59 protein-coding genes, 2 tRNA genes and 1 pseudogene (1 of these 62 running past the window's edge) are annotated in these 53222 nt (G+C 71.8%); 28 read left to right on the top strand and 34 right to left on the bottom strand.

Annotation, left to right across the window (positions count from 1 at the left end; translation table 11 throughout):
• On the bottom strand, positions 1 to 718 hold the 5' portion of the coding sequence (locus BIV23_RS13440; RefSeq protein ID WP_071381047.1) for a thioesterase II family protein. Its footprint begins 68 nt before the window's first position; 718 of the gene's 786 nt are visible here — the first part of the coding sequence; it begins with the start codon at positions 716 to 718; its stop codon lies beyond the left edge, outside the window.
• 263 nt (positions 719 to 981) lie between these two features.
• Positions 982 to 1671 carry a DUF4097 family beta strand repeat-containing protein gene (locus tag BIV23_RS13435; RefSeq protein ID WP_071381046.1) on the bottom strand — a complete coding sequence of 230 codons (690 nt, stop codon included), beginning with the start codon at positions 1669 to 1671 and terminating at the stop codon, positions 982 to 984.
• A 229-nt stretch (positions 1672 to 1900) separates the two neighbouring features.
• Here BIV23_RS13435 and BIV23_RS13430 point away from each other — a divergent pair, with 229 nt between their 5' ends.
• The 4 genes from BIV23_RS13430 to BIV23_RS13415 all read left to right on the top strand — a co-directional run bounded on the left by BIV23_RS13430 (position 1901) and on the right by BIV23_RS13415 (position 6038).
• Entirely contained in the window at positions 1901 to 2644 is a 744-nt protein-coding gene (locus tag BIV23_RS13430) for a helix-turn-helix domain-containing protein (RefSeq protein WP_071381045.1), read from the top strand.
• A 389-nt stretch (positions 2645 to 3033) separates the two neighbouring features.
• Positions 3034 to 4731 (top strand): cytochrome bc1 complex cytochrome b subunit, encoded by a 1698-nt coding sequence (gene qcrB, locus BIV23_RS13425; protein WP_079173124.1) that lies wholly within the window; start codon positions 3034 to 3036, stop codon positions 4729 to 4731.
• Between the two features lie 44 nt (positions 4732 to 4775).
• A complete protein-coding gene (gene tpx / locus BIV23_RS13420) occupies positions 4776 to 5276 on the top strand; it encodes a thiol peroxidase (RefSeq protein ID WP_071381044.1) in 501 nt (166 codons plus the stop codon).
• A gap of 162 nt (positions 5277 to 5438) precedes the next feature.
• A complete protein-coding gene (locus BIV23_RS13415; RefSeq protein WP_245790512.1) occupies positions 5439 to 6038 on the top strand; it encodes a LysE family translocator in 600 nt (199 codons plus the stop codon).
• A 24-nt stretch (positions 6039 to 6062) separates the two neighbouring features.
• On the opposite strand, the gene BIV23_RS50285 is transcribed toward BIV23_RS13415, so the two are convergent.
• Together BIV23_RS50285 and BIV23_RS13410 are read right to left on the bottom strand one after the other, a co-directional pair.
• Positions 6063 to 6155: transfer RNA gene (locus BIV23_RS50285), tRNA-OTHER, on the bottom strand.
• Between the two features lie 779 nt (positions 6156 to 6934).
• Positions 6935 to 8188, bottom strand: a complete 1254-nt coding sequence (locus BIV23_RS13410; protein ID WP_071381042.1) for an MFS transporter — start codon at positions 8186 to 8188, stop codon at positions 6935 to 6937.
• Between the two features lie 173 nt (positions 8189 to 8361).
• Between BIV23_RS13410 and BIV23_RS13405 the strand changes: the two genes are divergently transcribed.
• Positions 8362 to 8679, top strand: coding sequence for a hypothetical protein (locus tag BIV23_RS13405; protein WP_143079079.1), 318 nt, complete (start codon positions 8362 to 8364; stop codon positions 8677 to 8679).
• A gap of 120 nt (positions 8680 to 8799) precedes the next feature.
• Entirely contained in the window at positions 8800 to 9516 is a 717-nt protein-coding gene (locus BIV23_RS13400) for a carbonic anhydrase (protein ID WP_245790511.1), read from the top strand.
• A 14-nt stretch (positions 9517 to 9530) separates the two neighbouring features.
• Here the strand turns inward: BIV23_RS13400 and BIV23_RS50280 are convergent.
• Positions 9531 to 9623, bottom strand: a tRNA-OTHER gene (locus BIV23_RS50280).
• A gap of 107 nt (positions 9624 to 9730) precedes the next feature.
• Positions 9731 to 10570 carry a TetR/AcrR family transcriptional regulator C-terminal domain-containing protein gene (locus BIV23_RS13395; protein WP_071381040.1) on the bottom strand — a complete coding sequence of 280 codons (840 nt, stop codon included), beginning with the start codon at positions 10568 to 10570 and terminating at the stop codon, positions 9731 to 9733.
• 253 nt (positions 10571 to 10823) lie between these two features.
• Between BIV23_RS13395 and BIV23_RS13390 the strand changes: the two genes are divergently transcribed.
• Both BIV23_RS13390 and BIV23_RS13385 read left to right on the top strand, forming a co-directional pair.
• Positions 10824 to 12536, top strand: a complete 1713-nt coding sequence (locus BIV23_RS13390) for an MFS transporter (protein WP_071381039.1) — start codon at positions 10824 to 10826, stop codon at positions 12534 to 12536.
• A 143-nt stretch (positions 12537 to 12679) separates the two neighbouring features.
• The gene (locus BIV23_RS13385; RefSeq protein WP_071381038.1) at positions 12680 to 13258 is read left to right on the top strand and encodes a Type-2Aa cytolytic delta-endotoxin; all 579 of its coding nucleotides are present in this window, start codon (positions 12680 to 12682) and stop codon (positions 13256 to 13258) included.
• Positions 13259 to 13306: 48 nt separating this feature from the next.
• Here BIV23_RS13385 and BIV23_RS13380 read toward each other — a convergent pair whose 3' ends face one another.
• On the bottom strand, positions 13307 to 15304 hold the full coding sequence (locus tag BIV23_RS13380; RefSeq protein ID WP_071381037.1) for a glycoside hydrolase: 1998 nt from the start codon (positions 15302 to 15304) through the stop codon (positions 13307 to 13309).
• Between the two features lie 66 nt (positions 15305 to 15370).
• Positions 15371 to 15646, bottom strand: a complete 276-nt coding sequence (locus tag BIV23_RS13375) for a helix-turn-helix domain-containing protein (protein ID WP_177239881.1) — start codon at positions 15644 to 15646, stop codon at positions 15371 to 15373.
• Positions 15647 to 15761: 115 nt separating this feature from the next.
• On the opposite strand from BIV23_RS13375, the gene BIV23_RS13370 reads away from it, so the two are divergent.
• Positions 15762 to 16955 carry a macrolide family glycosyltransferase gene (locus BIV23_RS13370; protein ID WP_245790510.1) on the top strand — a complete coding sequence of 398 codons (1194 nt, stop codon included), beginning with the start codon at positions 15762 to 15764 and terminating at the stop codon, positions 16953 to 16955.
• 429 nt (positions 16956 to 17384) lie between these two features.
• On the opposite strand, the gene BIV23_RS13365 is transcribed toward BIV23_RS13370, so the two are convergent.
• Together BIV23_RS13365 and BIV23_RS51770 are read right to left on the bottom strand one after the other, a co-directional pair.
• A complete protein-coding gene (locus tag BIV23_RS13365; protein ID WP_071381035.1) occupies positions 17385 to 18377 on the bottom strand; it encodes an alpha/beta hydrolase family protein in 993 nt (330 codons plus the stop codon).
• Entirely contained in the window at positions 18374 to 18640 is a 267-nt protein-coding gene (locus BIV23_RS51770) for a hypothetical protein (RefSeq protein WP_071381034.1), read from the bottom strand. Before BIV23_RS51770 ends, BIV23_RS13365 begins: the two co-directional genes overlap by 4 nt.
• Before the next feature lie 144 nt (positions 18641 to 18784).
• Here BIV23_RS51770 and BIV23_RS13355 point away from each other — a divergent pair, with 144 nt between their 5' ends.
• Together BIV23_RS13355 and BIV23_RS13350 are read left to right on the top strand one after the other, a co-directional pair.
• Positions 18785 to 19258 (top strand): hypothetical protein, encoded by a 474-nt coding sequence (locus tag BIV23_RS13355; protein ID WP_071381033.1) that lies wholly within the window; start codon positions 18785 to 18787, stop codon positions 19256 to 19258.
• Positions 19259 to 19534: 276 nt separating this feature from the next.
• Positions 19535 to 20323: a hypothetical protein gene (locus BIV23_RS13350; RefSeq protein ID WP_143079078.1), complete on the top strand. Its 789-nt coding sequence runs from the start codon at positions 19535 to 19537 to the stop codon at positions 20321 to 20323.
• 36 nt (positions 20324 to 20359) lie between these two features.
• Here BIV23_RS13350 and BIV23_RS13345 read toward each other — a convergent pair whose 3' ends face one another.
• From BIV23_RS13345 to pdxR, 4 genes are all read right to left on the bottom strand, one after another.
• Positions 20360 to 20692 (bottom strand): helix-turn-helix domain-containing protein, encoded by a 333-nt coding sequence (locus tag BIV23_RS13345; protein WP_071381031.1) that lies wholly within the window; start codon positions 20690 to 20692, stop codon positions 20360 to 20362.
• Between the two features lie 171 nt (positions 20693 to 20863).
• Positions 20864 to 21454, bottom strand: a complete 591-nt coding sequence (locus BIV23_RS13340; RefSeq protein ID WP_071381030.1) for a snapalysin family zinc-dependent metalloprotease — start codon at positions 21452 to 21454, stop codon at positions 20864 to 20866.
• A 176-nt stretch (positions 21455 to 21630) separates the two neighbouring features.
• A complete protein-coding gene (locus BIV23_RS13335) occupies positions 21631 to 21846 on the bottom strand; it encodes a hypothetical protein (protein WP_071381029.1) in 216 nt (71 codons plus the stop codon).
• 163 nt (positions 21847 to 22009) lie between these two features.
• Positions 22010 to 23512, bottom strand: coding sequence for a MocR-like pyridoxine biosynthesis transcription factor PdxR (gene pdxR / locus BIV23_RS13330; protein ID WP_071381028.1), 1503 nt, complete (start codon positions 23510 to 23512; stop codon positions 22010 to 22012).
• Positions 23513 to 23606: 94 nt separating this feature from the next.
• Here pdxR and BIV23_RS13325 point away from each other — a divergent pair, with 94 nt between their 5' ends.
• The gene (locus BIV23_RS13325; RefSeq protein ID WP_071381027.1) at positions 23607 to 24377 is read left to right on the top strand and encodes a metallophosphoesterase; all 771 of its coding nucleotides are present in this window, start codon (positions 23607 to 23609) and stop codon (positions 24375 to 24377) included.
• A 55-nt stretch (positions 24378 to 24432) separates the two neighbouring features.
• Here BIV23_RS13325 and BIV23_RS13320 read toward each other — a convergent pair whose 3' ends face one another.
• Together BIV23_RS13320 and BIV23_RS13315 are read right to left on the bottom strand one after the other, a co-directional pair.
• A complete protein-coding gene (locus BIV23_RS13320; protein WP_071381026.1) occupies positions 24433 to 25266 on the bottom strand; it encodes a PIG-L family deacetylase in 834 nt (277 codons plus the stop codon).
• Between the two features lie 223 nt (positions 25267 to 25489).
• Positions 25490 to 26185: a glycerophosphodiester phosphodiesterase gene (locus BIV23_RS13315; RefSeq protein WP_071381025.1), complete on the bottom strand. Its 696-nt coding sequence runs from the start codon at positions 26183 to 26185 to the stop codon at positions 25490 to 25492.
• Positions 26186 to 26486: 301 nt separating this feature from the next.
• Here BIV23_RS13315 and BIV23_RS53195 point away from each other — a divergent pair, with 301 nt between their 5' ends.
• Complete coding sequence (locus tag BIV23_RS53195; RefSeq protein ID WP_071381024.1) at positions 26487 to 26930, top strand: CoA transferase; 444 nt, start codon at positions 26487 to 26489, stop codon at positions 26928 to 26930.
• 33 nt (positions 26931 to 26963) lie between these two features.
• Here BIV23_RS53195 and BIV23_RS13305 read toward each other — a convergent pair whose 3' ends face one another.
• The 3 genes from BIV23_RS13305 to BIV23_RS13295 all read right to left on the bottom strand — a co-directional run bounded on the left by BIV23_RS13305 (position 26964) and on the right by BIV23_RS13295 (position 31650).
• Positions 26964 to 29261, bottom strand: a complete 2298-nt coding sequence (locus tag BIV23_RS13305) for an MMPL family transporter (protein ID WP_071381023.1) — start codon at positions 29259 to 29261, stop codon at positions 26964 to 26966.
• 193 nt (positions 29262 to 29454) lie between these two features.
• Positions 29455 to 29835 (bottom strand): LmeA family phospholipid-binding protein, encoded by a 381-nt coding sequence (locus BIV23_RS13300; RefSeq protein WP_071381022.1) that lies wholly within the window; start codon positions 29833 to 29835, stop codon positions 29455 to 29457.
• Between the two features lie 90 nt (positions 29836 to 29925).
• The gene (locus BIV23_RS13295; RefSeq protein WP_071381021.1) at positions 29926 to 31650 is read right to left on the bottom strand and encodes a hydrogenase maturation protein; all 1725 of its coding nucleotides are present in this window, start codon (positions 31648 to 31650) and stop codon (positions 29926 to 29928) included.
• An 800-nt stretch (positions 31651 to 32450) separates the two neighbouring features.
• Here BIV23_RS13295 and BIV23_RS13290 point away from each other — a divergent pair.
• The 3 genes from BIV23_RS13290 to BIV23_RS13280 are packed head-to-tail and all read left to right on the top strand — an operon-like array spanning position 32451 to position 33790.
• Positions 32451 to 32828: a hypothetical protein gene (locus tag BIV23_RS13290; RefSeq protein ID WP_071381020.1), complete on the top strand. Its 378-nt coding sequence runs from the start codon at positions 32451 to 32453 to the stop codon at positions 32826 to 32828.
• A gap of 33 nt (positions 32829 to 32861) precedes the next feature.
• Positions 32862 to 33374: a hypothetical protein gene (locus BIV23_RS13285; protein ID WP_071381019.1), complete on the top strand. Its 513-nt coding sequence runs from the start codon at positions 32862 to 32864 to the stop codon at positions 33372 to 33374.
• A 20-nt stretch (positions 33375 to 33394) separates the two neighbouring features.
• Positions 33395 to 33790, top strand: a complete 396-nt coding sequence (locus BIV23_RS13280; protein ID WP_425443484.1) for a peptidase inhibitor family I36 protein — start codon at positions 33395 to 33397, stop codon at positions 33788 to 33790.
• Positions 33791 to 33970: 180 nt separating this feature from the next.
• Here BIV23_RS13280 and BIV23_RS13275 read toward each other — a convergent pair whose 3' ends face one another.
• Positions 33971 to 34189 (bottom strand): hypothetical protein, encoded by a 219-nt coding sequence (locus tag BIV23_RS13275; RefSeq protein WP_071381018.1) that lies wholly within the window; start codon positions 34187 to 34189, stop codon positions 33971 to 33973.
• A gap of 305 nt (positions 34190 to 34494) precedes the next feature.
• Between BIV23_RS13275 and BIV23_RS49590 the strand changes: the two genes are divergently transcribed.
• A complete protein-coding gene (locus tag BIV23_RS49590; RefSeq protein WP_143079077.1) occupies positions 34495 to 34728 on the top strand; it encodes a hypothetical protein in 234 nt (77 codons plus the stop codon).
• 352 nt (positions 34729 to 35080) lie between these two features.
• On the opposite strand, the gene BIV23_RS13270 is transcribed toward BIV23_RS49590, so the two are convergent.
• Both BIV23_RS13270 and BIV23_RS13265 read right to left on the bottom strand, forming a co-directional pair.
• Positions 35081 to 35614, bottom strand: coding sequence for a GNAT family N-acetyltransferase (locus BIV23_RS13270; RefSeq protein WP_071381017.1), 534 nt, complete (start codon positions 35612 to 35614; stop codon positions 35081 to 35083).
• Positions 35615 to 35823: 209 nt separating this feature from the next.
• Positions 35824 to 37068, bottom strand: coding sequence for an LmeA family phospholipid-binding protein (locus BIV23_RS13265; RefSeq protein ID WP_071381016.1), 1245 nt, complete (start codon positions 37066 to 37068; stop codon positions 35824 to 35826).
• A gap of 184 nt (positions 37069 to 37252) precedes the next feature.
• On the opposite strand from BIV23_RS13265, the gene BIV23_RS13260 reads away from it, so the two are divergent.
• Positions 37253 to 38125 carry an AraC family transcriptional regulator gene (locus BIV23_RS13260; protein ID WP_071381015.1) on the top strand — a complete coding sequence of 291 codons (873 nt, stop codon included), beginning with the start codon at positions 37253 to 37255 and terminating at the stop codon, positions 38123 to 38125.
• Between the two features lie 100 nt (positions 38126 to 38225).
• Here the strand turns inward: BIV23_RS13260 and BIV23_RS13255 are convergent, their stop codons facing one another.
• From BIV23_RS13255 to BIV23_RS13240, 4 genes are all read right to left on the bottom strand, one after another.
• Positions 38226 to 38663, bottom strand: a complete 438-nt coding sequence (locus tag BIV23_RS13255; RefSeq protein ID WP_071381014.1) for a DUF6069 family protein — start codon at positions 38661 to 38663, stop codon at positions 38226 to 38228.
• A gap of 244 nt (positions 38664 to 38907) precedes the next feature.
• Entirely contained in the window at positions 38908 to 39891 is a 984-nt protein-coding gene (locus BIV23_RS13250) for a polyprenyl synthetase family protein (RefSeq protein WP_071381013.1), read from the bottom strand.
• A 238-nt stretch (positions 39892 to 40129) separates the two neighbouring features.
• A complete protein-coding gene (gene infA, locus BIV23_RS13245; protein ID WP_071381012.1) occupies positions 40130 to 40354 on the bottom strand; it encodes a translation initiation factor IF-1 in 225 nt (74 codons plus the stop codon).
• Complete coding sequence (locus BIV23_RS13240; protein WP_071381011.1) at positions 40351 to 41145, bottom strand: GNAT family N-acetyltransferase; 795 nt, start codon at positions 41143 to 41145, stop codon at positions 40351 to 40353. The genes infA and BIV23_RS13240 overlap by 4 nt, the downstream gene beginning before the upstream one ends.
• Positions 41146 to 41424: 279 nt before the next feature.
• Between BIV23_RS13240 and BIV23_RS13235 the strand changes: the two genes are divergently transcribed.
• Positions 41425 to 41712, top strand: coding sequence for a hypothetical protein (locus tag BIV23_RS13235; protein WP_245790508.1), 288 nt, complete (start codon positions 41425 to 41427; stop codon positions 41710 to 41712).
• A gap of 12 nt (positions 41713 to 41724) precedes the next feature.
• Here the strand turns inward: BIV23_RS13235 and BIV23_RS13230 are convergent, their stop codons facing one another.
• Positions 41725 to 42297 carry a TetR/AcrR family transcriptional regulator gene (locus tag BIV23_RS13230; RefSeq protein WP_071381009.1) on the bottom strand — a complete coding sequence of 191 codons (573 nt, stop codon included), beginning with the start codon at positions 42295 to 42297 and terminating at the stop codon, positions 41725 to 41727.
• A gap of 130 nt (positions 42298 to 42427) precedes the next feature.
• On the opposite strand from BIV23_RS13230, the gene BIV23_RS13225 reads away from it, so the two are divergent.
• Positions 42428 to 43273 carry an SDR family oxidoreductase gene (locus BIV23_RS13225; RefSeq protein WP_071381008.1) on the top strand — a complete coding sequence of 282 codons (846 nt, stop codon included), beginning with the start codon at positions 42428 to 42430 and terminating at the stop codon, positions 43271 to 43273.
• A 131-nt stretch (positions 43274 to 43404) separates the two neighbouring features.
• On the opposite strand, the gene BIV23_RS13220 is transcribed toward BIV23_RS13225, so the two are convergent.
• Together BIV23_RS13220 and BIV23_RS13215 are read right to left on the bottom strand one after the other, a co-directional pair.
• On the bottom strand, positions 43405 to 44136 hold the full coding sequence (locus BIV23_RS13220; protein ID WP_071381007.1) for a dienelactone hydrolase family protein: 732 nt from the start codon (positions 44134 to 44136) through the stop codon (positions 43405 to 43407).
• Positions 44137 to 44181: 45 nt separating this feature from the next.
• The gene (locus tag BIV23_RS13215; RefSeq protein ID WP_071381006.1) at positions 44182 to 45099 is read right to left on the bottom strand and encodes an NADP-dependent oxidoreductase; all 918 of its coding nucleotides are present in this window, start codon (positions 45097 to 45099) and stop codon (positions 44182 to 44184) included.
• A 263-nt stretch (positions 45100 to 45362) separates the two neighbouring features.
• Between BIV23_RS13215 and pyrF the strand changes: the two genes are divergently transcribed.
• From pyrF to BIV23_RS13200, 3 genes are all read left to right on the top strand, one after another.
• Positions 45363 to 46058, top strand: coding sequence for an orotidine-5'-phosphate decarboxylase (gene pyrF, locus BIV23_RS13210; RefSeq protein ID WP_071381005.1), 696 nt, complete (start codon positions 45363 to 45365; stop codon positions 46056 to 46058).
• 360 nt (positions 46059 to 46418) lie between these two features.
• Entirely contained in the window at positions 46419 to 46691 is a 273-nt protein-coding gene (locus BIV23_RS13205; protein WP_143079076.1) for a hypothetical protein, read from the top strand.
• Between the two features lie 85 nt (positions 46692 to 46776).
• Positions 46777 to 47004 (top strand): hypothetical protein, encoded by a 228-nt coding sequence (locus BIV23_RS13200; protein WP_071381003.1) that lies wholly within the window; start codon positions 46777 to 46779, stop codon positions 47002 to 47004.
• Between the two features lie 106 nt (positions 47005 to 47110).
• Here the strand turns inward: BIV23_RS13200 and BIV23_RS13195 are convergent, their stop codons facing one another.
• On the bottom strand, positions 47111 to 47713 hold the full coding sequence (locus BIV23_RS13195) for a hypothetical protein (protein WP_071381002.1): 603 nt from the start codon (positions 47711 to 47713) through the stop codon (positions 47111 to 47113).
• Between the two features lie 277 nt (positions 47714 to 47990).
• Here BIV23_RS13195 and BIV23_RS13190 point away from each other — a divergent pair, with 277 nt between their 5' ends.
• Positions 47991 to 48935, top strand: coding sequence for a class I SAM-dependent methyltransferase (locus tag BIV23_RS13190; RefSeq protein ID WP_071381001.1), 945 nt, complete (start codon positions 47991 to 47993; stop codon positions 48933 to 48935).
• A gap of 154 nt (positions 48936 to 49089) precedes the next feature.
• Here BIV23_RS13190 and BIV23_RS13185 read toward each other — a convergent pair whose 3' ends face one another.
• On the bottom strand, positions 49090 to 49554 hold the full coding sequence (locus BIV23_RS13185) for a peptidoglycan-binding domain-containing protein (RefSeq protein WP_071381000.1): 465 nt from the start codon (positions 49552 to 49554) through the stop codon (positions 49090 to 49092).
• Positions 49555 to 50046: 492 nt separating this feature from the next.
• Here BIV23_RS13185 and BIV23_RS13180 point away from each other — a divergent pair, with 492 nt between their 5' ends.
• The gene (locus BIV23_RS13180; RefSeq protein WP_177239880.1) at positions 50047 to 50592 is read left to right on the top strand and encodes a GNAT family N-acetyltransferase; all 546 of its coding nucleotides are present in this window, start codon (positions 50047 to 50049) and stop codon (positions 50590 to 50592) included.
• A gap of 9 nt (positions 50593 to 50601) precedes the next feature.
• Here BIV23_RS13180 and BIV23_RS49585 read toward each other — a convergent pair whose 3' ends face one another.
• Positions 50602 to 50808, bottom strand: coding sequence for a hypothetical protein (locus BIV23_RS49585; protein WP_143079075.1), 207 nt, complete (start codon positions 50806 to 50808; stop codon positions 50602 to 50604).
• Between the two features lie 11 nt (positions 50809 to 50819).
• Between BIV23_RS49585 and BIV23_RS13175 the strand changes: the two genes are divergently transcribed.
• The 3 genes from BIV23_RS13175 to BIV23_RS13165 are packed head-to-tail and all read left to right on the top strand — an operon-like array spanning position 50820 to position 52382.
• The gene (locus tag BIV23_RS13175) at positions 50820 to 51182 is read left to right on the top strand and encodes an ArsR/SmtB family transcription factor (RefSeq protein ID WP_071380999.1); all 363 of its coding nucleotides are present in this window, start codon (positions 50820 to 50822) and stop codon (positions 51180 to 51182) included.
• Positions 51166 to 51717, top strand: coding sequence for an SRPBCC family protein (locus BIV23_RS13170; RefSeq protein WP_071380998.1), 552 nt, complete (start codon positions 51166 to 51168; stop codon positions 51715 to 51717). Before BIV23_RS13175 ends, BIV23_RS13170 begins: the two co-directional genes overlap by 17 nt.
• A complete protein-coding gene (locus tag BIV23_RS13165; RefSeq protein ID WP_071380997.1) occupies positions 51717 to 52382 on the top strand; it encodes a dihydrofolate reductase family protein in 666 nt (221 codons plus the stop codon). Before BIV23_RS13170 ends, BIV23_RS13165 begins: the two co-directional genes overlap by 1 nt.
• A gap of 140 nt (positions 52383 to 52522) precedes the next feature.
• Here the strand turns inward: BIV23_RS13165 and BIV23_RS13160 are convergent, their stop codons facing one another.
• Positions 52523 to 52963, bottom strand: a complete 441-nt coding sequence (locus BIV23_RS13160) for a VOC family protein (RefSeq protein WP_245790507.1) — start codon at positions 52961 to 52963, stop codon at positions 52523 to 52525.
• A 120-nt stretch (positions 52964 to 53083) separates the two neighbouring features.
• Positions 53084 to 53222: pseudogene (locus tag BIV23_RS51765) on the bottom strand (WHG domain-containing protein); the annotation flags it as partial.

The raw sequence follows: 53222 nt of genomic DNA, 5'->3' as shown, positions 1-53222 counted from the left end.
CGACCTGGCCGATGCGGTCGGAGAGGTAGAAGTGGCCGCCGGGGAAGACCTTCAGGGCGAAGCCACCGCTGGTGTGCTCCCGCCAGGCAAGGGCCTCCTGGACCGTCACCACCGGGTCGCGGTCCCCGACGAGCGCGGTGATCGCAGTGGCCAGCGGCTCTCCCGCGCGCCAGCGGTACGTGCCGAGAGCCCGGTAGTCGGCGCGCAGCGCCGGCAGCACCATCTCCAGGACCTCGGGGTTGTCGAGCATGTCCTGATCGGTGCCGCCCAGCCGGCGCATCTCGGCCAGCACGTCGGCGTCGTCGTGGGGATGGGGGCGGGCGGCGCTGCCTCCGGGGCCGGGTGCGCCCCGGCCGGAGAGGAACAGCCGCCGGGGGCTCGGCAGTTCGCCGCCGGCGAGCAGCCGGGCCGTCTCGTACGCGACGAGCGCGCCCATGCTGTGGCCGAACAGGGCGTACGGCCGCCCGGGGTCGACGGCCAGTTCCCGGGCCAGCTCCCCCGCCACCGCCTCGACGAGCGGGCCCAGGGCCGTGAACGGCGCCTCGCCGTACCGGTCCTGGCGCCCCGGGTACTGCACGCACACCACGTCGAAGTCCGCGGGCAGCGTACGCGTCAGGGACGTGTACGCCGTGGCGGAGCCCCCCGCGTGCGGGAAGCACACGAGCCGCGGCCCCTTCCCCGCGGCCGTGGTGAAGCGTCGGAGCCAGGTGCTGTTCACTGCCGGTGTGTCCCTTCGTCCGTGCGACGCGGCCCGCGCCGACGTCCGCAACGGGAGGAGGCCCGCCGGTGCCCTCGGGGGTGGTGGGGCGCCGGCGGGCGGTTCGGTGCTCCGAACGGGCGGGTGTCGGTCCGGGTCGGAGCGCGCGATCCGAGCCTCGCGCACGGTCCTTGACGGATGCTCGCAGCGTGGTGGAGAGCTCGGGCGGGTGAGGGCCCGTCGCCGGCGAGGCGGTTGCCCGGGGCCCTCGGCCGGTGCCGATGTCAGAGGCTGCGGGCGGTGATGTCGCCGTAGGAGGTGGTGGCGCGGATGGTCAGGGCGGGGGTGGCGTCGGGGTTCCTGAGGGAGTTGTGGACGCGGCCGTGGCTGGTGCCGGCGTCGAGGGCGGCGGAGACTCCCTGGGCGGCGCCGACGGTGATGTCGCCTTTCGCGGTGCGCAGGTCGAGGGTGCCGGTGACGGCTTCGGTGATGTGGATGTCGCCGCGTTGGGTGTTGATCTCGGCGGGGCCGTTCAGGCGGCCGATGGAGACGTCGCCGTCGTGGACGGTGAGGTGGGTGGTTGCTGCTTCGTCGAGCTTGACCGAGCGGTAGGCGCCGTCGAAGGTGATGTTGCCGAGGCGTCCGACGCCGCGCAGTTCGGCGCCGGCGGTCGTGGCCTGGACGTGGGAGTCGGTGGGCAGTTGGACGGTGACCTCGACGGCTCCGGAGGGGCCGAGGAGCCGGTTCTTGGGTGCGGTGGTCTCGATGCGGAGGGTGCCGTCGGTGTGGGTGACCGTGATCTGTTCGGCTGCCTTGACGTCGCGGCTCTTGGCGGGGTCGGCGGGCAGGACCTCGACGGTGGTGTCGGTGCGGTCGGCGGCGATGAGGCGGACGAGTCCGCCGGGGATGTCCAGGACGGCCGTGAGGGGGGCCGGGCTGTCGAACTTCTGCGTCAAAGCCTGGTTCTTCTGCATCGTGGGCTCCTTGGCTCCGTTGTTTCCGATGCCAGAAACGCTACGTTGCATTCATCGATCCGGCAACACAGTCGTTGCGCATAATCTTCATATTGGCAGGTCAAGACTTGAAAATCGTTGCAATGACTCTGTCTGTAATGCAACGTTCTTCATTCTGATCATTGCAATGAACGAAGGGTGAACGCTATGCTGGGGCGGCAGGGTCACGAAGTCCACGAAGGAGGCCGCGATGCCGGGAGGCAGGCTCACCCAGCAGGAACGTCAGCAGATCGCGCTGGGGCTGGCCGACGGCCTCGCCTATGCGGAGATCGCCCGACGCCTCGACCGCCCGACCTCGACGGTCACGCGCGAGGTCATGCGCAACGGCGGCCCCACCGGCTACCGCGCCGAGATCGCCCACCGTGCCACCGAACACCGCGCCCACCGCCGCAAGCGGTCCGCGCCTCAGGACCGGGAGGCGACCGCGCAGCCCTACGGCCGCGACGCGGAGGCGGTGAGCGCGTACGAGGAGGCGCTCACCACCGTCTTCATGCAGTCGGGCACGCCCAAGATGATGGCCCGGGTGATGGCCAGCCTCTGCATCAGCGACGCGGGCAGCCTCACCGCCGCCGAACTCGTCCAGCGCCTCCAGGTCAGCCCGGCGTCCATCTCCAAGGCGATCGCCTTCCTGGAGAGCCAGGACCTGGTCCGCCGGGACCGCGACGAACGCCGTCGTGAGCGCTACGCCATCGACGACGACGTCTGGTACCAATCCATGATCGCCAGCGCCCGCTCCACCGCCCAGGTCGCTGAGACGGCGCGGCAGGGTGTCGGCATCCTCGTCCAGGGCACCCCGGCGGCCATCCGCCTGGAGAACATCGGCCGCTTCCTCGACTTCGTCTCCGAGAGTCTCACCCGCGCCGCGGACCAGGCCCGCGAGGTCCTCCACACCAAACCCGAGGCATCCTCGGGCGGCGCCGTCGAATCCGCCTGACGGCCTTCACCGAGGCTGTGATGCACGTCACGTCCGCCTCGTGTCACGTTCGCGCCGCCTGCTCCCGTCTGGTGGGCATCGGGGGCGCGACGAGGAGGCGGACGAGGCGATGAACGCACGACAGGAGACCGGTACGGCGACCGCGCACCGCGTGGTGGTCCTGGGGGCGGGATACGCGCATGTCGGCGGCCGTCCAGCTCGCGGCCCGGCCCACGGCGGCCGCCGCGACCGTCGGTCCGCACCCGGCGACCCGTCCTGCCCGATCGCCTGCGAAGGGAGCGACGAACGTCCGGAACCAGTGACATGAGGTGCATGGAGCGGTCGCCCGCACACCGGCGGGACCGCTGACAGCCGATGCTTCCGAGCACGCGAGGGGAGAGCACGCGGGGATGAGCGCCACCGAAAGAGCACCGCACAGCGAGCGCGGCACGGCGCCACGGGGCGAGCGCACCGCCGACTGGATGGACGGCCGGCTCGGGGTCTACAGCTTCCGGTTCCTGCTCCGGAAGGTGTTTCCGGAGCACTGGTCGTTCATGTTCGGCGAGATCGCGCTCTACAGTTTCGTCGTCCTGCTGCTGACCGGGATCTGGCTGACACTCTTCTTCGACCCGGGCATGTCGGAGACCGTCTACCACGGCTCGTACGTTCCGCTTCAGGGCATACCGATGTCGCAGGCCTATTCCTCCACCGTCCACATCAGTTTCGACGTGCGCGGCGGTCTGTTCGTCCGCCAGCTGCACCACTGGTCGGCCCTCACCATGATCGCCGCGCTGTGCGCCCACACGCTGCGGCACCTGCTCACCGGCTCGTTCCGCAAGCCGCGCGAGATCAACTGGCTGATCGGCTTCGTACTCCTGGTCCTGGTGACCCTGGAGGGCTTCGTCGGCTACTCGCTCCCCGACGACCTGCTCTCCGGCACCGGCCTGCGCATCGCCGAGGGCGTCACGCTCGCCATCCCGCTCGTCGGAACGTATCTGACGATGTTCCTCTTCGGCGGCGAGTTCCCCGGCCACCACGTGATCGGCCGCTTCTACAGCTTCCACATCCTGCTCGTCCCGGGCATCATCGTGGCGCTGCTGACCGTGCACCTGATCCTGGTCTTCTACCACAAGCACACCCAGTTCCGGGGTCCGGCCCGCACCGAGGAGAACGTCGTCGGCCAGCCCCTGTTCCCGCACTACACGGCCAAGGCCGGCGGCTTCTTCTTCCTCATCGCCGGTGTGCTCTGCCTGCTCGCGGGCATCGCCCAGATCAACCCGGTGTGGACCTACGGCCCCTACCGGCCCGACCAGATCTCCCAGGGCTCCCAGCCCGACTGGTACATGGGCTTCCTCGAAGGCGCCCTGCGGGCCATGCCCGCCTGGGAGTTCGGCGTCGCCGGGCACACCGTGAACATGGGCGTCCTGGTCCCCGCCGTCATCCTGCCCACGCTGATGACGGCCGTGGCCGCCCTGTGGCCGTTCCTGGAGTCCTGGGTCACCGGGGACAAGCGCGAGCACCACCTCCTGGACAAGCCGCGCGACCACCCCACACGGACCGCGTTCGTCACCTCCTTCGTCGCCCTGTACCTGGTGCTGTTCTTCGGCGGCGCCAACGACGTCCTGGCCGAGCGCTTCCACCTGAACCTGAACCAGATCACCTGGTCGGTGCGCATCGGCGTCTTCGTCGTCCCGGCGCTGGCGTACGTCATCACCCGCCGGGTCTGCCTGGGCCTGGCCCGGCGCGACCGCGACGAGCTCCTGCACGGCCGCGAGACCGGCCGCCTTCGGAGGCTGCCGCACGGCGAGTTCGTCGAGGTCCACGAGCGGCTGGACCGCCGGCGCGAGTACGCCCTGCTGGCCCGCGGGGACTACCACCCCCTCCCGGCACCCGCGGCCGAGGCCGACGGCATCCCCAACCCGAACCTGCGCAAGGAGATGCTCCGTTACCGGCTCAGCCGCTGGCTCTACGGCAACCAGATCGCCAAGCCGACCGAGCGGGAGATGCGGCAGGCCCTCGACCACTTCGCCCACGCCGCGGGCGGCCACCGGGCGCTGCCCGCCCGGCGTTCGGTGGCCGAGCCCCGCGAGGAGGCCGGCGAACCGTAGGATCGGGCACGTCTGTCGATGGAATCGTCACGAGGAGGCCTCTGATGGCTCAGGTCACTGTCAAGGGAAACCCGGTTCAGGTCAACGGCTCACTGCCGCAGCCGGGCGACAAGGCCCCGGCATTCGCGTTGGTCGACGCGAATCTGACGGACACGTCGCTGTCGGACTTCGCCGGGCAGCGCAAGATCCTCAACATCTTCCCGAGCGTCGACACCCCCACGTGCGCGGCCTCTGTGCGCACGTTCAACGCCCAGGCCGGCGACCTGGCCAACACCGTGGTGCTGTGCATCTCCGCCGACCTGCCCTTCGCCCAGGCGCGGTTCTGCGGCGCGGAGGGACTGGAGAACGTGCGCACCCTCTCGACCCTGCGCGGACGCGTCTTCCACGAGGACTACGGCGTGTCGATCGCCGACGGCCCGCTGGCCGGCCTGACGGCCCGCGCCGTGGTGGTGCTGGACGAGAACGACACGGTCGTGCACTCGCAGCTCGTCAAGGAGATCGGCGAGGAGCCCGACTACGAGCAGGCGCTCACGGCCCTGAAGTAGGCGCGACGTCACCAACGGTTCGGGCCGGCGGGGCCGGGGGCGCCGCGGGGCGCGCCCGTCCCCGTCCCCGTCCCCGACCCTCCCGGGAGCCCCCGAACGCACACCTCGCACACCCTGATCACCGCCGGGTCGGCCTTCGCCGGCGTGGCCATGCTCATCAACATGGCACCCGGCCCCGACTCGCTGCTCGTCGTCCGCACGTCCGCGACCCGGGGCAGAGGGAGCGGACTGGCCGCCGCCCTCGGTGTCCTCACCGGCTGCGTGGGCTGGGGCCTCGCCACAGCCGTCGGTCTGACGGCCCTGCTGACCGCGTCCCGCCTGGTGTACGACACGCTCCGCATGTGCGGCGCCGCGTACCTCGTCCTCCTGGGAGCCGCCGCGCTTCGGCACGCCCGGAAACCGCCCACCCCCGAACCGCCCGCCTCCGGGGCGTCCGAGCGGACGACCACCGCCCCGCCCGGCCGCCGGGCGGCATTCCGCACCGGCGTGGCGACGAACCTGCTGAACCCCAAGGCGGGGGTGTTCTACATGAGCCTGATCCCGCAGTTCGTCCCGCCGGACGCGCCGGCGTTCGGCGCGACCCTGCTCTTCACCGCCATCGACACGGCCGAACTCGCCCTCTGGTACTGGCTCCTGACCCGCGCCGCCTCGGCGCTGAGCGAGCGCGTCCGACGCCCCGTGTTCCGCCGCCGTCTCGAACAGCTCACCGGCGTGGCCTTCCTGGGCTTCGCCGCCGACCTCCTCACCGACCGCTCACCGTGAGCGGGCGAGCGAAGGCGGCCTGTGCGGAGAGGGCAGGATTCGAACCTGCGTGGACCACGAGGGTCCGACTTCGGGCTGCCGCCCTGGTCCCCGATAAGCCGCTCCGGGCACCTCTCCTCGCTCCCGGCCTCCGCGGTGTTCCGCGGTGCCGTTCACGAGTACGACGATGGCAGGACCGGCTGACATACGTCTGACACGCTGCTGACCAGGGCCCGCCCGGGAGCTGCCCGGTCAGCTCCGGCGCCGGCGCAGGGACGCGTCCGTCAGGAGCGGGGGCGTGTAGTCGGCGCACGGGGGGTTGAGGCCGGTGCCCGCGGGACCAGTGGTCCCGGTTGCCCCAGGCTCCGAGCATCATCGTGCCGAGTGCCAGACGGCTGACCGTGATTCCGGTGCGGCCGAGAGTGGTGTGACGTACGAGGGTTCCTTCCGGTTGGTGCGGTGTGCTGCCGCACCATGATTCGGCAGCAACGGCCGGGTATCCAGGCCCGCTTCGACCGGGGGCGACGTGATCCTGGTACTGTCGGTCCCAGATACGGCCTCCGCGGGACGCGGCGTGCGAACCTGGGAGACATCCTCCGCAGCCGGTCCTCCTCGCCCGTCCTCGGCCGCCGCCTGGACATCCCGGCCCGGAACACACGGGCGGCCCGTGTCCTCACCGACATCGCCGCACTGCCGCCCGCCGCCCGCAACGTCGCCGAACCGGTCTTCTGCCCGGGCCCCGACGGTCACGCAGCGCACCCCGGCGCCCCGGAGCCAGCCGCGCTGATCCACGAACTCGCCCGCTGCAGCTGCCACTTCCGGCGGCTCCGGGCTGGGACGACGGCCCGTTCCAGTCTGGAGACCCTGGTCCCGGCGGACGACCCCGACCGGACGGCGCGGGGCGTCGGCTCAGGTCCTCACGCGGAGGCGACCGGCGGCGGGGCGGGAAGCGTCCGGCCCAGCCGGGCGAGCGGGGACAGGGCCATCAGCGCCGGCGACAGCAGCATGCCCGCGGCCGTCACCAGCAGGCTGACGCGCGTCCCCCACACGTCCGCGAGAAAGCCGCCGAGCAGCGAGCCGAGCGGCGTCGTCCCCATGCCGGCGCAGTTGATCGTCGCGGCCACGCGGCCCTGCATCCCGTCCGGCGTGACGGTCTGCCGGACGGCCATGACCGTGACGTTCACCAGCTGGCTGCAGGTCCCGAAGACGACGTTGACCGCGACGAGCGCGGGAACCGTCACCGTGGAGGAGCCGTGCAGTGCGGGCACGAACAGGAACACGCCGTCGCCGAGTGCCGCCGCGGACACGAGCACGGCGCCGTGTCCGAAGCGGCCCGGCAGACGGGCGGCCAGCAGTGAACCCAGCAGCGCGCCCGGCCCCGTCGCCGCGAGTGCCGACCCGATGGCCGCGCCCGACAGGCGCAGGTCCCGTGGCAGGAACAGCAGACAGACGGTCATGACCGCCGCGAAGAAGAACTGGAAGGCGGCCGACGCAAGGCACACGGTCCGCAGCGAGGTGTCGCCCGCGACGAAGCGGAGGCCCTCATGGATCCGCCGCCCAACCCGAGGCGGACGTTCCGAACGCGACGGGACGGACTCGTGGCGACCGGTCCGGCGCATCGACAGAATCGACAGGGACGACAGGACGAAGCACACCGCGCCGGCGGCGGCAGCGATCGGCGCCGACAGCACGGACACCAGCACACCGCCGAGGGCGGGACCGCCGATCTGCGCGGCGGACCGGCTGCCCTCCAGCGCGCTGTTGCCCCGCACCAGCTGATCGCGTCTCACCAGCCGTACCAGAGACGTCTGGTACGCCACGTCGAAGAAGACGGACAGCGCCCCGACGGCGAAGGCCACCACGAGCAGCGCCGGCAGGCCGAGCCCACCGAGGAGGCCGGCCACAGCGGCGGCGCCCAGCGCCAGCGCCCGGCCGGCGTCCGCCAGCACCATCAGCGTGCGGGTCCGCCACCGGTCCACCCACACGCCGACGAACAGGGACAGCAGCAGAACCGGCGCCTGCCCCACCGCACGCAGTGCGCCCAACTGGCCGGCACCGGCCCCGAGCGTCAGGACGGCGAAAAGCGGCAGCACCACCAGACTTGCCTGTTCGCCCAGTTGGGAGGCCGTCTGCCCGATCCAGAGCCGGCGGAAGGCGGCGTCCCGCCACAAGGGTGACGGCGTGCGTCGAACGGCTATGTCCCCGCTCCTCGTGAGTCACTCGCTGCGCGCACGGTAGCTCCCGCTCGGCAGGGCGCGAAAGGCGATTTCCGATGCCCTGCCCGGACGGGGTTCGGGGCGTCGTCACCCTGATGGTCCGCGCCGACCGGCAGAACCGTCCGGTCGTGGTGAAGATGATCAGGACAAGAGGGGGGAAGCGAAAGGAGCTGTCTGTGTTCCGCTCGATTGCCACGGTATTGGCCGCTACTGCCCTCACCGGTTTCCTGGGCGCCGGCATCGCCGGTGCCGTCCCCAACCAGACCCAGGCCTCCGCGGCCGTCGTCCAGCAAGCGAAGGCCGGCGGCGGCGACGGCGTCGGTGGCCTCGGCGCCGGCGGTAAAGACGTCGGCGTCGGCGTCGCCGGCGTGAACGCCAGCGGCACCGGCGGTGTCGGTGGCCTTGGTTCCAACGGCAACGAAGGCAACGGCGTCGGCGGTCTGTGAGGTCCTCGCCACTGTTCCCCCCGGCCCCCGCCTCGTGCGGGGGCCGGGGGGTTGCGGCAAGAGGGCAGGCACAGGTCCGTACGGCGCGGAAGGGATCGGCTGATGGGCACGACCAGGCGTGTGGACCGTAGAGCTCTGCTGGCGGGCTCCCTCGCGGGCGCCGCGGCCGCCCTCACGGGGTGCGCGTCGACGAGCGCCGCCACTCCGGAGGCCGGCGCCTCACCCAGCCCGCGCCCGACCACGCCCGCCGCGGCGTTCGCGAGACTGATGGACGGCAATGCGCGCTGGGTGAGCGGAAGGCTCCAGCACCCCGACCGGGACCCCGACCGGCGTCAGCTCGTGGCTCAGCAGCAGGAGCCCTTCGGGGCGATTCTCTCGTGCATCGATTCCCGGGTGCCGCCCGAGCTTCTCTTCGACACCGGACTGGGCGACCTCTACGTGATGCGCACGGGAGGGCAGGCGGTCGGTCCGGTGGTCACCGGTTCCGTCGAGTACGGCCCGATGACGAGCGGCACCCCGCTCGTCGTCGTCCTCGGGCATCAACGCTGCGGCGCCGTCAAAGCGGCGTACCAGTCCCTGCGTGACGACAAACCCCTGCCCGGCAACCTCCAGGCGATCGTCACGGCGCTGCGGCCGGCGTACGAGCAGGCGGTGCGGGAAGGCGGCGCCGACCCGGTCGAGACGATGGCCCGGGCCCAGGTGAAGCTGACCGCGAGCGCGCTCCGCTCCAACGAGGACCTCGCCCCGTTGGTGCGCAAGGGCTCCCTGGCGGTGGTCGGCGCGTACTACTCGCTCGACACCGGAACGGTGGAAGTCCTGGCCGGCAGGCCCTCCTGAACCGTTCGACGATGCGGAGAGGGCAGGATTCGAACCTGCGTGGACCGCGAGGGTCCGACTTCGGGCTGCTGCCCTGGTCCCCGATAAGCCGCTCCGGGCACCTCTCCTCGCTCCCGGCCTCCGCGGTGTCCCGCGGTGCCGTTCACGAGTACGACGGTGCCAGGGCCGACTGACGCGCCTCTGACCTGCCGCTGACGCGCCGACCCGCGGTGGTTCAGGCGGTGCCCGCGGAGTTGCCTGCGGTGTTGCCTGTATCCGGGTCGGCGTCGGGCTCCGGGGCCGGGTCGGTCGCCGGGGCCGGCAGATAGCTCGCCAGGCCGCGCAGGATGATCTCCAGTCCGATGTCGAACCTCTCGTCGGAGGTGTCGGCCACCATCAGACCGGACAGGGCGCGCAGGTGGGGGAAGTCCTGCGCGGGCAGGGACGCGAAGTAGTTCCGCATCTCGTCGGCCATCTCGTGCCAGTCGGGGCGGGCCGGCGAGGCGGCGCCGCCCTGCTGAGCGGCCCGGTCCTGCCACATGCCCTCCTCCAGGACGAACCCGTCGATGTAGGTGGAGATGAGGTCACCGGCCTCCGCCGCGATGCGGTCCGGCAGCCCGGCGGTGCGGAAGACGGCGAGCAACGCCTCGACGTGCGGCAGCAGTTCGGCGGTGAAGGGGACGTGCCCCATGGAGATCCTGGCCATGTCCCGGTGGGACATCAGGCGCCGGCGCCAGGTACGGGCGAAGTCCCGCAGCTGCTCCTGCCAGCGCTCCGGATCGGCCGCGGGCATCGCGTAGCCGTCGAAGAGCCGTGTGTACATGAGCTCCAGGAGGTCGTCCTTGGAGCTGACGTGGGCGTAGAGGGCGGAGACGGCGACCCCCAGTTCGGCCGCCACCTGGCGCATCGACAGGCCGTCGAACCCCTGCCGGTCCAGCACGGTGAAGGCGGCCTCGACGACCCGTTCGCGCGAGAGCGGCGCGCGTGCGGGCGTGCCGTGGGGGCGCGCGGGGCGCTCGCGCTGCCACGGGGACGGCGGAGGGGGTGCGGGGGTGCCGGCGGCCGCGTCGCTCATGGTGACCAGTCTAAAGACCCGGAGAACAGTGTTCTGCCCAGGGTGAGGACGTCGGTGAGGGCGGTCTCCCGCGTCCCTCCCGCTCAGGCTGAGACGCGATATATCTTGTCTTGGCGGCGATGACGCTATATCGTAATGAACGACGTTCTCTCGATGAGCACTGTTCTGTTACGGTGAACAGTGTTCTCTCATCCCGTCCCTGCCCGCGCCCGCGCCTCCCCGGCCCGACGCGGCCTTCTGCGAGGAGTCTGCGATGTCCACCACCGGTGTCGCGTCCGTCGAGACGCCCACCGACACGCCAGCGCCGTACCGGTGGCGCTGGGCTGCGCTCTTCGTGATCCTGGCGGCCGAGGTGATGGACCTCCTCGACGCCGTCGTCACGAACATCGCCGGCCCCTCCATGCGGGCCGACCTCGGCGGCGGCGCCTCCACCCTCCAGTGGCTCGCGGCCGCGTACACCCTCTCGATGGCCGTCGGGCTCGTCACCGGCGGGCGGCTGGGGGACATCCACGGGCGCCGCCGGATGTTCATGGTCGGAGCCGTCGGCTTCACCCTGGGCTCGCTGCTGTGCGCGGTCTCCGCGTCGCCCGGGATGCTGATCGCGGCGCGCGTCGTGCAGGGCCTGTTCGGCGCGGTGATGCTGCCGCAGGGCCTCGGCATGATCAAGGAGATGTTCCCGCCGAAGGAGTCGCAGAAGGCCTTCGGGATGTTCGGCCCGGTCATGGGGCTGTCGGCGGTGTGCGGGCCGATCCTGGCCGGCTGGCTCGTGGACGCCGACTACTTCGGCACCGGCTGGCGGATGATCTTCCTGATCAACCTGCCGCTGGGCGCCGCCGCCTTCCTCGGCGCGCTGCGCTACCTGCCCAGGGGCCGGTCCGGCCACCGGCCGCGCCTCGACATACCCGGCATGCTCCTGGTCTCGCTGGCCGCGCTGCTCATCATCTTCCCGCTGGTCCAGGGCCGTGAGTACGACTGGCCCGGGTGGACGTTCGCGATGATGGCCGCCTCGGTCCTCGTCTTCGCGGCCTTCGCCCTCTACGAGTCGCGGCGCAGCAGGACCGGCCGTGACCCGCTGGTCGTCCCCAGCCTCTTCCGCAAGCGCGGGTTCAGCGGAGGCATGACGCTCGGGCTGGTCTTCTTCTCGACCATGCAGGGCTTCATGCTGGTCTTCAACCTCTACACCCAGATCGGCCTCGGCTACTCGCCGCTGAGGGCGGGCCTGGTGATGGTGCCCTGGTCGGGCGGCATGATCGTCGGCTTCGGGGTCGCCCAGGCCGTCGCCCGCTTCGGCCGGGCCGTGCTCCAGGCGGGTACGGCGGTCATGGCGCTCGGCGTGTTCGGCGTGTGGCTGACCCTCGACACGGTGGGCGGCGGCGTCGGCCCCTGGCAGCTCGTGCCGGCCCTGCTCGTCACCGGCATCGGGATGGGCCTGCTCATGGCCCCCTTCTTCGACATCGTGCTCGCCAGCGTCGAGCAGCACGAGACGGGTTCGGCGTCCGGCACGATGACCGCGATGCAGCAGCTCGGCGGCGCCTTCGGCGTGGCGCTCCTCGGCACCGTGTTCTTCGGCCTCCTGGGCGGCGGCATCGCCACCGCCGTCGACCACCACTCGGCCGGTCTGCGGGGCCAGTTGAGCGCCGCGCACGTGGCGCCGGCCGCCCAGGACCGCGTCGTGGCGGACCTGCGGCGCTGCGCCTCGGACCGTGCCGTCGCCAAGGACCCCGCCGCCACCCCGGCCTCCTGCGTCCGCCTGGACGAGGACACCCGGTCCGCCATGACGTCGCCGCAGGCCGGCGCCCGCATACCCGGCGCGCTGGAGACCACCGCGAAGTCGGCCTTCCGCACCGGTTTCGGCTCCGTGATGAAGACGGTGCTGTGGATCGTCGACGGCATGCTCGTCCTGACGTTCCTGCTCTCCTTCCTCCTGCCGCGCCACGCACGCCCCGAGGACTCCGCCGGCCACTGAGCCCCGGCGGTCCACGAGGAGTCGCTGTTCCCGCTGCCGTCCTGCGGGGCGCCCGTCGTATCGGCGCCCCGCGGGACGCGACGGCGCACCGCTACGGCATACTGACGCCCCATCGATGCAACAAAATGTTGAAGGAGGGGAAGTTGGCAGCCTGTTTCAGGACGGTCACCGAGGTGGGAGAGCCCCATCTCGCCCAGGCGGAGGCCCTGGCGCGCGCCTTCCAGGAGGCGATCGCGCCCGCCACCGTCAACTACGACTTCGGCCACATCCGCGATGCCGCCGCCCGGCTTCCCGACAGCGACATCGTCAGGACGATCCGTGGCTGGGGGCTCCAGGAGGAGGCGCCGGTCGTCGTGATGGCGCTCTCCCTCAAGGAGGCGGTCCGCCAGGCGCTCCCGCCCGAGGCCGCTCGGGCGTCGTTCTGGGACACCGTCGAGCGCGAGCTCGTGGACGCCTTCACCGGTCTCGCCGCGCAGGAGGGCGCACCGGGACTGGCCTACTACGACGAGGGCCCGGACCGCACCAGCTACTACCGCGATCTGTTCTTCACCCTCCAGGACGAGGACGCCGGCGCCTGCCTGTACGCCGTCGCCTTCTGCGCCGACGTCACCGTCGGCCTCGGCAAGTCCCGGGTGGGCGCCCTGGGGCTCGCCGACACCGCACCGTTCGCGGTCCGGCTCGACGCGATCGTCGTACGCCAGGAACTCGCGGACGCGACCTGATCCGCCGGGCACCGCCGCACATCCCAGAGGCCGGGCAGGCGGTCGCCGTCACAGACCGGCCGGGCACAGCCGCTGGGCCCGGCCGCCGTCGACCGCGGCGTCGACACAGCCCGCGGGCAGGCCGTCGTGCGCGCGGTCCGAGAAGTTGGCCGTGACGGTCAGGACGCCGTCGCCGAACGTCGTGCGCTGCACCAGCCGGTCGGGCGTCAGCCACCGGAAGCCGGTCATCGGCCGGGTGGCCGCGGCCTTGTGCAGGGGCTCGAAGTACTTCTGCAGCTGGGCGATCTGCCTGCCGTGCGCGTCCAGTTCCGCCTTGTCGAGGACGACGTTCAGCGGCACGTTGTACAGCATGGCCAGCAGCGCGCGGGTACGGCTCTGGTCGGGCAGCTTCGACCAGGACAGCTCCCAGCGCTCGGTGCTGACGACCGAGTCGTGCAGCACGGTCTGGTACAGCGGCACCCGGTACCTGGGGTCGTACATCGCCTTCGCGACGTCGGCCGGCAACCGGACGGGTTTGAAGAAGATCCCGGGTGCGCCGGCCGGCGCGTAACCGCCCCAGGTGGCCCGGTCCCGCTCCAGGGACCACAGCCGATCGGGTGCCGGGGTCCCGGAGCCGTGGCTGAAGGCGAGCACACCGTTCGCCCAGGAACCGGCGCTCTCCGAGCCGACCACCAGCCCGCGGCCGCCGGACAGCCGGGCCAGCCGCCGCAACCGGTTCTCCCGGTCCCGCGCCTGGGTCATCGGGTGCGCGGGGGAGTGGTCGGTGAACAGCTCGCCGGCGGCGTCCACATCGAGGAAGTAGCTGTTCGCGCCGTTCGCGGTCATGTCGCGGGTGCGGTCGGCCAGATAGTGGTGGGCCGGCTCGGCGCCGCGCAGCGCCTCGGAGCTGACGTAGCAGCCGCGTCCGCCGAAACCGGTGACGATCCTGCCGTCGGCTCCCCGCACACAGGCGTCCTGCCACACGGGCGCGGGCCACGTGGACACCGAGGAGTCGGCCGCGGCGGGGTCCTGGGCGTTGGCCCACGAGTCGTACGGTCCGACGAGGTAACCGGACCGCTCGGCCAGGCTCACCGCCGAGCGGTCCATGGGGGAGCCGTCGGCGTCGTAGCCGAGCCACATCCTGTCGATGCCCAACTCCCGCAGGCGCTGGACGCCTTGGGCGGTGCGGGCCTGGCCCCAGGTGTAGGCGTGGAAGGCGCCCACCAGCTTGCCGACCTCGGGGTTGCGGGCGATCTTCCGGCGCAGGGTGGTGATGCCGCCGTGGGCCTGGAGCCAGGCCCGGTAGTCGCGGGCGGCGGCCACCGGCGAGCCGTCGGTGAGGGCGAAGGTCAGCGTGTAGTCGAGCGTGTCCTGCGCGGGGGAGAAGGCGTGCTCGGTCTCGGTGTGCAGCCGGCCGCCGGCGGAGACGAACTTCAGCGTGGTGGCGATGTCGGACTCGGCGATGTAGCTCGCGCCGTGCCCGTCGCGCAGGCTGGTGCCCCAGAACGGCATGGTCAGACCGTCGGACAGGCCCGCCTCGGAGCCCGCGAGCCCGGCCCCCGCGGAGTTCCACCAGCGGTCGGCGACCGGCACCGACAGGCCCTCGCCGCGCGGGAACTGCACCTCGCTCGTGTTCGGGTCGGTGGCGGTCACCGGCCAGGTCAGCGTGGACTTCCGGGCGGAGCGCACGGTCACCGCCAGCCGCCCGTCGCGCGCGGCCGCGGTGACCGTGAGGCCCTTCGCCGGATACCTCCAGGTGGCCCTGTCCCCGTGCACCGAGATCCGCGCGACCGGACCGAGGGCGTCGGCCGCCGGAGCCGACAGCTGCCAGGCCCGTCCGTCGTCCGCCCGGCCGCGCACGGCCAGCGAGGCGGCGTCCACCACGACACGCCCACCGGCGACGGGCACGGTGACCCGGTTGCCGCGCACCTGGACCTGCCGCCCGTCCCGGCCGTCCCGCCCGCCCGCGCCGAACGCGGCGGCCGTGCCGACCACCCCGATCACCGTGAGTACGGCGCCCAGCGCGACGATCCTCTTCTTGCTCTTCCTGAGCTTCCTCGCCTTCATGGGCCGCCACTGTCACGGGAAGTTCTAAGAACATTGTGAGAGCGCTCGGTGGGCCTTCGGCTGTGCTCAGGCGTCCTTGGGGACGTCGTGGCGGGTTGCCCGGCCGAACTCGTCCTCCAGGCGGCCCAGGAGGCGGCCGAGCAGCGCGTTGAGTTTCTCGATGTCCTCGGGGGAGAGGGCGTCGGCGAACAGGTCGTGTTCCCGGGCGGTGCGTTGCTCCGTGGCGGCACGCCGGCGGTCTCGGCCGCGCGGGGTGAGCCGGACGGGCTTGCTGCGGCCGTCGGCCACGGCGACGGACTCGATCAGGCCGGCCTGGGCGAGGCGGGCCAGACGCACGCTCATCGTGCCCGAGGTGATGCCCGGTTGCGACAGGGACGAGGACGTGTGCTCCGCGTTGCCTGGTCGGGGTTCTCGGCGTTTGCCTGCCGTAGAGACCTCTATCCAAGGAAGTACGGTTATGCACCTTAAGAACCATTCAGCCCATATCGCCATGGTCGGCACGCCTTTGGTCAGCCATGTGCTGCCCAGCCTGGAGATCATCCGTGAGCTGGTGACCCGCGGTCACCGCGTGACGTACGCCAATGCCGGCCCTGGCGCCGAGCTGGTCACCGCCACCGGCGCCGAACTGGTCGGCATCACGTCCACCCTGCCGGGCGCCGACCGCGACTGGCCGCAGGATCCCATCGCCTGCGCCTCCCTCTTCCTCGACGAGGCGGAGGCCGTTCTGCCGCAGCTGCACGCCGTGTACGACGACGATCCCGCCGACCTGTACCTCTACGACGCCGGCGCGTACGCGGGCCGCGCGCTGGCCGAGGCACAGGACCGCGCTCTCGTCCAGCTGTCCGCGGCGCAGGTGGCCTGGGAGGGCGCCCAGGAGGAGATCGCCGCGGCGTACGCGCGGTTGCCCGGAGGTCCCGCACACCGGGCGCGGTTCGCGGACTGGCTGGCGGGGTGCGGTGCGGTGACCGGGAACGTGGAGGAGTTCACCAGCTACCCGCGGCGCGCGCTGGCCATGATCCCGCGCGCCATGCAGCCGCACGCGGACCGTGTCGACACCGAGGCGGTGACGTTCGTCGGCCCGTGTCTCGGCGCCGACCCGAAGCAGGACGGCTGGACGCGGCCGGACGGCGCGAAGAAGGTGCTGCTGGTGTCGCTGGCCGGCTCGGCCTCCCCGGAGCCGCAGGAGATCCACCACCAGTGCGTGGCGGCGTTCGCCGATCTCCCGGGATGGCATGTGGTGCTGCAGACGGGCGGCGGCGACGATCTCGCCGAGCGGGTTCCCCGCAACTTCGAAGTGTGGCCGTGGGCGCCGCCGTTGACGATGCTGGAGCAGGCGGACGTATGGGTGACGCACACCGGTATGGCCGGCAGCGGGGCGGGCCTGTACGCCGGGGTGCCGATGATCGCGGTACCCCACGGGCCCGACCAGTCCCTCCACGCGGACCGGCTCGTCGAACTGGGCGTCGCCCGCCGGCTCGACCCCGCGGACGTCACGGCGGCGGCGCTGCGTACCGCCCTGATGGAACTCATCGGCGATCCGCAGGTCGCCACGCGCTCGGCGTGGCTGTGGTCCGAGGTACGCGCCGAGGGCGGCGCGTGCCGGGCCGCGGATCTGATCGAGGAGCAGCTGGTGGCGGAGCCGGTGGGCTGAGAACGGGTGCGGTCTCTCCTGCCGGGACCCCGGCCCGGGCGCGAGGACGGCGCGAAGGAGCGGACGTGCCCGATGGGCGCGAGGGACTCGGCGGGACGGTGCTCGGGCTCGTGGCTTCCAGCCGAGGTGAGCGGCAGCGGCGTACGGTCTGCCGACCGGGCGCCGCTGCCGCGGCCCGGAGCGACCGCGCCCCGTCGGCGGGGCGCCCGGAATCAGCGACATCTGACGGCCGTTGGTGCCCGCCCCGTGGTGCAGCACGACCTTCGCCTCCGTGGCGGGGTCGCGGTGGCGGTCGAGGTGGACGCGGTGTCCGCGCCGGTCCCAGAACTCCTCCTCGGGCGGTGGTGGGCTGGGGGCGGTGCCTTTCGGCGCGGCCTGACCGCGGGTCAGGCGTGGTGCGGGTCGACGATGTCGGAGATCGTCGTGTGCTCACGCCGATGCGTCCGTCAGGAAGCGTGTGATGTGGTCGCCGAGGTACGGCAGCCAGTCCGGTCGTGCGTTGCCGAGGAGGTGGTCGCCGTGCGGGACGGACAGATAGGTGCCGTGCGGTGCCAGACGGGCCAGGGGCTCGCCGTTCGTCACGCCGGGAATGACGTCCAGGTCACCGTCCACGACCAGGAGGGGGGCCGCGATGCGGGGTGCCAGGGCGGCAAGGTCGACGTGGCGGGCGAACTCGCGGGCGGCGTCGGCACCTCCGGCGCGTCGGGCCATGATGTCCCGCACCCGCGGGGGCACTTTCTCCCAGTCCAAGCGGAAGGGGCCGCTGACGGTGGCGGCCACCGCCACGCGGGGCTCCACGGCCGCGGTCCGGGCCGCGAAGTAGCCGCCCAGGCTGAGGCCGACGAGTCCGATGCGTGCGACGCCGAGGGCGTCGATGACCCGGCCCACGACCTGCTCGTAGTCCGGCCTGAGGGCCGTCGTCGCCGCGAGCACGCCCTGCCCGGGACCGTCCATGGCGAACACGGCCAGTCCCCTGGCCAGCAGTGCGGACACCAGATCGAGGAACTCCTCCTTGGCCGAGTCCAGGCCGGGGACGACGACCACGGTGCCGGGCGCGTCGGAGGGGCCGCGCAGCCAACCGGTGAACCCCTCGCCGCTCACGCGTCGTGCACCGGGCTCCAGCGCGGTGAGCGCCCTGCTCAGCGCATGGTCCGCCGCTGCGGCGGCCGAGCCTGCCTCCGGGTACGGCGCGAGCGTGGCGACGTGGAACCACCGGGCCGCCGTCAGCAGGTACTCACCGGCCGAGAGGAGCGATCCGGCGTTCTCCGCACGCTCCAGGTAGGCGTGTCCGGTGCGTACGAAGGACGGTCCCCAGTCGTCGACGGAGGTCAGGCCGGCGGTGACGCGCCGGTATTCGTGGGGGTCGACGCCCGCGCCGACGGCGCGTGTCCACTGGGCGTCGGCGAAGTCGGACACGGTCATCGTGCTTCTCCTGTCAGCAGTACGGCCTTGCCGAGGATCCGGCGTTCGCGCAGGTCGAAGGAGCCGGGGGTGGCCGGGGTGCGGCTCGCCCGGCCGAACCGGGTGAGGGACTCCGGCACGACGTCGAACGGCCCCTGGGCCGCCGCCCGTACGTGGTACGCCTCGACCTCGATGAGCGCCGCACCCGGCTCCGGGGCGGGCTGAGGAGCCTCGGGGAAGGCGACCGGACGCGCCGCCTCCCCCGTGGGAATCAGTCTGTGCATGCCGACGATGCAACCTCCGCGGCCGCCCCGCGATCCAACAACGGACCGGCACCATCGACAACTTTCGGTTGTCGCCCGTGGTGGGTCGGCCGGCGGAACCTCTTCGGGCCGGCATGTCAGAGGCCGCCGGTAGCCTCGGGCGCCATGGGCATTCAGATCGACGTAGTGGTGGGCCACCCGGTCGACGACGAGATGGAGCGGGTGCTCGGGTTGGCCGAGGCGGTCGACGGGCCCGTCACGGTCACGTTCCTGTGGGAGGGGCGTGGAGACGCGGAACGCGCGGTACTGGTGCCCGCGGCCACGCTGGCCCGCTGGGAGCACTGGGCTCCCACCGCCTACCCGGCGGCTGACGCCGGAGCGGAGGACCGGGCCGTGGCGGAGGAGCCGGAACTCGCCCACCCGGCGGAATTCGGCGCGTTCACGCTGTTCCGACGCCGCGTGGGAGGGCGTACGGCAGTGGCTCGCCACGGCGCGGTGGTCGCCGAACTGCTGGACCCCGACGAGGCGCACTGGCTCCAGGAGCAGGCCCGCAGCGTCCGCCAGGGCTTCATGGACCCGGAGCAGAAGGCGGCGTTCGAGGAGTTCCTCGCCCGGCAGGCATCCCCCGACGCCCGGTGACGCGCCGGCTCACGCACGGGAACCGTGCGGCCGCCGTCGGCACCGGGACGGCGGATTCCGGTACGGGTCGGACACGCTGGCCGATTGTCGCTGGAAGTGACGGCGTGGCGTCACGTCGGCTGACATCATCGACTCCACTCGCGGCAGCTTCGGAAGACGGGTGGGCGGCGAGTGGGCTGAGCGTTGGTGTGACACGTGCCGAGAGGGTGGCCCTTTTGGCGTTCGCATGCTGACGGCGGTTGAGCCTGTCCGTGGAACGTCTTGGGGGCGCCGTCGATGAGTTGGCTTCACCACAGCTGGGTGGCTGTTTACGCGTTACCCGCCGGCGTGAGCGCGGGCATCGCGTGGGTGGGGCTGGTGCGCGAGTTCTCCGGCAAGGGGCGTTTGCTGGGCAGCTGGGCGTCGTCGTCCCTGATGTTGCTCGTGCTGGCGTTGATGGGTCTGGTGGCGGCCGGTGCGGTGGTCCTGCTGCCGCATGCGGCGTCGATTCCTCCGGTGGTCGCGGGTGCCGCGACGGGCGCCACGGCGTTGCCCAGACGCAGGCAGGACGAGACGGTGCAGCCGTACGTCAAATTCATGACACTGGGTATCGCCCTGGTCAGGGAGCGGCTGGTGCAGCGTGTCCATCTGGACGCGTGCAGCTGGTCGGACCGCTTTCTGCAGGGCGTCGAGACGTCCGCCCAGCTCAGGGTGTTCGTCCACGATCTCAGGCTGTACCTGCTGGAGCGGCATCCGCTCACCGCCGAGACCAAGACGATCTGCGCGATCTATGCGGATGTGCAGACGGCGATCGACGCGGCGCTGGACGTGCAGACGGGGATCGACGAGGCGTGCCGCCAGGCCGGGCGTGAGGCGACGGGGGACGAACTCGTCGCCCGGCGCCAGGCGTTCGGCACCGCACTCGCCCACTGCGGACACCTGCTGCGCTTCGCGTACGTGCACGGCCGCCGCAGCGAGAACGAGGAGCTCAGGGCCCTGCGTGCGAAGGCGGTGTCCAACGACGCGTTCCACAGTCCGGCCGTGCCGTCGCAGCGCCGCTGGTTCGATCGCTGGCTCACCCGCTGAACACGCGTGCCGGACGGGAGACGCGGGACGTGAGGCTCAGTGGCGGGCCGGAAGGCCGCTGCTGTGGAGGGGTGACGTGTCCGTGCCGCTGCGGGCTCTGGCGTCCGTCGGCTGCGCGCGGGGGCAGAAGGTGATCTGCACGTCGGCGTCCAGCGCTTCCGCCACGGCGGCGAGCGTGCGCACGGTCAGGTTCGCGTCCGCGGACATGATCTGGCTGACACGGCCCGGGCTGACGCCCATGGCCGCCGCCAGGTCGGAGCGGGTCTTGCCCTGGCCGGCCAGCAGGCCGGCCAGGGAGGCCGTCGCCTGTCGCCCTATCCGGGAAGCCGCTAGCGTGGTCCGGCTCTCGTCACGGGCAAAAATGCCCATGATTCACCCCCAACTCATGGAGAGACAACGCTTGTTGCCACTCCATCAGCATGCCACCTTTAGCTAGGGCTAAAAACTCGGTTGGTGAAAACGCTACGCCCCTCACCCCTCTCCAACGGTGCTGACCTGCGGCAGCCCACCGTGAAACTGGCGCAAAGTCATTCTTCTGGGTCAGTGCGAGCCGGTGAGCACACGGCCGGACCAGACGTCGATCACCACCTGGCGGTGATGCGGGCGCATCGCCGACGCGCCGGCGGCGTAGTTCCTGTCGACCTGCGCCGCCTCGGCCGCGTCCGGCTTGGCGTTCGTGCAGGACGTGCCGGGGCCGTGGCCGGACATGAGCTCCGAGCACGGGCCGCTGTAGTCGTCGGGCAGCCCGAGGATGTGCCCGGTCTCGTGGGCCGTGATGCGGGTCGCGTCGTACCCCTCGTCCACCGCCTGCTGGCCCAGCTGCACGTCACCGCTGCCGCCGGGGAAGATCGGCCCCAGTGTGGTCTGCGGCCAGCCGCTGGTCGCCTCGTAGACGTAGTCGGCCGAGCCGGGGCTGCTCGCCGGCTCCAGGCGTACGTTGTGCACCGCGTCGTTCCAGTTCTGCACGGCCTGCCGGATCGGGCCCGCCCACTGACCGGCATTGCTGGCGTCGTAGGTCAGGGTGACGACCGCGGGGGTCGCGTGCGGCCCGGGGTGCGCCGAAGCGACGCCGGCCGTCGTGCCCAACACGGCGGGGAGAAGTGCCGCCAGGGCGGCTATTCGCTTGATCATGAGAGTGCTGCGCCTCCTCGGGTCTCGGCTGCTGCCCGCAGTAAACGAGTTCGTCGCGGACACGACAACCTTTCTTCCGGCAATCGGGTCTCGGCCGCCGTCAAGTTGGCTCAAAGCGCACAGGAGGTGGCGGAGGGGCGGAGGGGACAGGGGCGGCGGCACCGCGGCCCCGGCGGTCAGGACGCACTCGCCGCCCTGCGGACGAGGCCGGCGACGGCGTCGGGGCGGGCGACGAGCGAGACGTGACAGATACCGATCTCGACGGTGGGGGAGTGGGCGCGCTTGGCCTCCTGCTCGAGGTGGAGATCGGTGCCGGTCGTGGCACCGGTGCGGGAGGGCACGGAGTCGGTGGCGTTCGCCGGGGCGCTCGGGAAGCGGGCCGACAGGGACATGCCGCTCTCGCCGACGCCGGGCGCGCACGGTGCGGCGGTCGCACACCCGGCCGCCGTGGCGCGCCGGCGCCGGCGTCGCCGCGGAGTGTCCGGCCGTGGCCCGCGTATGCCCGATACCGACATGCCCTTCTCGCTCTCTCCCGGGGGACTACGGCCCATACGTTCACGACTCGACGTGGACGGACTCGGCGTGATCGCCCGAGCGGGTGACCGGGGTGTGGCGGGGGAGTGATGTGCGCGGTTCGGAGTCCGTCGATCCGCGACGGCCCGGCCGAAGGGAGCCGAGGGCATCGGACAGCGCGTCGAGGGCGGGCCGGTAGGCGTGTTCGGGTGGGGCCGCGAAGCCGATGAGCAGGCCGGCCGGGCGCCCGCGGCCCTCGACGTGGAGTTCGGACAGGCCGCGCAGGGCGAGTCCCCGCCGGGCGCAGCGGGAGAGGACCTCGTCCTCGGGCGGCCAGTCGGCGGGGAGGGTCAGGAGGGTGTGCAGACCGGCGGGGACGCCGTGGGCGGTCAGTTCCGGGACACCGGACACGCGGGCCAGGAGGAGTTCGCGCCGCCGGCGGTAGCGCAGGCGGCAGGCGCGCACGTGGCGGTCGTACGCATGCGTGGTGATCAGGTCGGCGAGTACGAGCTGGGAGAGGCTCTCGGTGTGGAGATCGGCCTCGCGTTTGGCCTCGACCACCGGTTCCACCAGATGGGGCGGCAGGGCCAGCCAGGCCAGCCGCAGCGCCGGGCCGAGGGTCTTGGACACGGTGCCGCAGTACACGGTCCGGTGCGGAGCGATGCCCTGGAGGGCGCCGACGGGCTGGCGGTCGTAGCGGTACTCGCCGTCGTAGTCGTCCTCGATGACCAGCCCGCCGGTGGTACGCGCCCAGGCGGCGACGGCCTGACGCCGGCGGGGGTGGAGGGGGACACCGGTCGGGTACTGGTGCGAGGGCGTGAGCAGGACGGCGTCGACCTCGTGCGTCAGCGCGTCCACACGGGCGCCCCGGGCGTCGACGGGCAGGGGCGTGAGGGCGAGTCCGGCGCGCTGGACGCGTCCGCGGAAGACGTTGTGACTGGGGTCCTCGACGGCCACCGTCCTGGCGCCGTCGCGGGCCAGCACGCCGCTGAGCAGGCTCAGGCCCTGGTAGTAGCCGGAGGTGATGACGACGCGGTCGGGGCTCGTGACCACACCGCGGGTGCGGCCGAGGTAGTCGGCGACCGCGGTGCGCAGTTCGATCCGGCCCTGCGGGTCTCCGGCGTGGAGCGCCGCCGAGCGCGTGTCGGTGACCACCCGGCGCGTCGCCGCGAGCCAGGCCCGGGAGGGAAAGGCGCTGACGTCGGGAAGCCCCGGGCGCAGGTCGTGGCGCGCAATCGCCGATACCGGTGCGTCCGCCGGTGCGGCCGCGGCCTGCGGCGGTACGTCCGCCACGGTGGTGCCCGAGCCGGGCCGGGTCGACAGGTAGCCCTCCTCGACCAGTTGGTCGTAGGCGGCGGTCACCGTGCCGCGGGACAGCCCGAGTTCGGTGGCCAGCCCTCTCGTGGAGGGCAGGAGCGTGCCCGCGGCCAGGCGCCCCTGCCGGACCGCCTCGCGCAGCGCCGACTCCAGGGCCGAACGGCGGCCTTTCGAGGCGTCGAGATCGAGGTGCAGGTCGACACGTGAACCGGACCAGGAATTCCGCATGGATCTGGACCTTACTCCTGGTCCAGCACCCGCCTAGCCTCGGCTGGACCGATCAACAGCCCGATCAACAGCCCGAGTGACAGGACGTATTGCGGTGATCGTCACAGCCCATCTCAGCGACACCCACATCGACGGCGAGCCGCGCAGCATCGAGCGCACCCGCGCCGTCATGCGCTACCTGGAGGACCTGCCCTACGACCTGGACATGGTCCTGGTGACCGGAGACATCACCGACCACGCCCTGCCTTCCGAGTACGAGCAGGCCCGTCGGCTCTTCTCCTCGCGGCACCCGGTGATGCTCTGCCCCGGCAACCACGACCGGCGTGATGTCTTCCGAACCCACCTTCTGGGACAGGAGAGTTCGACGGCACCGGTGAACCAGGTGCACCGCGGCGCCGACGTCGTCATCGCCCTGTGCGACTCATCGGTGCCCGGCAAGGACGAGGGCCTCCTCTCGGACGACACCCTCGCGTGGCTCCAGGACGTACTGGCCCGGACCCCCGACCCGACGCCCGTGCTGATCGGCTTCCACCACCCGCCGGCGCAGGTGCACGTCGCGTTCGTCGACGGCATCCGCCAGTTCGGTGCCGAGCGCCTCGCGGCCCTCGCCGACCGGCACCGCAACATCGCGGGATTCCTCTGCGGCCACGCCCACACCGCCGCCGCGACCGTCTTCGCCGGACGCCCGCTGCTGATGGCCCCCGGAGTCGTCTCCACCCTCCGCCTTCCGTGGGAGCAACGCGCCCACCCCCAGGACCACGTCCACCTGGACCACCCGCCCGCCCTGGCGTTCCACGTCCTCGACGACTCCGGGAGGCTGACCACCCACTTCCGTCACGTCGGCACAACCCCCGACCCGTCATGACCCGCACCACCTGCACGGCGTGCCGGGTGTGCCGGGCGTGGGAGCGAGAGGCGGATCAGCGCAGTCCGGCGAAGAGGTCGTTCTCGGGTACGGCCGTGCCCGTGGTGTCCTGGACGCGTACGAAGGTCTCGACGCCCATCAGCTCGGTGAACCTCTTCTGGCCCATCTTGAGGAAGAAGATGTTCTCGCCCTGGCTGGCGTGCGCGGCCAGCGCGTCGAACTTCTGACCGCCGAACGCGCTGGTGTCCACCCAGGTGGTGATCTCCTCCTCGGGCAGTCCGATCTCGGCCATCGCGGCGGCCTCGGCGGGATCCGGCTCCTGCCAGTCCGCACCGAACTCGCGCATGACCTCCCCGAACCGCTGCATCATCGAACGGGGCGCCGTCGTCCAGTACACCTTCGGCGTCGGCGCGGTCATCGCCAGCGCGGCCATCGTGATGCGGTTCGCCTGGATGTGGTCGGGGTGGCCGTAGAAGCCGTTCTCGTCGTAGGTGACGACCACATCGGGCTGATAGCGGCGCAAGAGTTCCGCGAGCCGGGCGGCGCCCTCCGCCACGGGGGTCTGCCAGAAGGATCCGGGGACGTCGTTGCTCGGCCAGCCCATCATCCCGGAGTCGGTGTAGTCCAGCGTCTCCAGATGGCTGATCTTCAGGATGGCGCAGCTCGCCTCCAGTTCCTGACGCCGCATCAGGGCGACGGCTGCCGGATCGTGCCCGGCGTCACCCGGCTTGACGCCCCCCGGTCCGTCACCGCAACTGCCGTCGGTACACGTCACGAGGACCGTGCGGATGCCCTCCGCCGCGTACCGCGCGAGGACACCGCCCGTTCCGGTGGCCTCGTCGTCGGGGTGGGCGTGCACCGCCATGAGTGTCAGGGGCCGGTTGTTCATGGATCAGTCCTCCTGTGTGAAAGGCTCGGTCCGAGTCTGCGGCAGGCGTGTCAGCGGCCGCCCCGACATCGGGGCGACCAGCCGGTGCAACAGTGCCGGGCGGACCGGCTGTTCCCGCCGCGCACGGGAAGACACCCCCGGGCCCCGGCGCGCGTACCCGGGAGTTGGGCGGACCGCTTCCCGCGACCGCACGGCCGGCCGGTTCGGTCCCCGACACCTGAGGTCAGGCCGTGGCCTCGACCAGCCGCTTCATGCCGGGCTGGTCGGTCACACAGCCCACCAGGCCGAGCATCCGGGCCAGTGCCAGATCGCGCTCGTCGTTGACGGTCCAGGCCATCACGTCGATGCCGGCGGCGCCGCACTTCTCCACGATGGCCTGGTTCAGCTGGCGCAGTTCCACGCTGACCAGGGTGGAACCGACCTTCTGCGCCCGGCCGACGAAGGTGTCGCGGTGCGCGCTGGGGCCTGCCACCAGCACGGTGCGGGCCCGCGGCAGCAGCTTGTGGATCTCGATCAGCGCCACGTCGTGGAACGACAGCACCGAGACCCGGTCCAGCAGGTCGCGGTCGGTGAGCACCCGGGCCAGCGACCGGGCGGCGGCCACGTCCTTGATCTCCGCCTGGATCGGCAGCGTCGGCCCGACGGCGTCCAGCACCTCCTCGAAGGTGGGGATGCGCTCGCCGAGCCCGGCGTCGAGTTTCCTGAGCGTCTCCAACTCCTGGTCGGCGATCGGACCGGAGCCGTCCGTCGTACGGTCCAGGGTCTCGTCGTGCATGACGACGAGCTCGCCGTCCCTGCTCAGGTGCAGGTCCAGTTCGATGCCGTCCAGGCCCTCGCGTTCGGCCCGCAGGAAGGAGCGCAGGGTGTTCTCCGGCTCGGCGGCCATGACACCGCGGTGGCCGATGGTGAAGAAAGACACTCGGTTGCCGTCCTTGGGTGTGGTGGTCCGGGGGCGGCCGCGCGAGCGCCGTACCCGCCGCCGGGCGGCGGGCGACCGCCTGCCGGAGTGCCCAAGCCTAACGGGCCCGTCCGGCCACAGGCGGCGCGGTGCGGGCTACCGTCGCCGTACGGCGATGTACAGGGAGGACGAAGGCGCGAAGGACGAGGGCGGGGCGGGATGAGCGAGCACGTCCGACGGCGGCGTCACCGTACGGTGGACCGGGCCGTGTGGATCCTGGGAACCGATCGGCGAGGCCGACGAGGCGCTCACGGGCGTACGGGTGCTCGACCTCACCCATGTCATCGCAGGTCCCGTCGCGGCGCGGCTCCTCGCCCAGTTCGGCGTCGAGGTGCTACACCTGTCGCGTCCCGGGCGCACGCCCCTCGCCGCGCTGTCGACCACCGACACGGACTTCGGCCCGCTCACCGAACCGGCGACGCCGTTCGCGTACAGCGGTCGCCAGGTCCCCCAGCCGGGCCGGCGCTCCCGCTCGGGTCCGCTGTGCTCCGGTGGCGCTGAGCCGGGGGAGGCCACCGCGTACGGCGGCGAGGCCCTCACCGACGACGAGCGCACCGCCGCCCTGCGCACCCTGGAACGCCTGGAACAGAACCTCGTCCGAGCTGCCGCGGGGACTGAGGGGACTGATCGGGCTGAGGGGGCTGCAGGGGCATGCGGGGAGGGGCAGGGCCCGGACGGCATCGAGAGAGCCCATCGGGACGGGTGACGGACGCCGGCCGGCTCGGTGCCGGCCGTTCTGTCAGTGCCGGTCCTCCTGAAAGGCTCCGCCGACCGCGAGGGGCAGGCCGGGACCGCGCCCGTCCGTGGCGTCCGACTGCCGCTCCGCCGTGAGCCGTTCGCCCTCGATGTCGAGGTCGGGCAGCAGCCGGTCCAGCCACCTCGGCAGCCACCAGCCCGCCCGGCCGACGAGGGCGAGGACCGCGGGGACGAGGGTCATCCGGACCAGGAAGGCGTCGATGAGGACGCCGACGGCGAGCGCGAAGGCGATCGGCTTCAGCATGGTGCTGCCGCCGGGGACGAAGCTCGCGAACACCGCGAACATGATGAGGGCGGCGGCGGTGACCACGCGGGAGGCGTGGCGGGAGCCGGCCAGCACGGCCTCGCGGGGCGCGGCGCCGTGGACGTACGCCTCGCGCATGCGGCTGACCATGAACACCTCGTAGTCCATGGCGAGTCCGAACAGCACCGCCATCACCAGGATGGGCAGGATGCTGACCACCGGACCGGTCCCGGCGACGCCGAGCGCGCCCGCGAGCCAGCCCCACTGGAACACGGCCACGACCGCGCCGAAGGTGGCGGCCACCGACAGCACGAAGCCCAGGCTGGCCTTCAACGGCACGACCACCGAACGGAAGACGAGCAGCAACAGCAGCAGCGACAGGCCGACGACGACGAGCGCGAAGGGGATCAGAGAGCCCGCCAGCCGGTCGGAGACGTCGATGTTCACGGCGGTCGTACCGGTCACCGAGACCTCGGCCCGTGTCTGCCGCTGCCAGGTGGGCGCCTCGTCGCGGATGTGCTGCACGAGGTTCTTGGTCTTCTCGTCCGCGGGCCCGGACGTCGGCACGACCTGGATGACGGCCGCGTTCCCGTGGTCGACGACCTGCGGCTGGCCGACCGCGGCGACGCCGTCGGCGGCCTTCAGATCCTTCACGAGCGCGGCCGTGGCCGTCTGCGGGTCCGTGGCACGAGAGGTGTCGGCGTGGACGAGCAGCGGCCCGTTGAACCCGGGCCCGAACTTCTCGGAGACGGTGTCGTACGCCTGCCGCTGACTGCTGCCCGCCGGGGCCGAACCGTTGTCGGGCAGGGCCAGTTGGAGATCCCTGGCCGGTACCGCGACGGCCAGCAGGCCGATCAGGACGGCGAGCAGCGTGAGCAGCGGGCGGCGGACGGCGATCCTGCCCCAGCGTTCGCCCATCGTCCCGCCCGAGCGTTCGCCCCTCGTCCTGCGCCCGCCGTCGAGACCACCGCGCCCGCCGTCGAACTCGCCTATGTGGGCGGCCTGTTCGCGGCGGGCGGCGCGTGAGTCCGGTTTCGGGCGCAGCCGTTCACCGGCGAAGGCCATCAGCGCGGGCAGCAGCGTGGTGGAGACGCCGACGGCGACCAGTACGGCCGCCGCGCCGCCGACGCCCATGACGGTCAGGAACGGGATGCGGACGACGGCCAGCCCGCACAGCGCGATGATCACCGTCAGACCGGCGAAGACGACCGCGCTGCCCGCCGTGGCGGTGGCCCGTGCCGCCGACTCCTCGGTGTCCATGCCGGTGGCGAGCTGGGAGCGGTGGCGGGAGAGGATGAACAGCGCGTAGTCGATGCCGACCGCGAGGCCCAGCATCGAGGCCAGGGACGGGGCGGTGCTGGAGATGGTCAGCACGCCGGTGAGCGCGGACAGCCCCAGCAGGGTGACGGCCACGCCCGTGATCGCCGTCAGCAGCGGCATGCCGGCCGCGAACAGCGAGCCGAAGGTGATCGTGAGGACGGCGAGGGCGACGGCCACGCCCACCAGTTCCTTGGTGTGGCCGGTGCTCTTGCCGCTGCCGTACGCGGATCCGCCGACCTCGACCGTGAGCCCGGCGTCCTTCGCGGGCCGGATGGTCCTCTCCAGCGAGGTGAGGCTGTCGTCGTGCAGGCCGGCGCGGCTGACCTGGTAGCGGACCTGGCCGAGTGCGGCGGTGCGGTCCGGCGACACGGCCTTGCTCCGCACGGGGTCGGTCACGCCGACGACCTGGGGAGCCCTGCCGGCCTGCGCCATGGTGGCACTGACCGCCGCGGCGTACCGCGGCTCGGTGATCTCGTGGCCCTCGGGGGCGACGAAGACGATCTGGGCGCTGGTCCCGGCCGCCGAGGGCAGCTCCTTCTTCAGGGTGTCCATGGCGGTCTGGGCCGGTGAGCCCGGGACGGTGAACTCGTCGTCCGTCGTGCCGCCGAAGGCGATCACGCAGGTGACGACCGCGGTGAGGATCAGCAGCCAGGCGGCCAGCACCGCCCGGCGACGCCGGAAGGCACCGCGGCCGAGCCGGTAGAGGAGGGAAGCCATGGGAAACGTGCTCCTTGAGGGTGACGTGCGGGGTCGAGCGGCACGTTCGGGGAGGAGACCGCGTACGAGGGCCGGGGAGTACGAGGTCTGCGGGGTCAGGTGCGGAACGCGGCGGGGCCGCCGGTCAGGGTGAGCCGGAGGCCGCTGTCGGTGACCGCGAGCCGACGCGGCCGCGGCTTCAGCGGGTGGCCGGTCAGGGAGATGGTGCGGGTGACCTCGGCCGTGATGACGATCCGGCCACGCCGCCGCCCTTCCCGCTCCGGCGCACCTGACGCGGACGGGCGTCCACGGCGAGGCCGGTCGTGTGCCGGGCGGACACCCCGTCCGCGGTCGGCTCGACGTCCGGGAAGGTGCCCCGCGCCGGCTGCCACAGCGCGGGCGTGACGCCCAGCCCGACGTCCGGGGCGGTCCCGAGGCGTTTGCCGGCCACCGTCGCGATCCGGTCGGCGATGCGGTGCCGGACCAGCGTTTCCGCCGTACCGGCGAGAGCGGTCAGGGCGAGGACGGCGGCCAGGAGGAGCGTCGTACGCCGCCGCAGGCGCAGCCTGGAGACGAGCCGGCCAGAAAGTGTCATGACTGACACGATACACAAACTGTCAGGGCTGACACTTTCCCCGGGTGCGGCATCCGACGCGGCGGCGGGGAGTGACGCACGCCGAGCCGTTCATCGGACGGCTCCCGCCGGCGGTGCCAGAGGGCGGGTGGAAGCGGCCGGCTCCTTGCGTACGAAGGCCGAGCGCAGGGCGTGGTACGGGGCCTCGGGGTCGAAGAAGGCGGCGCGCATACGGGCGAGTTCCGCACGCCGGTAGGCCGCGAGCGGCTGTGCCTGCTCGGCCGCGCGGCGTGCCGCGGCCTTGGCGGCGATACGGTGCCGCAGGCCCGGTGCGGCGGCCAGATCGGCGGCCAGCCGCGCGACCTCGGCCGCGAACTCGCCCGGCGCGGTGATCAGGAGCCGGTCCACCAGCCCGAGCCGCGCGGCCGACGCGGAGCTCAGGGGCAGGGCCTCCCGCATGAGCCGGCGGGCGGTGTCGGCTCCCGCGCGGCGCGGGAGCGTGTACGTCCAGAACTCGGAGCCGTACAGGCCCATCCGCCGGTAGTGCGGATTGAGCACGGCGCCCGTACGGCACCACACCTGGTCGGCGGCGAGCGCGAGCATGGTGCCTCCGGCGGCGGCGTTGCCGGCGAGCGCGGCGACCACCAGCCGGTCGGTGGTGCGCAGGACCGCCTCGACGAGGTCGTCCATGGCGTTGATGTTCCGCCAGGACTCCTCGGCGGGGTCGGCGGCCGCCTCGATGACGTTCAGGTGGATGCCGTTGGAGAAGAAGTCACGGTCGGAGCCGAGCACCAGCACGGAGGTGGGGCGGGCCAGCGCGTGTTCGTAGGCGGTGAGGAGTCTGCGGCACTGGTCGGTGCTCATCGCACCGCCCGGGAAGGAGAAGTTCAGGAAGCCGACCTCGCCGCGCTGCCGGTACCGGATGTCGGTCCAGGTGCGGCGGTGCGCGGGCAGTTCGAACGGGACGGCGGCTTCGGTGAGGTCGAGCTTGTGCGGTCCGGCGAAGGAGTCGAGGACGGAGGCGGCGGGTCGTCGGAAGGGTGCCGGGTCGCCGGAGTGCTTGCGCGGGCGCAGTTCCGGGATCCACACGGCACCGTCGCGGGTGGCGCGGCAGACCGCGCCCGCCCGGGTCGCGAGAAGCTCGCCGGGGCGGCCGCGCAGCCGGTCCTCGGGGTGACCGCCGTGCAGGAACACCTCGCGGCCCAGGAGTTCGTCCAGGACACCCGGCTGCGAGTCGGCGCCGCGCAGTTTGCGCAGCACGGCCTCGGTGCTGTCGTTCGGCCAGTCGACGCGGCGCCGCTCCTGCCGGAAGAAGTCGCGCCGGACGATGTGCAGGGGGGCGCCGGAGTCGTGGCGCTGCGGGCGGGGCGTGTACCCGCCGGCTGCGTAGCGGTGCACGGCGAGCAGGACGGCGGACACGGCGGCGTCGGAGACCTCGTTGCGGTACAGGTCGCTCTTGCCGACGGGCGCCACGGCGAACGGCTCCGCCGCCCAGATGTCCCCGGCGTCCATGGCCGCCTCGGCCTGGAACACCGTGACACCCCACCGCGGGGCCCGCTCGGCGATCGCCCAGTCGAGCGAGGAGGGACCACGGTCGCCGGGCGGCCCGGGGTGCACGACGAGGCAGGTGTGTTCCCGCCACACGTCCTCGGGCAGGGCCGTCCTGAGCATCGGAGCGATGATCAGCTCCGGGCGCCGTTCGCGTACGGCGGCCCGGACCGGGTCGTCGCCCTGCGCGGCGAGGACGATGTCCACCCGGTGGCCCTGGTCGGAGAGTTCCGCGTACACCCGCTGGGAGAGGCTGTTGAACGCGCTCGCAACGAGCAGAATTTCCATGGTGCAGCATGGTCGCGCTTCTCGGGTGCGCCGTGAAGAACCACGACGGCGTTTCGTCCACGGCGGCGTTTCGTCCGCGGCGGCGCCGCAGACACGGCGCGGACGCGGGCCGACTCGGCCAACTCCGGCTCCGGAGAAGGCCGGCGGCCCCTCGGCGACGACGTCCGGCCTGCGACGAGACGAACAACGGCCGGTTCACCGGCAGGGCCGGCGACAAGCGCCGCTTCCGGGTGCCGGCTTCCTGACCAGTCGCCGGCCGGGACCTGCGGGTCCGTGCCCGCCCGGCCACCGGGCCCTTGCTCCCGGCAGATCCCAGCTCCAGCCGACCACCGAGCGCGGCGTGCGATGCCTGGGCTGGGGTGTGCGGGTGCCGAGCCCGGTCGGGCCGAGCCGGTCGTGCGGCCGGGCCGGAAGCTCCGGCAGGCTGAGGGTACGCAGCCGGGCCGCCACCGCCTCGATGGCCGGCGGCACGTTGTCGAGAGCGGCGCGGGCGCGTCCGACCAGGCCGGGCTCGCTCGGCGCCCGGCCCCCGAAGCGGGACCGGCGATGACGCCACCCTGACAACGACCGCTCACCGCACGCTCACCGCATCCGCACCGGGCCATGTCCGGCATCCCGGTCCCGGTCGCGACGCTGCCAGGGTGTCCCCGCCGGAGACTGCAGCCGCCCGCCTGCCCCGGCCGACCGCTTCTCACCTACACGGGTGAATCGTCTGATTCCGCGCATACCGCTGCCGCCGCTGGGGATCGTGACCCTGCACGGTGCAGTCACCGTGCGTCACTTTCCGGGGGGCTTTCCACATGCGTCAACTCGCCGCCGCTGCTGTCCTGTTCGCCGCGCTCCTGCCCGTCACCGCCTCGGCCCGTCCGGTCGCGGCGGACAGTGCGTCGATCAGCGCCGTGCCGACAGGGCATGTGTACTTCTGGCCCAAACCCGGTCAGATGGGCGGAGCATGGGACTACGCCCCGCCCGGGTTCAAGGCGGCGGAGCCACCGGTGAAGCGGTCCGCGGGATCCTTCGACTCGCACGCGTCCGTCACCGTGTACGCGATCAGTGACCAGCCCGGCGGACGGTGTCTGTACCGGGCGATCTACCCGGACGACTACTCCGACAACTGGGACTGGTCCGGAAAGTTCGACGGCGTCAGCGACACCGCCATGGGATGCCAGGCAGGCTGAGGCACACCCCCGTCGACGATCTCCTCCGCCACGATGCGTCCGCGTACGACGGCCCTCGCCGTCCTCGTCCTGCCGGTACTGGTGAGCGGCTGCGCCCCCGCACCCGTTCACCGCCTCTCCTCCGACGACCTCATCAAGGCCGCCACCCGAGTCCTCACCGACGACTGCCTCAGCCGCCGGGGCCTCTCCGCGCCCCGGCCGGACCGCAGCCCGCCGTCGTCCGCCGAGCAACAGCGCGTCTCCGACGCCTTGTTCGGGACCGGACCGGCCCAGCTCTCCGTCCGACTGCCCACCGGGTTCGTCGTACGCGCCCACAGCGACGGCTGCCTCGCCGCGGCCCAGCAGCGGCTGTACGGCGACCAGCGGCGCTGGTTCCGGGCATCCACGATCGTCGACAACCTCGGGCCCGAGGCGACACACGCCCGCCTCCCGCTCGCCACGGTCCGCGAGCGGCACAGCGCCGACCTCGCCGACTGGCGTCGTATGCGCTCCCGCGCCGTCACGGCCGCCGTCGCCCTGCTCCGCGTCAACTCACCTACAGCGTAAGGAACTTGGCCCTCATGAACATGATGAAGCCGCGGTCGACCACCGCCCGGCGCGTCGTCTCCCTCCTCACCGCCTCCCTCCTCTGCGCCGGTGCCGTGCTCGCCACCTCCACCTCCGCGCAGGCGGCGGAATGCGGCAGCGGGAACTTCTGCGTCTGGACCGACGCGAACTTCACCGGCCTGAAGATCGAGCACAGCGGCGACGACCACTGGTGGGAGGGCGACATGGCGTGGCACGACTCCTCCTGGGCCGACCACGGCATCTCCGGCCCCGGCGTCAAGGACCACGTCAAGGTCTACTCCGCCCGCGAACTCCTCGGCCATGTCACCATCTGCCTCGCCCCGGGCCAGGAGGCCGGCTACAACGCCGCCGCCAACGACCAGGGCGCCTCCCACACCTGGACGGCGGGCTGTTGAAGCTCCTGGAAGACCCGCCGGTGAGCGGCGGGTTCACTCCGGACCGCCGGCTGCCGACGGAAGGTGTTACGAGCGCCGCCAAGAGAGTCCTTCGTCCCACGCGCGTGGAGTGTCTGGTCGCACAGCGAAACGGGCAGCGCAAGCCACGCGGCCATCGGGTCGCACCGGGCCCACCGCACGTCACTCCGCCGCCGGCCACACCGCTGGCCCGCCGCCGTGCCACTCGATCAGCGGTGAGTTCACCAGGTCCACCACGTCCAACCCCTCCAGGCCGGCACGCTCCAGGAACACCGACAGGTCGTGCAGGCTGTAGGCGGTACCCAGCGTCTCACCGTCGAACCGGACACGACGGCCGCCACCATCGCCGGGCGGATCCACGATCACACGACGTTCAGCCATAGCCTCAGCCTCCCCCGGAGGCGGGTGAGGCGCACTCGGGAGACGGCTGTCAGTGGCGGCGTCGCGCCGCGGGGTCACGCGCCGCCCCTGCCCCTCGTGGTCGTGTCCGGCCGGGCCCGGCCGGACCTGCCACCGAACGGACGCGGACGGGGGCTCCCCTTGTTGCGCACACCTCTGGGCCATCCCGGTCACTGGCCCCGCTGTCCGAAGGACCCGGCCGGTGTGGTGACCGGCCGGGCGGATGTTCCTGTCTACGTTGCACGGTAGGCGGCCTCAACGGGGCCCACGAGTGCACGAGGAGCACGATGTCTCTGCGCGGAGCCCTGGCAGCTCGGACCCGAGTAGCGCTCACCGCGGCCGCGACGGTCGTGGCGATGACGGCAGCGGCCGGGCTGGTCGGCGCGGTCCCCGCCCAGGCGGCCCCGCCGAGCCGGGTCCCCTCGTCCGGTCCGGACGGCAGCCCCTTCAATCCGGTGTTCGGGCTGCTCGGGAGCGCGCCGATCGTCGGGGTGCTCCTCGGAGGACCGCATGGAGGATGACGTACGGAGCAACCGCACGGTTGCCGGCCTTCCAGGAGAGCGGCCGCGTCTTCACGTCACTGCGGGCTGCGCGTCAGGGCGCTGAGCGTCCGCCGCTCGGCCGGCCGGCGCTGGTAGATCGGGCCGGCCGCGTGAGCTCCGCGCGCCTCGGACGCAGTCGCCTGCGATCAGGTGATGGGCGAGCGCCTTCAGCTGGGCCGGCCACGCGATGACGTGTTGCCGCGCGGGCCGGCCGCACTCCCGCAGCTCACCGGGCAGGCACAGCGGCAGCTGGGGCGGATGCGCCGATGGTGGCCGCGTCCGTACCGTTGTCGGCCTCGCACGGGTCGCAGTGCCCCCACCGGGGGGACACTCATGCCTGGAACTCGGTGAGATCGATGGCGTGAATCCGCAGCGGGTAGCCGTACACCGGGTGTGCCGTCTCCCGCTCGGGCACCATGCCGAGCTTGCGGACGACGTTCTCGGAGGCGTTGTCCCCCACCCGGTTGATGCTGATGACGCGGTCCAGGCCGCGGTCCTGGAGGGCGAACTCCAGCGTGGCGTGGGCGGCTTCGGACGCGTATCCCTGGCCCCAGAACTGTGCGCCGAGCCGCCAGCTGATCGCCACGGCGGGCATCACCTCCGGCAGGAACTCGGGCACGGACAGTCCGGTGAAGCCGATCAGTTCGCCCGAGGCCAGCAGTTCGACGGCGAAGAGTCCGAAGCCCTCCTCGTCCCACTCCTCCTCCCACCGCTCGATGTCCTCGGCCGTGCGGTCCAGGTCGCGCACCGAGCCGTCGTCGGTCCAGCGCATGACCCGGGGGTCCGCGTTGATGTCCGCCATCGGCGCGAGGTCGTCGTCGTGCCAGCCACGGAGGAGGAGGCGGGGTGTGCGGATCTCGGTCATGTGCCCATCCTGCCGAAGGCAGGCGCCTCATCGGTAATCGGACGCTGCTCGGAGCGAGTGCCGAAGTCCACCACGAGCTCGAGACGGATCGCCACGGTGCTTCTGCCTGCCCGACCTCATGACCTCAGGCAGCCCGCGTTCCCGTACGTTCGGACTGCACGGCCCCGGTGCGCCCGCCACGACCGGGGTCCGGCAACAGGAAGCCGCGTTCACCGGCCCAGCAGCAGACCCGTCCCCGACACATCGACCCGGATTCCGTCCTTGTCCACCGCCACGTCCCGCAGCCGCAGGGCGCCCGAGGGCGGCTCCGGCAGCCGGAAGGCGAAGGAGAAGCGGTCGGCGATCTCGGGGCGGGTGAGCTTGGTCAGTGCGGTCAGCAGGGACAGGTCGAGGCCGAGCCGCCGCATGAGCGCGGGGTGGGCGAGTGCCACGTCCACGAGGTTCACCCGCGTCAGGTCGTGCAGGAAGCGCGGTGCGCCGGTGAGCCGGTGCAGCTTGTCCTCGTCGTGCAGCGCGGCGCGCACCGCGCCGTCGGGGACGCCCAGGCGGTGCACGATCTCCGGCACGGACAGCATGGCCTTGATCTTCTCCGCCTCCCGGGTGAGCCGGCGCGCCGAGGCATCGGTGAGATGGAGGCCCTCGGCGGGCCCGGTGCCGGGCCGGTACGTCGCGAGGTCGCCGATGCCGAGCTGCATGCCCTCCACGGAGGTGGCGATGCCGCGCTCCCCGTCGCGCCGGATGCTGGCGTCGGCCTGTACGCGCAGGTCGCGGCCTGCGATGCGGAGCGAGCCGTGGGCCTGGACACGGCCGGGGCCACGGGCGCTGAAGGACACCTGCGAGGCACCGAGTTCGCGGTTCATGTCGTCGAAGGACAGCAGCACCCGGCCGTGCATCTGCCGGACGAGCGCACCGCGTACGGCGGTCGGGCCGTCGCCGTCGATGCGTATGTCGTTCGCGGTGGCGGTGACCTGGGTGAGGGTGACCCGCTGGGCCGGGATGTCCGCGACGGTGACCTGGACCGAGTCCAGCCGCTGGTCGGCCAGCTGCGTCAGGAAGGGAAAGCCGCCGATCCGTACCTCGGGGGCGGCGGCGAGATGCAGCTCGTCCTTGAGCCGTTCGGAGGCCTTGTGCTCGGCGTAGAGCAACGCCCAGCGGTCGGCGAGGGTGACCAGGCAGGCGAGCGTGAGTGTCCAGGCGAGCAGTCTGACCATGGTGGGCAGCCCGGTGGCGCGATTGCGGCGGCGGCTGCCGCGCCGGTGGTTGGGCGGGGCCCAGGGCTCCTCGGAGTCCTCGTCCCGCGGCGCCGCCGCGTGGTCCTCGGTGAGGAAGTCCTCCAGCGGATTGTCCGCCAGCGCCGCCAGTTCTTCGTACGGATTACGGACGTGCGGAACCTGTCCGGTGCGGGGCCCGTCGGACTGAGCAGGATGATGCGTCTGTGTGTGGGGGGTACGCATCGGTTTATTTGATCATATAGTGCCGCCCAGTGGGCAAGCTTGGCCTGAACTGAGGTGCGAATCCGGTCACTTGGCCTCCGGCCGGACCCGCGGCCGCCCACCCGACCGGAGCGGGCACGGGTTGTCGGGTGCGGCAGGCTCGGTCGCTCCTAAGGTCGGTGATCGAAAGGGAAGGAGGCCGGGGTTGCTGGATCGGCTGAACCAGGCCATGGAGCACATCGAGGGTCACCTCGACCAGAAGATCGAGGTGACCGCGCTGGCCCGGATCACGGTCACGTCGGAATACCACTTCCGTCGGCTGTTCTCGTCACTGGCGGGGATGCCGCTGTCGGAGTACGTCCGGCGCCGACGGCTCACCGTCGCGGGGGCCGAGGTGCTGGCCGGGGAACCGACCTTGCTGGAGATCGCTATCCGCTACGGCTACACCTCGGGGGAGGCCTTCGCCCGGGCGTTCCGCGCCGTGCACGGCGTCGGTCCCGGCGAGGCCAGGCGTACCGGCGCGGCCCTGAACTCGCAGCCCCGGCTGTCCTTCCGCCTCACCGTCGAAGGGAACAGCACCATGCGGTACCGCATCGTGGAGAAGGAAGCATTCCGGGTCGTCGGCAGGAAGGCCCGCGTCCCGCTGATCTACCAGGGTGTCAACCCGCACATCGCCGAGCACATCCAGAGCATCTCGCCGGAGACGATGCTGCGGATCGCCGGTCTCTCGGACCAGGACCCGCAAGGCGTGGTGTCGGCGACCGTGCGCCTGTCGGACGGCTTCGAGGAGGGCAGCGAACTCGACTACTACCACGCCGTGGTGACCACGGCCGCCGAGCTGCCCGAGGATCTCGACGTGCTGGACTGCCCGGCGGGCACCTGGGCCGTGTTCGAGAACACCGGGCCGTTCCCGCAGGCACTGCAGCAGATGTGGGCCGACGTGGCCGCCCAGTGGATCCCGTCCAACCCCTACGAGTACCGTCCGGGGCCGGAGATCCTGCGCACCCGCCCGGCGCAGGACGACCCGGCGCAGCACGACGCCCAGCTGTGGATCCCGGTGATCCGCACCACGGTCTGAGCCGGGCACCACGTGACGTTCCGGGGGCGCGGCGCCCGGCCCCGGAACACACGGATCCACGGCCACCGCCCCTGCCCGGGGTGCGGTGCGCCGGAGCTGTCTACGACCTCGCAGCGGTCCGCCGCAGCCCGGCGACGAGCACCAGGCCCGTCACCAGATGCAGGCACACGAGCACCGCCTTGGCGGCCGTCGTGACACCGAGGCCGAACGGGCCGGCCAGGGACAGGACCAGGATCGTGAGGGCGAGGACCGGCCAGGTGCGATTCGCCCGCGCCGGTGCCCACCGCTCCAGGGCGGCGAGCGAACCCCACGCGGCGAGGCCCGCCACCACCGACGCCGCCAGGACCGCCCCCGCTCCGACGCGCTGTTCGTGGTGGTCCGAACCCGTGCGGACGTCGAGGTGGACGCCCGCCAGCTGTGCGGCCACCAGCCACACGACGAGGGCCGCCACGGCACCCGCCAGGACCGCCAGGAACCGCGCCCGCCGGATTCCCGAGGCCCCGGACTCGCCGTCGCGGGACGGATGCGCGGTCACCATGGAGTGGCACTCCCCTCTCAGTACGACGTCCAGCGGGCGGCACCGGGTGGCGAACAGCTCCGCGGGCCGGTCGCCGGAAGACTAGGGCGGAGTGCCGGCCGCGGCCAGCGGCTACGGCGCCCGCACGCCAAGATCGGGGGAAACAACCAGACTTCGGCCTCCCGAAGACGCCCGACGCTCCTCGACGGCCTTCCCTCCCGTGCCCGTCGCAGCCGCTGCCGGCGCTGCTTGCGCGTACGGGCGGCTACGCGGCGGTGTCCGTCCGGAGGAGCACGCGGGACGCCTGGTCGACCAGGTCGCGCAGGAGGGTGAGGTACTCCTCGGTGCCGCCGAGCTCGTCCAGGATCCGGTGCGCTCGGCGCTGCAGTTCCTCGCAGTGCTGTGTGTAGGTGGCGAGGACCGCGGGCGCGAGCAGTTCGCGGGTCAGGGCCGACCGGGCGGGTGCGGAGCTCTTCGCGGCGGAGTGCAGGTCCGTCAGACGTCGCGCCGAGTCAGGAGGCGCTTGTTCCAGACAACAGGCGAGCAGATAGGTCACCGTGCCGTTCCGCAGGTCCTCGAACCGGCCCGAGAGGATGTCCTCCTGGTCGTTGAAGAGCTGCCAGATCAGGCCGAAGACCTCGCCGAAGGAACGCCAGCCTGCCACGCGCCGCTCCTCCGCACCGGCCAGGCGGGCGGCCATGGCCGTGATCATGGCGAAGGGCGCGCCGGACTTGCCCAGATAGGTGTTCCGCACCGAAGACCGTGTGGCCGTCACCGCCTCCCCTTCGATGTCTCTGAGCTGCCCCTCCGCCGCAGCGACCCAGCATCGGGCGACTTCGGCGGAGAGGGCGGCGCGTATCGGCCCGGGAACGCGCAGGGTCTGAACGATCAGCAGCGGAAGGGGTGTTCCCGCCGCGACGATCGCCAGCAGCGTCTGGTTGACCTCGGGATCCGCGGTCTCCTGCCCGTCCGGCGAGTCGGCCAGGTCGTCCAGGCGGCAGGCCGTCGTCCACCACAGGTCGTGAACGACGGTCAGCGGGAGTGCCGGTGCGGGACTGCCGGTCTCGGCGGCGTGGACGATCAGGGGCAGCACGGACAGCGGATAGGCGAAGGTCCGTTCCCGGAGGAGCTTGGCGACGACCGCGCGCACCGAAGGGGCCGGACTGAGCAGGTCGAGTACGGATTCCCGCTCGGCATCGATGTCCGCGGCCATCCGGTGATACAGATCCGCATAGGTCGATGCCGTCATGGAGCTCCCCTCACTGAGTGAATCGAGCACCGATTTGATCATCCTTGACTGATGCTGACCAGAATCATTTGCGCCACGGCACCGCTCCGTGCTCGTCGGACCTGACCCGCAGGCGGCGGCCGCAGCGGTGGCCGCCGCGGCCGTGCGAGCCGTCATCCGCGCGAGCCGTCGGGGCCCCGGTCACGGAAACGCCGTGACCGGGGCCCCGGGATCAGCTACCGCGGAAGGTGCCGACCCCCTAGTTCCGGTACCGGAACACGATCCGGCCGCGCGTCAGGTCGTACGGCGGGAGCTCGACCAGCACCCGGTCTTCCAGGTAGATCTTGATGTAGTGCTTGCGCATCTTCCCGCTGATGTGCGCGAGCACCTGGTGGCCGTTCTCGAGCTCCACGGTGAACATGGCGCTGCGCAGACACTCGACGACCCTGCCCTCGACCTCGATGACGTTCTTGTCCTTCGTCATCGCACCAGCTCCAGGTTGCTGCTCACCGGCCGGGCACCGATGCCCTCGAACAGCGCCGTGGCCGCTCGGTTGGACTCGTGGACCTCGGCCCAGGCCGCGGCGGACCCGGAGCGGTGCAGCGTCCCCAGCGCGTGGGCCAGCAGTGTCCGCGCGATGCCGCGGCGCTGCTCGCCGGCCCGGACCGCGATCAGCCCGATGCGCGGCCGGTTCACCCTGACCACCCGGATCAGACCCAGGTAGCGGTCCGGTGCCGCGGCCACCCCGTACTTCGACGGGTCGACGACGGTGTCGCCTTCGGGGCGGGCAATCACCTCCGCGGGCATCGACTGCCACCAGCCGGCGGCCGCCTCGACCTCGTCACGGATCGCGCGGTCCACCGCCCGCAGCAGACTCTCGTCCGCCTGACCGGCGGGCACGATCGACACGCCCGAAGGCGGCAGGACGTCGTCGAGCCCCGTGATCCGCGGGTCGGTCGGCACGACGTACTCCCACTCGCGGCGCCCGATCGTGAAACCGGCCCGCCGCCAGCCGGCCGTCAGCTCGACGTCGGCCTCGTCGACCAGCGTGAACAGCGGCGTCGGCAGCTGCGCCAGCATCGCCTCGGCGAGCCGGTCGAAGGTGGCGTCGTGCCAGGCGTCGATGCCGACGAACAAGCGTCCGTCGGCCCGGTGCTCCGCATACCCGCGACCGACCACCAGGTCGTCTTCCAGTGCATGCCATTGCCTGTCCGCGACGCGCGTGATCATCACCGCGTTCTCGCTCAGGCCAGATGGGAAAGGCTTCGTGTTCATCGGAGTCTCCCTCCAGGAGTGCCTCGATCTCAGGCGCTCCCGGCGACACCGAACGTCAGCCGCCGGACCGTGACGGGTTGAGGGAGCACCCATGGGTGACTGTGTTCACGGGTCTCACCTCCCTACGACGACTTCACGATCCACCACGACGCTAGCGGCGGGGCACCGCACCGCTCAACTCCTTTTCCGTGGACGCCCGGTATCGCGGCCCGACTCGCAGAGCAGGCCGCGGCGTCCGACGAGGGCGAACCTGTGCTGACGGTCGTGCGGGTACTGGGCATGAGCAGTGAGGACGAGATGATCGCCTGCTTCCTGAGCGGCGAGCAGTCCAGCCGGAGGTTCGGCCGGAACCGCCGGTCCCGCCTGACGGCCGGCGGGCTGGCCGAGCGGTTGCTGACACACCCGGACCTCTCCGACGCCGGAGCGAACCACGTCGGCGAGAGACAGGACGACCTGGTCTGCCTCGAGGGTCACCTGCGCCTGACCGCATACGCCCTCGCCGGCTTCCCGGCCGACATCGAATGCCTCGTCGGCACCGCGCCGGCCAGGGGACGTTGGGCGCGGTAGCCGGACGAGTTGTCAGGCCGCTCCGTGGCGGAGCCCGTCGAGGAGCAGGTCGAGGAGGCGGCCGGCCCGGTCGCGCTGGGCCGGAGTGCTGGCGACCAGTGCGACGCCGCTGAGGCCGAGGCCGACGTCGATGGGCTCGACGTCCGAGCGCAGAAGCCCGGCTTCGGTGCCGGCGTGCAGCAGCATGCCGATCGCGGCGCTGAGCCTGTCGAGGCTCTCGGCGAAGGGGTCCGCGCCGGAGGCCACCGCGGCCCGCAGGGCTTCCGCCATGCCCTGCTTGGCGGCCAGGTAGTCGATGAACCTGTCCATCCACAGGCGCATCGCCCGGTCCGGCGGGAGGTCGGCGAGCAGCTCGGCGGCGCTGTCGCAGACCCGGGCCAGCTCGTTGCGGTAGGCCGCCTCGACCAGTGCCTCGCGCGTGGGGAAGTGGCGGTAGAGCGTGGCCGAGCCGACGCCCGCGGCCTTGGCGATCGTGTCGATCGGAACGTCCGCACCCTTCTCGGAGAAGGCGCGCACGGCCGCTTCGAGGATGCGCTCGCGGTTGCGGCGGGCATCGGCCCGCAGCGGGCCCGGCTGGGTGGTCAAGGCTGCTCCCTTCGTCTGGAAGCCAGTCTAACTGGACAACCGGGGAGCTCCCCGGTTAGCGTTGCAGTTAACCGGGGAACTCCCCGGTTATCGCGGAACACGCTACCTGCCGACGGGCAAGGAGACTCTGATGACCTCCCCGAAGACGGTTCTGATCACCGGTACGTCCTCCGGCATCGGCCTGGCCGCCGCCCTCGGCGCCGCCCGGTCGGGCTGGACGACCATCGCGACCATGCGCGACACCGGCAAGGCCCAGACCCTGCTCAAGGCCGCCGCCGACCACGGCGTCGCCGACCGGATCCAGGTCAAGCGCCTGGACGTGGTCGACCCCGGCAGCATCGCCGCCTGCCTGGACGAGGTGATCGCCGAGCACGGCCGCCTCGACGCACTGATCAACAACGCCGGCGCCGCCACGGTCGGCACCATCGAACAGATGGATCTCGACGACGTCCGCTCCGCCATGGAGGTCAACTTCTTCGGCGTGGTGGCCACCACGCGCGCCGCCCTGCCCCACCTGCGCGCCGCCCGGGGCCGCGTGATCACCGTCACGAGCGTCGGCGGCGTCCTCGGCCAGCCCTTCAACGAGGCCTACTGCGCCGCCAAGTTCGCCGTCGAGGGCTTCATGGAGTCCCTCGCCCCCGTCGCCGCCACCGTCGGCGTCGACGTCACCGTGGTCGAACCCGGCGCGGTGGCGAGCGAGTTCGTCACCAACCTCGGCCTGGACGTCCCCGCCCTGCTCGCCGCGGCCGGGCCCTACGCTCCGGCCCTCGAGGCGTACATCGCCCGCACCCAGCAGGCCTTCGGCACCGCCCAGTCCCCGGCCGAGGCCGCCGCCCCGATCATCGACGCCCTGACCGCCGACCATCCGGCGTTCCGGATCCAGACCTCGGCATGGGCCCGCGACTTCGTCGCCACCACACTCGCGGACCTCGACGGCTCGGCCGTCCAGGACCTCACCAGCACCTGGGTGCGCTGAACCGCCCCGCAACCAGGAACGACGGTCATCGCCTCGGGGCTGTCCGAACGACGTTCTCGCGCACGATGGTGGAGTCCGCGAACGAGCAGATCAGGCCACAGGGTTGGCGTACCACCGGGGAGGGCGCGAGGTCACAGGTGTGACGCCAAGGCGGCGTACACCCTCCGCCAGGCGTCGGCGCCGGCCTGAGGGTCGTAGTCCTCCGGGCGGTCGGCGCAGGCGAAGCCGTGGCGGGCGCCCGGGTAGCTGACCAGTTCGTGCGGCACCTCGGCCTTGGTGAGTCGCTCCTCGGCCTGCTGCCATTCCTCGGCCGGGATGATGTGGTCCAGTTCGCCGCGGAAGCCCAGCACGAAGGCGCCGCCCGCGGCGATTCGTTCACCGGTCTCCAGCGGGGGCACGGGCCCGACCAGGGGGAAGCCGCTGTTCAGCAGCCAGCCGGGGTAGAAGACCGCGGCCAGCTCGAAGCTCAGCTCGGTCGCGGCCCGCACCGCGATGTGACCGCCCATGCTCAGGCCGAGGAACGCCACGCCCCGCCCCCCTGCCTCGGCACGCGCCGCCGCCAGCGCCGCGGAAGCGTCGGCCACCAGTTCGTCCCGGTCCAGCGCGCGCATCAGCACCAGGCCGTTCTCGCGCTCCTCGGCGGAGTAACCGAGCGCGGTGCGGCGGGCGTTGCGCCAGTAGTAGTCGGGCGCCAGCGCGGCGTAACCGGCCGCCGCCAGCTCCGCGCAGGTCTCGCGGACGTACGCGTTGACTCCGTACAGCTCGGAGCAGACCACCACCGCGCCGTGCACCTCACCCGCCGGGCGGTGCACGTACGCCTCGATGCCGCCGGCCTCGCCGAGTGACTCCCACCGACCAGTCATCACTACCCCCGTGTGTCGTCCGTCGGCTCAACTCTAGTGTCACCCTCAGGGCCGGAGCACGATCTTGCCGTGGGTGTGCTGCCGTTCCAGCTCGCGGAAGGCGTCCTGGACCCGTTCCAGCGGGTAGGTGCGGGCGATCGGCACCTCCAACTGCCCGCGTGCGGCAAGCCGGGCCAGCTCGCCGAGCACGACCGCGGACGCCGCCGCGCCTTCTCCGTAGGTCCGCGCGCCGACCTCGGCCGCGGCCTGCCAGTCGCGGATCGTGTTGATTCGCTCGGGTCGCACGCCCAGCTCCACTGCCAGAGCCACGTAGCCGTCGCCGAAGGTGTCGATGAACGCGTCGACCGCGCCGCCCGACGCCTCACGGATCCGCCCGGCCACGCCTGGCCCGTACTCGACCGGGAGGACACCGCGATCCTTCAGCCACGCGTGGTTCCGCTCGCTCGCCAGCCCGATCACCGTGGCCCCGCGCCGCCGCGCGAGCTGCACGGCAAGCGACCCGACTCCGCCCGCCGCACCGGAGACGACGACCGTGTCGTCCGGGCCGGGGTCCACCGCGAACACGGTGGCGTAGGCCGTCGTGCCGGCCACGTACAGCGCCCCGGCAACCTCCCAGGCCAAGCCCGCCGGGCGGGAGACCAGGTTCACGTCGTCGACCACGACGAACTGCGCATGGCTGGCCCGCCGGTGAGTGAAGCCCAGAACCTCGTCGCCCACAGCGAAGCCCCGGACCTGCGGGCCGGCCTCCACCACGACGCCGGCCAGATCGCTGCCCTGCCCGGAAGGAAACGCCGCCGGCCAGCGTTCATGCAGCCCGCCCGTGCGGATGTGCGCCTCGCCGGGCTGGATCCCGGCCGCGCGGACCTCGACCAGCACCTGCCCAGCACCGGGCAGCGGCCGCTCCACCTCCTCCACCCGCAGCACATCGATCCCGCCGTACTCGTGAAACCGCACCGCCAGCATCGTGTGATCACCGCACTCTCTCGTCCGGACAAGGCCTGCCCGGCCGCGCGCCAGAGGGCCGACGCCGACCGTGCCACAGCGTTCAAAGGCCAAGCGCGGATCCGTATTCCCCAGAGCACGGCGACAGTGACGCCGTCCGTGCCCAGGACCCAGGACCCAGGACGCCGTGCGCCCTCAAGAGGCTGGAAGCCTCGGAGGTGTAGCCGCAGCGTCAACCGCCCCCAGGCCGCCCCGGAGAGCACCGGTGGCGGCACAATGCCCCCGTGGATCCGATCAGCCAGATCATCGTCGCCCTGGACTGCGACCATCGCGCAGCCGCCGATGCCGTCGTCGAGCGGCTGGGAGACGAGTGCCGTTTCTACAAAGTCGGCCTGGAACTGCTCACCGCCGCGGGGCCGGACGTCGTCAAGGGGCTTGTCGCCCGGGGCAAGGAGGTCTTCCTGGACCTCAAGCTCTTCGAGATCCCGAACTCGGTCGCCGCTGCGGTTCGTGCCGCGGGAGCGCTCGGCGTGTCCATGGTCACCGTGCATGGCATGGGCGGCGGCGGCATCATGTCCGCCGCGGTCGAGGCGGCCCGCGACTTCCCCCGACTGCGCGTCCTCGCCCTGACCGTGGTCACCAGTATGACCGGCGCGGATCTCGCCGACATCGGCGTCGGCGACACGGTGGACCAGCAGGTGCTCCGGCTGGCCCGGTTGGCGCAGAGGGCCGGCTGCCATGGCGTGATCGCCTCGCCGCCGGACGTCGCGGCACTGCGCGACACCCTGGGCCCCGGTGCCCTGATCGTCACCCCGGGAGTCGCGCTGCCGGGCGACTCCCCGGCCGAGCACGCCCGCCCCGGGACACCGCATGCGGCGATCGCCGCCGGGGCCTCGCATGTCGTCGTCGGCAGGACGGTCACCCGTGCCACGGACCCGGCAGCCGCATTCCGTCTCGTCCGAGCCGGTCTCACCGCGTAGCAGACGCTTTCCGCCTGATGGGCAAGGCCCTGATCATGCTCTCCGCGGGCACCTTCGACGAGTGCTTCGACTTCGCCCTGGAGATTCAAGTCGCCGCACTGAAGGGGGAGTTGGCCCAGAACGATCGCTGACCAGCGAACCGGACACATGTTTTTGTGCTCGAAGCACCGGATCGGGGTGGACCGCGTCTGCCCCAGCATCGGTCATGTCTGACTGACGACGGTGCGGCAGGACGTGGATGCGCCCGGCGAGCCGACAGGTGAAGAGGGGGCCAGTGATTAAGAATTGTCACGAAGTGTACGCATACGCTCATTTCTCTCAGATCAAGGGCCGCGCGCCCGGGTCGGAAAGGGTCCCATCATGCGCAGGATTCAGCGTGCCGTCGTCGTAGCCGGAGCCGTCGTCGGGTTGTGCGCCGTCGGTGCCGGCGTCGGCTTCGCCGACGGCTACGGCGGCGCTCCACAGGTCACCGCGGTGGCCAACTCGCAGGCCCGTGCCGTGGCCTCGGGAGGCGGCACCGCGGTGGCCAACTCGCAAGCCACCGCCGTGGCGACGTTGGGCGGCTACGCGTACGACCAGCCCCAGTACCCGCCGCAGGCCGCTCCGTACCCCGCACCTCAGTACGGCCAGTGAAGTCCGGGTAGCGACCGAGGCGAAGAGCCCGTTGCCGCCACCGGCCGAGGAAGCGGCCCAGGACGCCCACGGGCATGATGAGCGGATGCCCGAGCTGATCGATCCGACCGCCAGGCTGCGCACGTCGTTCCTGGCGGCGGTGGCCGAGTTCCGCCAGGACAGCGACTACCCGGCTGCGTGGTTCGTCGCCGATGTCGACCCGCCCGCTCTGACCGACGCCGCAGCCCTGCCGATACGAGCGGAGGCCGGGTCGTCGGCACTGCCGGTCACACGCCTGTACCGGGTGCCGACGGTCGAGGTCAGCGCAGGCTGAGCGCCCCGGCCCCGGTCCGGGCACACCGCCGGCCCGGAGGCGAGGTACCGGTCCCTCGCCTCCGTGTACGCAGCCACCACCGTCCGGGTGGCGGGAACGGTCATGGTCAGTGGCCGCCGCTCGGGGGCTCGCAGCCGGTGCCGTCGGGGTAGCCGCCGAAGGCGTCCGCCTTGGTGGAGTCACGGCTCATCGTGCCCTCCACGCACCTGGGAGAGGCGCCGATGTCGATGAGGAAGCCCACCCCGGTCGGGCCGTTCCGGTACGCCTGCACCTTCCCGGCGGAGTAGCCGAGGCCGGTGAGCGCGCTGCGGACGCTGTCCGGGGAGAAGTCGCCGCGCCGGCGCAGCGGGTCGAGCGCACTCTCGACGTGGCTGACGGCGGTGAGTCCGTCGCAGCGGCTCCGGCCGTGGAGCGGGATGGGAACTCTGAAGCCGTGGTTCTCGGCGTAGTGGTCGGTCGGCGGCACGGTCGAGCTGGGAGTGGCGGCGGCCGTGGGCGGCGTCGGTCCATGGCTCTCGCCCGGGCAGGGGAAGTCTGTTGGTGTACTCGGCGTACTCGGCGTCGATATGCCGGTCGGTGTCGGATGCGAACGCCGGTACGCGTCGGCGGCATCCCCCGCCCTCTGCGTTCCGCAGCCCGCCGTCAGCAGGACCACCACCGCCAACGGCAGCATCCCGAGCCTGGCCCTCGTCTTCCTCAGCGTCGTCATCCCGGGATCTTCCCCCGCGGCTCAGCGGGCGTCATGAGTCCTTCTACTCATCTCGCCACAACGCCCGGCCGGCCCGAGGTCCCACCACGTCGAACACGCTCATCTGCTCGCGTGTTCTGCCAGCGGACGGGCTGCGGCAGTCCAGGACAAGACCGCGGCCCAGGACACCACGGGAATTGGCCCACCGTTCATCTTCCCCCCCGTTTGGACAGGCGTCCCGGGGCAGGTGCGCAGCAGTTCCGCACCCGTTCGCTCACGCAAGGGAGTGCCTGTTCGCATGACGGCCGTACAAAACGCACCCCGGCCACCCCGTCGATTCGACGACGTTCCCGGGTGGTTCCCCGTACTGGACCAGATGCTCTTCGACTGGCTCCTCGCCCACCAGGAGTCCGCGGGCATGCGGGGCGATCTGCTGGAGGTCGGGGTGTACCTGGGGAAGAGCGCGATCTTCCTCGGCAGCCGCCTCCGGGACGGTGAGCGGTACACGGTGTGCGACCTCTTCGAGGGCGACGCGCCGGACGATGCCAACCGGGCGGAGTCGACGAAGTCGTACGGCGCGCTCAGCCGACGGGCGTTCGAGGAGAACTACCTTTCCTTCCACGGTGAGTTGCCCCGTGTCCTTCAGGGCCCCAGCTCCCTGGTGCCGGAAGAGGTCGAGCCCTGCTCCTGCCGGTTCGTCCACGTCGACGCCTCGCATCTGTACGAGCACGTGTACGCCGACATCGGCGCGGCGCACGACCTGCTGATGCCCGGCGGAGTCGTCGTCCTGGACGACTTCCGTTCGGAGCACACCCCCGGCGTCTCCGTCGCCGCCTGGGAGGCAGTGCTCAACAGGGGCCTGCGTCCGATCTGTCTGAGCACACAGAAGCTGTACGGCACCTGGGACGATCCCGCCCCGGTGCAGGAGGAGCTGCTGGCGATGGCACGTGGACGCGAGGACTGCCACCTCAGCGTCCAGGAGGCGGCCGGACACCGCATCGTCCGGCTCAAGTCCAAGGGCATGCGGGCGCCGTCCGTCCCGCCCTCCCGGCACGCCGCGGAGCCCGAGCCCGCGTCCGCACCCGAGTCCGCGCCCGTCGCCGAACAGACAGCCGTCCGGTCTTCCACACCCGCCGCCCCGGGCCGCAGCCTCACCCGCCGCATCGCGGCCGACCTGCTGCCGCCCCTCCTCACCCGCGCGATCCGCAGCTCCCGCGCGGCCAGACGTGCGGCGCGCAGCTGACCGACGGCCCGCATCGGCCGCCTGTGCCGCGTGTGCCGCGTGTGCCGCGCCCGCCGCGTCCGCAGCACCAAAAGCCCCAGCTCAGGCAGTTTCTGAGCTGGGGCCCGTCCGTCGGCCGGAGTTGATCAGGACAGGTCGGTGTCGCGAAGGGCGGTCAGCACCAGCTTCCGTCCGTGCCGTTGCCGAGGTGGGAGAACGACTTCCAGGCGGCCTTGGTCTTGGTTCCGGCGATGCCGTCGACACCGCCGGTGTCGTAGCCGAGGTAGGTGAGGAAGCGCTGGAGTGCGCGGACGGTGTTGGGGCCGACCTCGCCGTCGACGGTTCCGGCGTTGTATTTGAGGGCGTTGAGGAAGCGCTGCCAGGCCGCCCAACTGTCGGGGCCGAGCTGGCCGTCGATCGTGCCGGGGCTGTATCCGGCGCCGCGGACGTAGCACTGCACGCTCTTGCCTTCGCTGATGCTGAGGCCGAGGTTGTTGACGGTTTGGACGCTGACGGTTCGGGTGTGTGCCTGCTGGGTGGGTACGGCAGTGGCTGTGGTTGCGCCGGCGAGGGTGCCGGTCAGGCCGAGGACCAGGCCGGCGGCCGTGAGGCCGACAGCGGACTGTGCGCGTGTGAGCATGAATGTTCCCCCTCTTCCGATCGGGCGACTGCCGGGGTTCGACCCCATGCAGGCAGGGATCTATCAGCACCGCTGAAGACGGGTCGAGCGCCGTCCAGAGGGTTGCCCATGAATCAAGTCCACCGAGAACGTGGCCGATAGCCACACCGGTCCTGGGGCGGGTCGAGGCATCCGGCGATGCGAACGTCTGGTGCGGCGACAGAGGCGATCAGACGAGCCGGGTGCGAGACCGGTTGCCGTCACGGTGCCATGCTTCGCGCTCGAAGAAGCGACTCGTTCCGCACGGGCACGGACGCCGGTCGGACAGCATGACGGCGGGGTCTCTCGGCGGCCGGAACCGGTGCCGACCTCCGCCGCATGGTGTTCGCGGTCAGGCCCTCACCACGCGCAGCACACGGCACTCGATGGCGACCTGCACGTCCGTCCGATGACTCCTGGGGGCGCATCGAAAGTAACTGGTTGTGACTCTGTGGCCTGTGCTTCCATGTCGAAGTGAGCATCGAGAACTCCGGAGCTGCTGTGGAAAGGCCGGTCCGCCGGGTCCGGCGGCGGACTGACGGCGATGTCGAGGGGTGTGTGCGGGTTCTCCAGGAAGTCCATCGACGTGACGGCTACCCGGTCAACTGGCCCGACCGGCCCGATCAGTGGCTGTCGCAGGCCTCGCTGTTGGGGGCCTGGGTCGCTGAACTCGGCGGCCGTCTCGTTGGCCATGTCAGCTTGTCCCGCGGCGGCGAAGGAGATCTGGCCCCTGGCCTGTGGAGCGAACGGAAGGGCACGAGCACGGACCTGACTGCCGTGGTCAGCCGACTGTTCGTCGCCCCGCGAACCAGGGGGCACGGGATCGGCGCACTGCTGATCGGCCGAGCCGTGGAGGAAGCACGACGTCATGGCCTGCACCCGGTGCTCGACGTCGTGGCATCCGACACCGCCGCAGCAGCCCTGTACGAGCGGCTGGGCTGGGAACTGTTGGCCACGGTCGAGCAACGCTGGAGCCCGTCCCAGATGGTGACCGTTCACTGTTACGCGGCGCCATCGTGATGTGACGGGTCACGACCGCTCGTCGCTGGATGCGAGCGACTGGTTCCGGGCGGACTTGCGCTCGGGGTCGCCGTAGCCGCGGCCCGTGCGCCGGAACTGCTCGATCGAGGTGTTCGCCCGCGAGGTCGGCACATGCGAGCAGCCGCCGCCGGCGTACCTCGACACCTCGGGCCGGTCGTCGGTCACGCTGCCGTTGACGCATGCCGATATAGGCATATGATGGTCGCATGGCACGAGCGGCGACGACCTCGGACGCGTTCAACGCGATCGCCGAGCCGCAGCGGCGGGAGATCCTGTTGCTGCTGCGGGGCGGCGAGCGGCCCGTGACCGAGCTGGCGCGGGACCTGGGAATGAGCCAGCCGCAGGCGTCCAAGCACCTGCGGGTGCTTCGCGAGGTCGGGCTGGTGCGGGTCCGCGGGGCGGGCAAGCAGCGGCTGTACGGCCTGGACGCCCGCGGGCTGCGGCCGGTCCACGAGTGGGTGGGCGGCTTCGAGCGGTTCTGGAACGAGACCTTCGACCGGCTGGACGAGTACGTGCGCGATCTGAAACAGGCAAGGCAGGAGGAACCACCGGATGACGACGACCAGTAGCGGCGGCGGGCCCGACCGCACGACCGCGGACCGCGAGATCGTGGTCTCCCGGACCGTCGGCGCCCCACGGGAGCTGGTGTTCGAGGCGTTCACGCAGGTCCGGCACCTGTCGCGGTGGTGGGGGCCGGACGGGTTCACCACCACGACGCGGTCCTTCGAGTTCCGCGTCGGCGGGGCCTGGGCCTTCGTGATGCACGGGCCGGACGGGACCGACTACCAGGAGTGGATCACCTGGACCGAGATCGTCCCGCCGGAGCGGATCGCGATGCTGCACGGCGAGTCCCGCGACGACCCCAACGCCTTCGAGTCGCTCCTGACCTTCGAGCCGGCCGGCGAGGAGACCCGGATCGTGATGCGCACGGTGTTCCCCACCAAGGAGCTGCGCGACGAGGCGGTGGAGAAGTACCACGCGATCGAGGGCGGCGAGCAGACGCTGGGCAACCTGGCGGTCTACGTCGCCGAACTCACCCGGAACGAGACCGCCGGGAACGAGACCGCCCGGAACGCGACCACACCGAAGGGAGCGGTGGGCTGATGGCCGGGAAGGTGTTCTTCAGCGTGACGGTGTCGCTCGACGGATTCATGGCGCCGGAGGCCGTGCCCGTCGAGGACGTCTTCTCGCCCGGAGGCCGGAACGACCCGAGGGTCCAGCGCTGGATGGCGAAGTGGTCGGAGCTGCAGGCGTGGTTGTTCCCGCAGCGGTGGTTCCGGGAGAACCTCAAGCTCGGCGAGGGCGGCGAGGAAGGACTCGACAACGACATCGCCCGGGCGACGTACGAGCGCACCGGCGCGAGCGTCATGGGCAAGCGCATGTTCGACGCCGGCGAGCTGGCATGGCCGGAGGAGGCTCCGTTCCACACCCCGGTGTTCGTCGTCACCCACGCCAGGCGTGACCCGTGGGAGCGGCCGGGCGGCACGACCTTCCACTTCGTCAACGACGGCATCTCCAGCGCACTGGACCAGGCCCGCGAGGCAGCCGGCGACCGGGACGTCCGCATCGCCGGCGGCGCCGAGACGATCCAGGAGTACCTGGACAGCGGCCTGATCGACGAGTTCACGATCACCCTCGCGCCCGTCCTGTTCGGCACCGGCATCCGCCTGTTCGACCGCGTGGACCCGGCCCGCCTCGCCCTCGACCAGACCCGCACGGACGCATCGTCCCGGGTGACCCACCTGGCCTACACCGTCAAGAAGCGGTAGCCCACGCTTGGCCCGGAGGCCCGGAGGCCCAGAGACCCGGCGGCGCGGCCGGCGGTTCCCTCGGAACGAGTGCGGGCCGGGCTCCGGCCCGGATTCATCGGCCTTCGTTCTCAGCCTCGACCGTTCGGAGAGGTCCGAACCTAGCCGATCCGTTCGGCCAGAGCGACGATGATTCCCGAGGGGCCGCGGAGGTTGCAGAGTCGGTAGGCGTTCTCGTACTGCGCCACCTCGCCGACGAGTTCGGCGCCATGGCGGCGCAGACGGGTGATCGTGTCGTCGATGTCGTCGACGGCGAACATGACACGGTGCAGGCCCAGGGTGTTGGGTGCCGGATCGGGCGGTCCGGCGGCGATCGCCGCGGGGGCGTGGAACTTCGTCAGCTCCAGCTTGCCGTGGCCGTCCGGGGTGCGCATCATCGCGATGGCGCTGCGGACCCCGTCGAGGCCGAGCATCCGGTCCGGGCAGACTCCCTCGAGCTGCGCTTCGCCTTCCAGCTCCATGCCGAGCTCGGTGAAGAAGGCGACGGCAGCCTCCAGGTCGTCGACGACGATGCCCACGTTGTCCATCCGCTGAATCGTCACGGGGTGTCCTACCTTTCAAGGGTGGTTGCTCTGGCTACTGGTACCCCTGGGACGGAGCCGGTGCCCACTGACGGACACGTGCGGTTGACGGCGGCCCCGTGCGCCTGCCGGGATGGTGTGTCAGAGCACAGTGAGGCGGTCCACCAGCAGTTCCACCCTCTGCTGGGTGTATTCCGGTGGCAGCCGTCCGGCCCGGGTCAGGGTGGCCAGTCCGTGCAGACACGCCCAGAACGTCTCGGTGAACAGCCCCGGTTCGACG

It is taken from the genome of Streptomyces monashensis (genome assembly GCF_001866665.1).
In the GTDB taxonomy this organism is placed as follows: Bacteria; Actinomycetota; Actinomycetes; order Streptomycetales; family Streptomycetaceae; genus Streptomyces; species Streptomyces monashensis.
This window is presented reverse-complemented; position numbering and strand designations above follow the sequence as displayed.

Excerpts from the sequence above, each read along its gene's own strand:
- BIV23_RS13435 (WP_071381046.1), bottom strand. The coding sequence starts at position 1,671 with ATGCAGAAGAACCAGGCTTTGACGCAGAAGTTCGACAGCCCGGCCCCC.
- BIV23_RS13430 (WP_071381045.1), top strand. The coding sequence starts at position 1,901 with ATGCCGGGAGGCAGGCTCACCCAGCAGGAACGTCAGCAGATCGCGCTG.
- qcrB (WP_079173124.1), top strand. The coding sequence starts at position 3,034 with ATGAGCGCCACCGAAAGAGCACCGCACAGCGAGCGCGGCACGGCGCCA.
- tpx (WP_071381044.1), top strand. The coding sequence starts at position 4,776 with ATGGCTCAGGTCACTGTCAAGGGAAACCCGGTTCAGGTCAACGGCTCA.
- BIV23_RS13415 (WP_245790512.1), top strand. The coding sequence starts at position 5,439 with ATGGCACCCGGCCCCGACTCGCTGCTCGTCGTCCGCACGTCCGCGACC.
- BIV23_RS13395 (WP_071381040.1), bottom strand. The coding sequence starts at position 10,570 with ATGAGCGACGCGGCCGCCGGCACCCCCGCACCCCCTCCGCCGTCCCCG.
- BIV23_RS13390 (WP_071381039.1), top strand. The coding sequence starts at position 10,824 with ATGTCCACCACCGGTGTCGCGTCCGTCGAGACGCCCACCGACACGCCA.
- BIV23_RS13380 (WP_071381037.1), bottom strand. The coding sequence starts at position 15,304 with ATGAAGGCGAGGAAGCTCAGGAAGAGCAAGAAGAGGATCGTCGCGCTG.
- BIV23_RS13375 (WP_177239881.1), bottom strand. The coding sequence starts at position 15,646 with ATGAGCGTGCGTCTGGCCCGCCTCGCCCAGGCCGGCCTGATCGAGTCC.
- BIV23_RS13370 (WP_245790510.1), top strand. The coding sequence starts at position 15,762 with ATGCACCTTAAGAACCATTCAGCCCATATCGCCATGGTCGGCACGCCT.
- BIV23_RS13365 (WP_071381035.1), bottom strand. The coding sequence starts at position 18,377 with ATGACCGTGTCCGACTTCGCCGACGCCCAGTGGACACGCGCCGTCGGC.
- BIV23_RS51770 (WP_071381034.1), bottom strand. The coding sequence starts at position 18,640 with ATGCACAGACTGATTCCCACGGGGGAGGCGGCGCGTCCGGTCGCCTTC.
- BIV23_RS13355 (WP_071381033.1), top strand. The coding sequence starts at position 18,785 with ATGGGCATTCAGATCGACGTAGTGGTGGGCCACCCGGTCGACGACGAG.
- BIV23_RS13350 (WP_143079078.1), top strand. The coding sequence starts at position 19,535 with ATGAGTTGGCTTCACCACAGCTGGGTGGCTGTTTACGCGTTACCCGCC.
- BIV23_RS13345 (WP_071381031.1), bottom strand. The coding sequence starts at position 20,692 with ATGGGCATTTTTGCCCGTGACGAGAGCCGGACCACGCTAGCGGCTTCC.
- BIV23_RS13340 (WP_071381030.1), bottom strand. The coding sequence starts at position 21,454 with ATGATCAAGCGAATAGCCGCCCTGGCGGCACTTCTCCCCGCCGTGTTG.
- BIV23_RS13335 (WP_071381029.1), bottom strand. The coding sequence starts at position 21,846 with ATGTCCCTGTCGGCCCGCTTCCCGAGCGCCCCGGCGAACGCCACCGAC.
- pdxR (WP_071381028.1), bottom strand. The coding sequence starts at position 23,512 with ATGCGGAATTCCTGGTCCGGTTCACGTGTCGACCTGCACCTCGATCTC.
- BIV23_RS13320 (WP_071381026.1), bottom strand. The coding sequence starts at position 25,266 with ATGAACAACCGGCCCCTGACACTCATGGCGGTGCACGCCCACCCCGAC.
- BIV23_RS13305 (WP_071381023.1), bottom strand. The coding sequence starts at position 29,261 with ATGGCTTCCCTCCTCTACCGGCTCGGCCGCGGTGCCTTCCGGCGTCGC.
- BIV23_RS13300 (WP_071381022.1), bottom strand. The coding sequence starts at position 29,835 with ATGACACTTTCTGGCCGGCTCGTCTCCAGGCTGCGCCTGCGGCGGCGT.
- BIV23_RS13295 (WP_071381021.1), bottom strand. The coding sequence starts at position 31,650 with ATGGAAATTCTGCTCGTTGCGAGCGCGTTCAACAGCCTCTCCCAGCGG.
- BIV23_RS13290 (WP_071381020.1), top strand. The coding sequence starts at position 32,451 with ATGCGTCAACTCGCCGCCGCTGCTGTCCTGTTCGCCGCGCTCCTGCCC.
- BIV23_RS13285 (WP_071381019.1), top strand. The coding sequence starts at position 32,862 with ATGCGTCCGCGTACGACGGCCCTCGCCGTCCTCGTCCTGCCGGTACTG.
- BIV23_RS13280 (WP_425443484.1), top strand. The coding sequence starts at position 33,395 with ATGATGAAGCCGCGGTCGACCACCGCCCGGCGCGTCGTCTCCCTCCTC.
- BIV23_RS13275 (WP_071381018.1), bottom strand. The coding sequence starts at position 34,189 with ATGGCTGAACGTCGTGTGATCGTGGATCCGCCCGGCGATGGTGGCGGC.
- BIV23_RS49590 (WP_143079077.1), top strand. The coding sequence starts at position 34,495 with ATGTCTCTGCGCGGAGCCCTGGCAGCTCGGACCCGAGTAGCGCTCACC.
- BIV23_RS13270 (WP_071381017.1), bottom strand. The coding sequence starts at position 35,614 with ATGACCGAGATCCGCACACCCCGCCTCCTCCTCCGTGGCTGGCACGAC.
- BIV23_RS13265 (WP_071381016.1), bottom strand. The coding sequence starts at position 37,068 with ATGCGTACCCCCCACACACAGACGCATCATCCTGCTCAGTCCGACGGG.
- BIV23_RS13255 (WP_071381014.1), bottom strand. The coding sequence starts at position 38,663 with ATGGTGACCGCGCATCCGTCCCGCGACGGCGAGTCCGGGGCCTCGGGA.
- BIV23_RS13250 (WP_071381013.1), bottom strand. The coding sequence starts at position 39,891 with ATGACGGCATCGACCTATGCGGATCTGTATCACCGGATGGCCGCGGAC.
- infA (WP_071381012.1), bottom strand. The coding sequence starts at position 40,354 with ATGACGAAGGACAAGAACGTCATCGAGGTCGAGGGCAGGGTCGTCGAG.
- BIV23_RS13240 (WP_071381011.1), bottom strand. The coding sequence starts at position 41,145 with ATGAACACGAAGCCTTTCCCATCTGGCCTGAGCGAGAACGCGGTGATG.
- BIV23_RS13235 (WP_245790508.1), top strand. The coding sequence starts at position 41,425 with ATGAGCAGTGAGGACGAGATGATCGCCTGCTTCCTGAGCGGCGAGCAG.
- BIV23_RS13225 (WP_071381008.1), top strand. The coding sequence starts at position 42,428 with ATGACCTCCCCGAAGACGGTTCTGATCACCGGTACGTCCTCCGGCATC.
- BIV23_RS13220 (WP_071381007.1), bottom strand. The coding sequence starts at position 44,136 with ATGACTGGTCGGTGGGAGTCACTCGGCGAGGCCGGCGGCATCGAGGCG.
- BIV23_RS13215 (WP_071381006.1), bottom strand. The coding sequence starts at position 45,099 with ATGCTGGCGGTGCGGTTTCACGAGTACGGCGGGATCGATGTGCTGCGG.
- BIV23_RS13205 (WP_143079076.1), top strand. The coding sequence starts at position 46,419 with ATGCGCAGGATTCAGCGTGCCGTCGTCGTAGCCGGAGCCGTCGTCGGG.
- BIV23_RS13200 (WP_071381003.1), top strand. The coding sequence starts at position 46,777 with ATGCCCGAGCTGATCGATCCGACCGCCAGGCTGCGCACGTCGTTCCTG.
- BIV23_RS13195 (WP_071381002.1), bottom strand. The coding sequence starts at position 47,713 with ATGACGACGCTGAGGAAGACGAGGGCCAGGCTCGGGATGCTGCCGTTG.
- BIV23_RS13190 (WP_071381001.1), top strand. The coding sequence starts at position 47,991 with ATGACGGCCGTACAAAACGCACCCCGGCCACCCCGTCGATTCGACGAC.
- BIV23_RS13185 (WP_071381000.1), bottom strand. The coding sequence starts at position 49,554 with ATGCTCACACGCGCACAGTCCGCTGTCGGCCTCACGGCCGCCGGCCTG.
- BIV23_RS49585 (WP_143079075.1), bottom strand. The coding sequence starts at position 50,808 with ATGCCTATATCGGCATGCGTCAACGGCAGCGTGACCGACGACCGGCCC.
- BIV23_RS13175 (WP_071380999.1), top strand. The coding sequence starts at position 50,820 with ATGGCACGAGCGGCGACGACCTCGGACGCGTTCAACGCGATCGCCGAG.
- BIV23_RS13170 (WP_071380998.1), top strand. The coding sequence starts at position 51,166 with ATGACGACGACCAGTAGCGGCGGCGGGCCCGACCGCACGACCGCGGAC.
- BIV23_RS13165 (WP_071380997.1), top strand. The coding sequence starts at position 51,717 with ATGGCCGGGAAGGTGTTCTTCAGCGTGACGGTGTCGCTCGACGGATTC.